53 protein-coding genes and 2 tRNA genes are annotated in these 56,542 nt (G+C 72.1%); 29 read left to right on the forward strand and 26 right to left on the reverse strand.

Translation table 11 applies throughout. The features are described from left to right. The 6 genes from HCN51_RS29260 to HCN51_RS29285 all read left to right on the forward strand — a co-directional run. Positions 1–1,033, forward strand: a 1,033-nt coding sequence (locus tag HCN51_RS29260) for an acetate--CoA ligase family protein (RefSeq protein ID WP_206068028.1), incomplete at its 5' end; no start/stop codon positions are given. A gap of 244 nt (positions 1,034–1,277) precedes the next feature. Next, positions 1,278–1,868, forward strand: a complete 591-nt coding sequence (locus tag HCN51_RS29265; RefSeq protein ID WP_080046320.1) for a DUF5998 family protein — start codon at positions 1,278–1,280, stop codon at positions 1,866–1,868. Between the two features lie 406 nt (positions 1,869–2,274). Beyond that, positions 2,275–3,390 carry an alkaline phosphatase family protein gene (locus tag HCN51_RS29270; RefSeq protein WP_168013621.1) on the forward strand — a complete coding sequence of 372 codons (1,116 nt, stop codon included), beginning with the start codon at positions 2,275–2,277 and terminating at the stop codon, positions 3,388–3,390. Continuing rightward, positions 3,387–4,229, forward strand: a complete 843-nt coding sequence (locus tag HCN51_RS29275; RefSeq protein ID WP_168013623.1) for a sulfurtransferase — start codon at positions 3,387–3,389, stop codon at positions 4,227–4,229. Before HCN51_RS29270 ends, HCN51_RS29275 begins: the two co-directional genes overlap by 4 nt. Positions 4,230–4,396: 167 nt before the next feature. Then, complete coding sequence (locus HCN51_RS29280; RefSeq protein WP_168013625.1) at positions 4,397–5,809, forward strand: alpha/beta hydrolase family protein; 1,413 nt, start codon at positions 4,397–4,399, stop codon at positions 5,807–5,809. 85 nt (positions 5,810–5,894) lie between these two features. Further along, positions 5,895–7,280, forward strand: a complete 1,386-nt coding sequence (locus HCN51_RS29285; protein WP_168013627.1) for an FAD-binding oxidoreductase — start codon at positions 5,895–5,897, stop codon at positions 7,278–7,280. Positions 7,281–7,287: 7 nt separating this feature from the next. Here HCN51_RS29285 and HCN51_RS29290 read toward each other — a convergent pair whose 3' ends face one another. The 4 genes from HCN51_RS29290 to HCN51_RS29305 form a co-directional block, all read right to left on the reverse strand. Next, entirely contained in the window at positions 7,288–9,810 is a 2,523-nt protein-coding gene (locus HCN51_RS29290; protein WP_168013629.1) for a CHAT domain-containing protein, read from the reverse strand. Positions 9,811–9,875: 65 nt separating this feature from the next. Then, positions 9,876–10,319 carry a peptidase associated/transthyretin-like domain-containing protein gene (locus HCN51_RS29295; RefSeq protein ID WP_168013631.1) on the reverse strand — a complete coding sequence of 148 codons (444 nt, stop codon included), beginning with the start codon at positions 10,317–10,319 and terminating at the stop codon, positions 9,876–9,878. Beyond that, positions 10,316–10,843, reverse strand: a complete 528-nt coding sequence (locus tag HCN51_RS29300; protein ID WP_168013633.1) for an RNA polymerase sigma factor — start codon at positions 10,841–10,843, stop codon at positions 10,316–10,318. Before HCN51_RS29300 ends, HCN51_RS29295 begins: the two co-directional genes overlap by 4 nt. Before the next feature lie 71 nt (positions 10,844–10,914). Next, the gene (locus HCN51_RS29305; protein WP_168013635.1) at positions 10,915–11,928 is read right to left on the reverse strand and encodes a S8 family peptidase; all 1,014 of its coding nucleotides are present in this window, start codon (positions 11,926–11,928) and stop codon (positions 10,915–10,917) included. Between the two features lie 175 nt (positions 11,929–12,103). On the opposite strand from HCN51_RS29305, the gene HCN51_RS29310 reads away from it, so the two are divergent. Continuing rightward, entirely contained in the window at positions 12,104–12,598 is a 495-nt protein-coding gene (locus HCN51_RS29310; RefSeq protein WP_080046328.1) for a DUF3145 domain-containing protein, read from the forward strand. Positions 12,599–13,015: 417 nt separating this feature from the next. Here HCN51_RS29310 and fabF read toward each other — a convergent pair whose 3' ends face one another. From fabF to HCN51_RS29350, 8 genes are all read right to left on the reverse strand, one after another. Next, the gene (gene fabF / locus HCN51_RS29315; protein ID WP_168013637.1) at positions 13,016–14,248 is read right to left on the reverse strand and encodes a beta-ketoacyl-ACP synthase II; all 1,233 of its coding nucleotides are present in this window, start codon (positions 14,246–14,248) and stop codon (positions 13,016–13,018) included. A gap of 31 nt (positions 14,249–14,279) precedes the next feature. Further along, complete coding sequence (locus tag HCN51_RS29320; protein ID WP_080046330.1) at positions 14,280–14,519, reverse strand: acyl carrier protein; 240 nt, start codon at positions 14,517–14,519, stop codon at positions 14,280–14,282. A 121-nt stretch (positions 14,520–14,640) separates the two neighbouring features. Further along, on the reverse strand, positions 14,641–15,597 hold the full coding sequence (locus HCN51_RS29325; protein ID WP_168013639.1) for a beta-ketoacyl-ACP synthase 3: 957 nt from the start codon (positions 15,595–15,597) through the stop codon (positions 14,641–14,643). Continuing rightward, positions 15,594–16,490 carry an ACP S-malonyltransferase gene (locus HCN51_RS29330; protein ID WP_080046332.1) on the reverse strand — a complete coding sequence of 299 codons (897 nt, stop codon included), beginning with the start codon at positions 16,488–16,490 and terminating at the stop codon, positions 15,594–15,596. Before HCN51_RS29330 ends, HCN51_RS29325 begins: the two co-directional genes overlap by 4 nt. 103 nt (positions 16,491–16,593) lie before the next feature. After that, positions 16,594–17,718 (reverse strand): PucR family transcriptional regulator, encoded by a 1,125-nt coding sequence (locus HCN51_RS29335; RefSeq protein WP_080046333.1) that lies wholly within the window; start codon positions 17,716–17,718, stop codon positions 16,594–16,596. Between the two features lie 103 nt (positions 17,719–17,821). Further along, on the reverse strand, positions 17,822–18,253 hold the full coding sequence (locus tag HCN51_RS62410; protein ID WP_080046334.1) for a DUF350 domain-containing protein: 432 nt from the start codon (positions 18,251–18,253) through the stop codon (positions 17,822–17,824). Between the two features lie 36 nt (positions 18,254–18,289). Further along, a complete protein-coding gene (locus HCN51_RS29345; protein ID WP_168013641.1) occupies positions 18,290–19,435 on the reverse strand; it encodes a glutathionylspermidine synthase family protein in 1,146 nt (381 codons plus the stop codon). 3 nt (positions 19,436–19,438) lie between these two features. Then, positions 19,439–19,828, reverse strand: a complete 390-nt coding sequence (locus tag HCN51_RS29350; RefSeq protein WP_168013643.1) for a hypothetical protein — start codon at positions 19,826–19,828, stop codon at positions 19,439–19,441. A 102-nt stretch (positions 19,829–19,930) separates the two neighbouring features. Between HCN51_RS29350 and HCN51_RS29355 the strand changes: the two genes are divergently transcribed. Then, entirely contained in the window at positions 19,931–20,956 is a 1,026-nt protein-coding gene (locus tag HCN51_RS29355) for a PHP domain-containing protein (RefSeq protein ID WP_080046337.1), read from the forward strand. Positions 20,957–21,160: 204 nt separating this feature from the next. Continuing rightward, positions 21,161–21,889: a helix-turn-helix transcriptional regulator gene (locus tag HCN51_RS29360; protein ID WP_080046338.1), complete on the forward strand. Its 729-nt coding sequence runs from the start codon at positions 21,161–21,163 to the stop codon at positions 21,887–21,889. A gap of 282 nt (positions 21,890–22,171) precedes the next feature. Here the strand turns inward: HCN51_RS29360 and HCN51_RS29365 are convergent, their stop codons facing one another. The 3 genes from HCN51_RS29365 to aceE form a co-directional block, all read right to left on the reverse strand. Further along, entirely contained in the window at positions 22,172–22,906 is a 735-nt protein-coding gene (locus HCN51_RS29365) for a maleylpyruvate isomerase family mycothiol-dependent enzyme (protein ID WP_240973377.1), read from the reverse strand. Between the two features lie 55 nt (positions 22,907–22,961). Further along, a complete protein-coding gene (locus HCN51_RS29370; protein WP_168013647.1) occupies positions 22,962–24,473 on the reverse strand; it encodes an alpha/beta hydrolase in 1,512 nt (503 codons plus the stop codon). A 190-nt stretch (positions 24,474–24,663) separates the two neighbouring features. Further along, the gene (gene aceE, locus HCN51_RS29375; RefSeq protein WP_168013649.1) at positions 24,664–27,411 is read right to left on the reverse strand and encodes a pyruvate dehydrogenase (acetyl-transferring), homodimeric type; all 2,748 of its coding nucleotides are present in this window, start codon (positions 27,409–27,411) and stop codon (positions 24,664–24,666) included. A 1,018-nt stretch (positions 27,412–28,429) separates the two neighbouring features. Between aceE and HCN51_RS29380 the strand changes: the two genes are divergently transcribed. From HCN51_RS29380 to HCN51_RS29420, 9 genes are all read left to right on the forward strand, one after another. After that, positions 28,430–28,612 carry a DUF1918 domain-containing protein gene (locus HCN51_RS29380; protein WP_080046342.1) on the forward strand — a complete coding sequence of 61 codons (183 nt, stop codon included), beginning with the start codon at positions 28,430–28,432 and terminating at the stop codon, positions 28,610–28,612. A 9-nt stretch (positions 28,613–28,621) separates the two neighbouring features. Continuing rightward, entirely contained in the window at positions 28,622–29,029 is a 408-nt protein-coding gene (locus tag HCN51_RS29385; RefSeq protein WP_080046343.1) for a secondary thiamine-phosphate synthase enzyme YjbQ, read from the forward strand. A 117-nt stretch (positions 29,030–29,146) separates the two neighbouring features. Further along, positions 29,147–29,575, forward strand: coding sequence for a DUF3052 domain-containing protein (locus tag HCN51_RS29390; RefSeq protein ID WP_080046344.1), 429 nt, complete (start codon positions 29,147–29,149; stop codon positions 29,573–29,575). Between the two features lie 37 nt (positions 29,576–29,612). Next, positions 29,613–30,068 carry a peroxiredoxin gene (locus tag HCN51_RS29395; RefSeq protein ID WP_230465905.1) on the forward strand — a complete coding sequence of 152 codons (456 nt, stop codon included), beginning with the start codon at positions 29,613–29,615 and terminating at the stop codon, positions 30,066–30,068. A 32-nt stretch (positions 30,069–30,100) separates the two neighbouring features. After that, positions 30,101–30,421: a hypothetical protein gene (locus tag HCN51_RS29400; RefSeq protein ID WP_080046346.1), complete on the forward strand. Its 321-nt coding sequence runs from the start codon at positions 30,101–30,103 to the stop codon at positions 30,419–30,421. 315 nt (positions 30,422–30,736) lie between these two features. Then, positions 30,737–31,678 carry an ROK family protein gene (locus HCN51_RS29405; RefSeq protein WP_168013847.1) on the forward strand — a complete coding sequence of 314 codons (942 nt, stop codon included), beginning with the start codon at positions 30,737–30,739 and terminating at the stop codon, positions 31,676–31,678. Positions 31,679–31,695: 17 nt separating this feature from the next. Continuing rightward, positions 31,696–31,767: transfer RNA gene (locus tag HCN51_RS29410), tRNA-Val, on the forward strand. Between the two features lie 153 nt (positions 31,768–31,920). Then, positions 31,921–32,970, forward strand: a complete 1,050-nt coding sequence (locus HCN51_RS29415) for a sensor histidine kinase (protein ID WP_168013651.1) — start codon at positions 31,921–31,923, stop codon at positions 32,968–32,970. Beyond that, positions 32,967–33,644, forward strand: a complete 678-nt coding sequence (locus tag HCN51_RS29420) for a response regulator (RefSeq protein ID WP_168013654.1) — start codon at positions 32,967–32,969, stop codon at positions 33,642–33,644. Before HCN51_RS29415 ends, HCN51_RS29420 begins: the two co-directional genes overlap by 4 nt. A gap of 11 nt (positions 33,645–33,655) precedes the next feature. Here the strand turns inward: HCN51_RS29420 and HCN51_RS29425 are convergent, their stop codons facing one another. Genes HCN51_RS29425 through HCN51_RS29440 form a run of 4 tightly spaced genes read right to left on the reverse strand, consistent with a single transcriptional unit; the run spans position 33,656 to position 36,496 of the window. Further along, positions 33,656–34,714, reverse strand: a complete 1,059-nt coding sequence (locus HCN51_RS29425) for a hypothetical protein (RefSeq protein ID WP_168013656.1) — start codon at positions 34,712–34,714, stop codon at positions 33,656–33,658. A gap of 57 nt (positions 34,715–34,771) precedes the next feature. Beyond that, entirely contained in the window at positions 34,772–35,680 is a 909-nt protein-coding gene (locus HCN51_RS29430; RefSeq protein WP_168013658.1) for an NAD-dependent epimerase/dehydratase family protein, read from the reverse strand. After that, positions 35,677–36,069, reverse strand: a complete 393-nt coding sequence (locus tag HCN51_RS58250) for a hypothetical protein (RefSeq protein ID WP_206068030.1) — start codon at positions 36,067–36,069, stop codon at positions 35,677–35,679. Before HCN51_RS58250 ends, HCN51_RS29430 begins: the two co-directional genes overlap by 4 nt. Before the next feature lies 1 nt (position 36,070). Continuing rightward, positions 36,071–36,496 (reverse strand): DUF6463 family protein, encoded by a 426-nt coding sequence (locus tag HCN51_RS29440; protein WP_168013660.1) that lies wholly within the window; start codon positions 36,494–36,496, stop codon positions 36,071–36,073. 69 nt (positions 36,497–36,565) lie between these two features. Between HCN51_RS29440 and HCN51_RS29445 the strand changes: the two genes are divergently transcribed. Beyond that, positions 36,566–37,108, forward strand: a complete 543-nt coding sequence (locus HCN51_RS29445) for a TetR family transcriptional regulator (RefSeq protein WP_206068031.1) — start codon at positions 36,566–36,568, stop codon at positions 37,106–37,108. Positions 37,109–37,232: 124 nt separating this feature from the next. Beyond that, positions 37,233–37,802: a hypothetical protein gene (locus HCN51_RS29450; RefSeq protein ID WP_168013664.1), complete on the forward strand. Its 570-nt coding sequence runs from the start codon at positions 37,233–37,235 to the stop codon at positions 37,800–37,802. Between the two features lie 6 nt (positions 37,803–37,808). Here the strand turns inward: HCN51_RS29450 and HCN51_RS29455 are convergent, their stop codons facing one another. Further along, a complete protein-coding gene (locus tag HCN51_RS29455; protein WP_168013666.1) occupies positions 37,809–38,048 on the reverse strand; it encodes a hypothetical protein in 240 nt (79 codons plus the stop codon). Positions 38,049–38,146: 98 nt separating this feature from the next. Between HCN51_RS29455 and HCN51_RS29460 the strand changes: the two genes are divergently transcribed. Continuing rightward, positions 38,147–38,220, forward strand: a tRNA-Met gene (locus HCN51_RS29460). A 132-nt stretch (positions 38,221–38,352) separates the two neighbouring features. On the opposite strand, the gene HCN51_RS29465 is transcribed toward HCN51_RS29460, so the two are convergent. After that, the gene (locus tag HCN51_RS29465; RefSeq protein WP_346433842.1) at positions 38,353–39,084 is read right to left on the reverse strand and encodes a LysR family substrate-binding domain-containing protein; all 732 of its coding nucleotides are present in this window, start codon (positions 39,082–39,084) and stop codon (positions 38,353–38,355) included. A 54-nt stretch (positions 39,085–39,138) separates the two neighbouring features. Between HCN51_RS29465 and HCN51_RS29470 the strand changes: the two genes are divergently transcribed. Continuing rightward, on the forward strand, positions 39,139–39,510 hold the full coding sequence (locus HCN51_RS29470; protein ID WP_080046358.1) for a DUF5997 family protein: 372 nt from the start codon (positions 39,139–39,141) through the stop codon (positions 39,508–39,510). A gap of 545 nt (positions 39,511–40,055) precedes the next feature. Then, on the forward strand, positions 40,056–40,787 hold the full coding sequence (locus tag HCN51_RS29475; RefSeq protein WP_168013668.1) for a DUF7873 family protein: 732 nt from the start codon (positions 40,056–40,058) through the stop codon (positions 40,785–40,787). A gap of 722 nt (positions 40,788–41,509) precedes the next feature. Here the strand turns inward: HCN51_RS29475 and HCN51_RS29480 are convergent. The 4 genes from HCN51_RS29480 to HCN51_RS29495 all read right to left on the reverse strand — a co-directional run bounded on the left by HCN51_RS29480 (position 41,510) and on the right by HCN51_RS29495 (position 47,513). Then, positions 41,510–42,487, reverse strand: a complete 978-nt coding sequence (locus HCN51_RS29480; RefSeq protein WP_168013670.1) for an aldo/keto reductase — start codon at positions 42,485–42,487, stop codon at positions 41,510–41,512. 190 nt (positions 42,488–42,677) lie between these two features. Then, a complete protein-coding gene (locus tag HCN51_RS29485; protein ID WP_168013671.1) occupies positions 42,678–43,970 on the reverse strand; it encodes a vanadium-dependent haloperoxidase in 1,293 nt (430 codons plus the stop codon). 159 nt (positions 43,971–44,129) lie between these two features. Next, positions 44,130–45,512: an aminotransferase-like domain-containing protein gene (locus HCN51_RS29490; RefSeq protein WP_168013673.1), complete on the reverse strand. Its 1,383-nt coding sequence runs from the start codon at positions 45,510–45,512 to the stop codon at positions 44,130–44,132. A gap of 90 nt (positions 45,513–45,602) precedes the next feature. Then, positions 45,603–47,513, reverse strand: a complete 1,911-nt coding sequence (locus HCN51_RS29495) for a hypothetical protein (RefSeq protein ID WP_346433843.1) — start codon at positions 47,511–47,513, stop codon at positions 45,603–45,605. A 119-nt stretch (positions 47,514–47,632) separates the two neighbouring features. Here HCN51_RS29495 and HCN51_RS29500 point away from each other — a divergent pair, with 119 nt between their 5' ends. Next, complete coding sequence (locus HCN51_RS29500) at positions 47,633–48,109, forward strand: GNAT family N-acetyltransferase (protein WP_168013675.1); 477 nt, start codon at positions 47,633–47,635, stop codon at positions 48,107–48,109. Between the two features lie 60 nt (positions 48,110–48,169). Here the strand turns inward: HCN51_RS29500 and HCN51_RS29505 are convergent, their stop codons facing one another. After that, positions 48,170–48,457 (reverse strand): hypothetical protein, encoded by a 288-nt coding sequence (locus HCN51_RS29505; protein ID WP_168013677.1) that lies wholly within the window; start codon positions 48,455–48,457, stop codon positions 48,170–48,172. A gap of 203 nt (positions 48,458–48,660) precedes the next feature. Between HCN51_RS29505 and HCN51_RS29510 the strand changes: the two genes are divergently transcribed. Genes HCN51_RS29510 through nirD form a run of 5 tightly spaced genes read left to right on the forward strand, consistent with a single transcriptional unit; the run spans position 48,661 to position 56,149 of the window. Next, on the forward strand, positions 48,661–49,974 hold the full coding sequence (locus HCN51_RS29510) for an MFS transporter (protein WP_168013679.1): 1,314 nt from the start codon (positions 48,661–48,663) through the stop codon (positions 49,972–49,974). Position 49,975: 1 nt separating this feature from the next. Next, a complete protein-coding gene (locus HCN51_RS29515) occupies positions 49,976–51,988 on the forward strand; it encodes a molybdopterin oxidoreductase family protein (protein WP_168013681.1) in 2,013 nt (670 codons plus the stop codon). Continuing rightward, entirely contained in the window at positions 51,985–53,379 is a 1,395-nt protein-coding gene (locus tag HCN51_RS29520) for an FAD-dependent oxidoreductase (protein WP_168013683.1), read from the forward strand. Before HCN51_RS29515 ends, HCN51_RS29520 begins: the two co-directional genes overlap by 4 nt. Further along, positions 53,376–55,805 (forward strand): nitrite reductase large subunit NirB, encoded by a 2,430-nt coding sequence (nirB, locus tag HCN51_RS29525; RefSeq protein ID WP_080046369.1) that lies wholly within the window; start codon positions 53,376–53,378, stop codon positions 55,803–55,805. The genes HCN51_RS29520 and nirB overlap by 4 nt, the downstream gene beginning before the upstream one ends. Continuing rightward, positions 55,802–56,149 carry a nitrite reductase small subunit NirD gene (gene nirD, locus HCN51_RS29530; protein ID WP_080046370.1) on the forward strand — a complete coding sequence of 116 codons (348 nt, stop codon included), beginning with the start codon at positions 55,802–55,804 and terminating at the stop codon, positions 56,147–56,149. The genes nirB and nirD overlap by 4 nt, the downstream gene beginning before the upstream one ends. Positions 56,150–56,542 lie beyond the last annotated feature (393 nt).

Here is a 56,542-nt window from a genome sequence, read left to right on the forward strand (position 1 = left end):
CGCCGTCGTGATCTACATGCCGCCCATCCCCGGCCGCACCGAGGAGGTGGCCGGCGAGCTGCTGCGGGTCTCGAAAGACTCCGGCAAGCCGGTGCTGGCCACGTTCCGCGGGCACCTGGGCATGCATCCGGCCCTGCGCGTGCCCGGCCCCTCGGCGCCCTCGCGCGGCTCCATCCCGTCGTACGCGGCGCCGGAGGAGGCCGTGCGGGCCCTGGCCCACGTCGTCCGCTACGCCACGTGGCGGGCCCAGCCGGCCACGCCGCCGCACGAGCTCGACGACATCGACACCGGGCGCGCCAGAGAGCTCGTCCGCGCGGCGCTGCCCGACGCGGAGGCCACGCCGGGCGGGTTCGCGCAGGCCGGGCCGCCGGTCGAGATCGACGCCGCCGAGCTGCTGTCCTGCTACGGGCTGACCGTCTGGCCCGCCGAGGTCGTCCGCTCCGCCGACGAGGCCGTGGCCGCCGCCGGGCGCCTCGGCTGGCCCGTCGTGGTCAAGGTGGCCGACCCCGGCGCCTCGCGCCGCGCCGGCACCGTACGCCTCGGTCTCACCGGGCCCGAGATGGTGCGGCACGCCTACACCGAGTTCGCCGAGCAGTTCGGCGAGGGGGTCGAGCTGGCCGTGCAGCGGATGGCGCCGCAGCCGGCCGTCCCCACGGTCGTCGGGGTGATCGAGGATCCCGCGTTCGGGCCGGTCGTGTCGTTCGGGCTGGGCGAGGTGACCGCGCGCCTGCTCCAGGACCAGGGCTTCCGCCTCGCGCCGCTGACCCGCGACGACGCCTCCGCCCTCGTGCGGTCCGTACGCGCGGCGCCCCTGCTGTTCGGCGAGTACGGCTACCCGCCCGTGGCCGTCGACGCCCTGGAGGAGCTGCTCGTACGCGTCGGCCGCCTGGCCCACGACCTGCCCGAGGTGGCCCGGCTCGACCTCGACCAGGTGCTGGTGGGGGAGTCCGACGCCATGATCCTCGGCGCCCGCGCCATCCTCCGCACCCCGGCGGGTCCGCGGCTCGACGTCGGCCCGCGCAGATTGTCGTGAACGGGACGGGTGCCGGCCCCGGGCGGGTTGTCGTGAACGGGACGGTGCCGGCCCCGGGCGGGTTGTCGTGAGCGGGACGCGTGGCCGGCCCGGGGCGGATGCCGGTCCGGGTCGGCCCCTGTCTTGGCGCTCAGCCCTGAGCGAATGAAGTGACCCAAGTGCCCGTAGTTGCCCAGACAAAAGACGTTATAGAGCGTTATGTCCGCCGGGTGAGTGCACCGCCCGGTCCTGGCAGGATGGAGCCATGAGGGAAACCCGAGTCTCAGCCGCGGGCCTGCGTGAAGCGATCGAGCGCAGCGGCTACTACCCCGACCTCGTCACCGATGCGGTCGAATCCGCGCTGGGCAAGGAGGCCGTGACCGCGTTCGTGGTCCACCACGAGGCGACCTTCGATCCCGCGATGGAGGTCCGCCGGCACGTCACCGTCCTGGTGCTGTCGGCGACGCGGCTGCTGGTCTGCCACACCGACGAGCACCCGGCGGTCGAGGGGGTCTCGGCCTCCCACGCCTCCACCACCACCGAGGCGGTGCGGCTGAGCCGCGTCCAGTCGGTGGCCGTCACCCGCGTCGTGCCCGACCCCGCCTCCTACGTCCCCGGCGTCCCTCCCACGGAGGTGACGCTCACGATCGGGTGGGGCGCCATCTCCCACGTGGACCTCGAGCCGGCCACGTGCGGCGACGAGAACTGCGAGGCCGACCACGGCTACACGGGCGCCATCACGGCCGACGACCTGTCGCTGCGGGTCAGCGAGGCCGCCGACGGCCCCGAGGCGGTCACCCACGTCCTCGCCTTCGCGAAGGCCCTGTCCGAGGCCACCGCCCGCGCCACCTCCTGACTCCGCCCCCGTGCCGCGCCCGGCCATCGGGCGTGGCGGCGCTCCGGCAAGGGATCGCCCTGCTCAGGGGCGACCGGCTGATCGGACAGCATCGCCGGCCGGTCGATCGCCTGCTGCCTCGGCAGGCCGGCACCTCCGGGGCCGTCCTCCTGGGCGACCAGCCTGCCCAGCCACTCGCGCACGCTGACGCGGCCTCGACGCGCCGCAGACACGACACCGAGGACGGCACTGCCGAGCAGCCCCTGCCCGTGCGGCAGGATCAGCGGCGGCACCAGCGGCGGCATCAGCGTCTGACGTCGGCGTCTGGCATCGGCGGCGGGATAACGGGATAAGCGGTGGGACCCACGGTGGGATCAGGCGAAAGATCACCGCGAGCCGAGATCACGCTGGGTCTAGACTGAGGCCCATGCTGCTGCCGGGATACGGCGGTGCGTCGCTGGCGGAGGTGCCGCGATCGCTGCTGGCCGCCCTGGGCCTGCGCGAGCCGAACGCGCTCGCCCTCGAACGGGCCGACCGCGTGTGCCTGTTCCTGGTCGACGGCCTCGGCGCCGAGCTGCTGCGGGCCCACCCCGAGGCGGCGCCGTTCCTGACGTCCGGCATGACCGCCCGCACGCTCACCGCCGGGTTCCCCGCCACCACCGTCACGAGCCTGTGCACGCTGGGCACCGGCCTCACCCCCGGCGAGCACGGCATGGTCGGGCTGATGCTGGCCGTCCCCGGCACCGGCCACCTGCTCAACTGCCTGCGCTGGACGCACCCCGACGGCCTGACCGTCGACCCCGACGAGTGGCAGCCCGCCACCACCGTCTACCAGCGCGCCGCCGCGGCCGGCGTCGAGCCCGTCTACGTGGGCCCGGCCCAGTTCGAGGGCACCGGCCTGACCAGGGCCGTCTACCGGGGCGTCCGCTACGTTCCCGCCGACTCGGTCGACGACCGGGTGGCCCGCGTGCACGACGCGTTGCGCGAGCGGCGGCCCGCGTACGTGACCGTCTACTACGGCGACCTCGACGCCGCCGGCCACATGACGGGCTGGGGCAGCGAGGAGTGGCTGCGCCAGCTCGCCCTCGTCGACGACATGGCGCGGCGGCTGGCCGAGGGCCTGCCGCCCGGCTCCGCCCTCTACGTCACCGCCGACCACGGCATGGTCAACGCCACCGAGAAGATCGACGCCGAGAGCGTCCCCGAGCTGGCGGACGGGGTGGCGCTGCTCGGCGGCGAGGCCAGGGCCAGGCACGTGTACGCCCGCCCGGGGGCCGCCGGGCAGGTGCTCGACGCGTGGCGCGAGACCCTGCGCGGCAAGGCGTGGGTGGTGTCCAGGCAGGAGGCGGTCGAGTCGGGCTGGTTCGGGCCGCACGTACGCGACGCGTGGCTGCCCCGCATTGGCGACGTCGTGGCCGTCCCGCACACCGACCTGGCCATCACCGCCCCGACGCGGCACCGCATCGAGGCGCTCTTCACCGGCTACCACGGCTCGCTCACGGCGGCCGAACAGCACGTCCCGCTCCTGGAGGTACGGCCTTGACCAGCCCCTTGATCACCGCAACCGACCTGGCCGCCCTGACGGAGCCTGCGGGGGCGGTGACGGTGCTCGATGTCCGGTGGCGGCTCGGCGGGCCGCCCGGGCTCGACTTCTACCGTGAGGGCCACATCGAGGGCGCCGTCTACTGCGACCTCGACACCGACCTGGCCGCCCCGACCGGCGCTGGTGGGCGGGGCGGCCGGCACCCGCTGCCGGACGCGGCGGCGTTCGAGAGCGCCATGCGCCGGCTCGGCGTCTCCGGCGGGCGCCCGGTGGTCGTCTACGACGACGCGGGCGCCACGGTCGCCGCCCGCGCGTGGTGGGCGCTGCGTTACTTCGGCCACCAGGACGTACGCGTGCTCGACGGCGGCCTGCAAGCCTGGATCGAGGCCGGCCTGCCGGTCACGAAGGACGTCCCGCAGCCCGCGCCGGGCGATTTCACCGCGCGGCCGGGCGGAATGCCCGCCCTGACGGCCGACGAGGCCGCCACGCTGGCCGGCCAGGGCATCCTCCTCGACGCCCGCGCGGCGGAGCGCTACCGGGGCGAGGTGGAGCCGATCGACCCGGTGGCCGGCCACGTGCCCGGAGCGGTCAGCGCCCCCACGACCGCCAATCTCGGCCCCGACGGCCGCTTCCTCACGCCCTCGGAGCTGCGTGCCCGCTTCGGAGGGCTGGGCGTGCGGGAAGGCGAGGCGGTGGGCGCGTACTGCGGCTCGGGGGTGACCGCCGCCCACGAGGTGCTGGCCCTGGAGGTGGCGGGCCTGCCCGCGTCCCTGTACGTCGGCTCCTGGTCCGACTGGGTCTCCGACCCGTCCCGCCCCGTCGCCACCGGCGACCGGTAAGCCACAACGGGCCGCCCGCACCATGGTCACAGGCCCGCCAGGACCCGGGCCAAGAGGTCCTACGACCCTGGTCGCACACCGGTCGTAGAGGGTCATACCGGGGTGGCGCACAGCTCTCCGCATTGAGGCCGTTGTCCGGCTGAGATCACTCCGACACCGTGATCAACATGACTGTGACCCTGTTCTTCGGCCTGTCCCTGGCAGAGCTCTTGGCGTTGGCGGCCGCCGTCGTGCTGGTGCTGGCCCGCTGGCTGCCGCCCGGCGCGCGCCGCCCCTCGACGTGGGCGGGCGCGGCGGTGCTCGTGGTGTCCGCGATCGTGCTGGCCGTGCCCGGCCTCCGCTGGCAGCTCATCCCCGTCCTGGTGGGTGGTGCCATCGCGCTGGCGTTCGCCGTTCCCACCCTGCTGCGCAGGCCCGTGCGGCGGGCCAGGTGGTGGCTGGCCCTGCCGGGGTCGGCGGCGTGTCTGGCGCTGGTTCTCGCGGGCGCGGCGGCGGCGTGGGCGCTGCCCTTGCCCGTGTTCCCCGAGCCGTCGGGCGCGCACGCCACGGGCACCACCGTGGTGCAGTGGACCGACCCCGATCGGGCGGAAACCGCCACCTCCCGCACCGACGACAAGCGCACGGTCGTGGTGCAGCTCTGGTACCCCGCGCAAGGCGATCCCGCCGCCCGGCGAGCCTGGTACCTGGGCCGCACGGAGGGGGAGGCCCGGCTCGTCGCCCACGGCCAGGCCGGCTACCTCGGCCTGCCGGGCTTCATCCTCGACGAGGCGGCCCGCGCCCGCACCCGCTCGGTGCCCGACATCCCCGCAGCGGCGGGCCGGTTCCCCGTGGTGCTGTTCTCGCCCGGTCTCGGCGGCGTGCGCACCCAGAACACCGCCTGGGCCGAGGAACTGGCCAGCCGCGGTTACGTCGTGGCGGCCATCGACCACCCGTACGACTCCGCCGTCGTCACCCTCACCGACGGCCGCGCCCTCCGCACCCGGGTCACCGCCACCGGCGACCAGGCCGAGGACAACAGGCGCGCGGCCGGCTGGACCGCGGTCAGGGCCGCCGACCTCAGCTTCGTCCTCACCCAGCTCGACCGCTTGGACCGCGGTGAGATCAAGGGCCCGCTGACCGGACGGCTCGATATCGACCGGGCCGCGGCCACCGGCCACTCCCTGGGAGGCGCCGCCGCCCTGCAGGCCGCCCGCCAGGACCCCCGCTTCGCCGCCGTCATCGACATCGACGGCTACCCCCGGGACCCCGCACCCCGGGCGTTCGACCAGCCCGTGCTCGCGCTCACCCACGACGTGCGGCAGGGCGAGGAGCAGGACTACATCTCTCGCCTCACGCAGGTGCTCCAGCTCAGCACGGCGACCGGCTACCGGCTCACCGTCCCCGGCTCGGCCCACCTCACCTTCACCGACGCCCCGCTCTTCCTGCCACCGCTGCCCGCCCTCGTCGGCTCCCTCGGCCGGACCGCCGGACCCCACGTCACCGCGGCGACGACCGCCGCCTTCCTCGACGCCACCCTCCGCGGCGAACCCGGCGACCTGGCCGCCGCCCTGTCCGAGTACGGCCGCCTGACGGTCTTGTAGCCCAACTGTTGGCCGGACCCACGATTTCGTGTAATGTTGGGCGCGCCAACATTGGTGAAGCCAATAATGAAGGGCGCTCCCTGACATGTCCGAGAAAACTCTGCTCACCTCCATCCACGGCCGCACCCTCTACCCGGGCGACCCCGGCTTCGAGGAGGCCTGCTCCGGCTGGTTGCTGACCGTCGAGCACCGCCCCGCCGTGATCGTGGTGGCCGCCGACGCGGCCGACGTCGTCACCGCCGTCCGGTTCGCCGCACGCACCGGCCGCCCGATCGCCGTCCAATCGACCGGCCACGGCAAGTCCGTGCCCGCGGACGGAGCCGTCTTCATCGCCACCAACGAGCTGCGCGAGCTGCGCGTGGACGCGGCGGCGCGCACCGCCAGGATCGGCGCGGGCCTGCGGTGGGGCGAGGTGCTGGCCGGGACGGCCGAGCACGGCCTGGTGCCCCTGTGCGGCTCCTCCGGCGAGGTCGGCGTGATGGGCTTCCTGACCGGTGGCGGGCTGCCGCTGGCCGCCCGTACGTACGGGTTCGCCGCCGACCACGTCCGCTCGCTCGACCTCGTCACCGCCGACGGCCGGCTGCGCACCGTCTCGCCGGACCGGGAGCCGGACCTGTTCTGGGCGGTCCGGGGCGGCAAGAGCAACTTCGGGGTCGTGGTGGCGGCCGAGATCGAGCTGCTGCCGCTGCGCACCATCTACGGCGGCACGCTCACGTACGGGGCCGAGGACCCGGCGCGCGCGGCCCACGTGCTGCGCTCCTACCTGGCCTGGACGAAGGACCAGCCGGACGAGATGTCGTCGTCGGTGACGCTGATGCGCCTGCCCGACGTGCCGCAGCTGCCCGAGGAGTTCCGCGGGCGTTCGCTCATGCAGATCCGCGTCGTCCTCATGGGGGACGACGCGAGCGCCGTGGAGCCGTTGCGCGCACTGGAACCGGAGCGGGACACCTGCGCCGCCATGCCGTACACGGAGATCACGGGGATCTACCAGGACCCCAAGAACCCGGTGTCGGCGCACCTGCGCAGCGCGTTGCTGCACGAGCTGGACGAGGAGGCGGTGGCGGAACTGGTCTCGCTCATCGACCCGTCGGCGCCGGGAGGGTCGTCCCCCGGCATCGAGCTGCGGCAGCTCGGCGGGGCGCTGAACCGGGCGCCCCGCCGGCCGCACGCGGTCAGCACCCAGGGCGCCGCCTTCCATCTGTGGCTGCGCGTCCCGGCGCCCCCGGGGCAGGCCGTGGCGGCGCGCGAGGCCGCGGACGAGGTGCTGGAGCGGCTGCGGCCCTGGGACACCGGCGCGATGCTCCCGGGCTTCCTGTTCGACCCCGACGCCGCTCCCGACCGGGTCAGGCGCGCCTACACCGAGGCGGACCACCGCCGGCTGGCCGCGCTCAAGGCCGTCCACGACCCGGACGACCTCTTCCGCGTCAACCACCACATCCCGCCACTCGGGGACGATGAGGCATCCAAGTGACGGAGGGTCAGCAGAAGGGCTGGTCGCCCGCGCCGAAGCAGACGAACCCCGTCTCGTCCGCCTTGGCCGCCGCCATGGCCAGCGCCACGTCCGGCGACCGCCCCGCCGCCAGCAGCTCGTGGAACGTGCTCATCACGGCCCGCGCCGTCTCGTCCTCCACCGGCACCATGCCGGCGACCACGCACGCCGACCCCTTGGCCAGGAACGTCCCGGGCAGCCCCAGCGGCGCCCCCTCCACGGGCGCGCGGGACATCCCGGCGTTGCACGCCGACAGCACCACCAGAGCGGCCGAGCGGGAGACGTCCAGCAGGTCGTACGCCATGAGCTGCCCGTCCTCCAGCGTGATCCCGGACACCAGCGGGCTGCGCGCGTGAAAGGCCCCGTGGGCGGCCAGGTGCACGATGTCGGCCGTGCCCAGCGCCTCCAGCACGGGCCGGACCCGCCCGGCCACCTGCCGCCCGCCGGGATGGCAGGCCAGCACGTGCTCCACCTCCGACTGGGCGTGCGTCAGCGAGGGCCCGGCCGCCGCCACCACCCGCGGCGGGCCGCCAGTGCGCGCGGTGCGGGCGGTGCGGGCCCGCATCCAGGCGGCCGCACCGGCCGCGACGCTGACCGGCCGCTCCCTCAGGGCCGGCAGCGCACCCCAGGGCACCGTGTGCAGCGCCCCGACCGGCACCACGACCAGCGGCCGGTCGGCCAGCTCGGCGGCGAAGGGCCGCAGCACCAGCCGTTCGAGCTCGGTGGCCGCCTCCTCGACGTCGGCCCGGCCGCTGTTGCGGCGCAGCGCGTGCCGCAGCCGCACGATGGTGTCCATGACCGGCCGCAGCGGGCCCAGCCGCCGCAGCACCAGCCGGTTCTCGCTCAGCAGGACGGCCAGCAGCGCGTCACCGTCGGCGACGTACTCGACCAGGGCCGCCCGGCCCAGCTCCGCGCGGACGCGTTCGGGATCCACCAGCGCGCACGCGTGCGCGGGAGCGGCCACGGCCCGCCACCGCTCCGCCCACTCGAACACCTCCCTGGGGCACCCGTCGCGCACCGCCAGCTCCAGCCCGTAGGCCGCCAGCCGCTCCCCGGCCCTGGCCGCGTGGGCGCGCAGCGACGGGTCCTCGAACGCCTCGACCCGCCCGCTCACCTCGGCCAGCCCGTCGCGTACCGCGCGGAAGGCGCCCGCGACGTCCTCCTGCAGCGCCGCCTGGAGGGCCAGCGCGTGCTGGCGCACCGGCACGGGGATCTCCGACGCCTGCGCGAGCTGCCTGGCCTGCGGCTCGGAGGCCAGCGAGGTCAGCCGGGTGCCCGCGGGCACCCACCGATCGCGCCGCTCGGCGTGCCGGGTGAGCCGGGCGAGCTGGGCGGAGGCGGTCGGGTGGTCGTCCACGCTGAGCGCCGCCTCGGCCGCCGCCAGCCGCAGCGCCGCGCCCGCCCGGTGGGCGAAGGCGTCCTCCAGCTCGTCGGCGCACGTGATCAGCTCGGCGACCAGCTCGGGTGTGACGGGTTCGAGGACCAGCCGCGAGCGCAGGACGACCTCCTTGGCCAGCGGCAGCCACGACACCCTGTCTTGGGCGGCCAGCTCGGCCGCCGCCTGCTCGGCCACCTGCCTGGCCCGGTGCGCGTCGCCGGTCAGCAGCTCCACCTGGGCCAGCTTCAGCCGCGCGTCGGCCAGCGCGGTGAGCGCCGCCGACGCCTCCAGGTCGGGTACGGCCATCCGCAGCATGGTGCCCGCCTCGCCCGGCAGATGCGCCGCCAGGAGGGCGCCGGCGAAGTCGGCCCGCATCGAGGCCAGCCGCTCGGGGTAGCCGAACAGGGTCTCCTCGGCCTCCCGGTAGTGCCGGAACGCGCCGGCGATGTCCCCCCGGCGTACCGCGAGGAAGGGCAGGTTGGCGGCGGCCAGGCGGGCCAGGTGCCAGAGGCCGGCGAACTGGGAGATCTGCAGGCAGGCGGTGAGGTCGCGCATGGAGGCGTCCCAGTCGCCGCGGTAGGCGTGCACGAGACCGCGGTTGAGCAGGCCGCCGGCCAGGAACCGGCGGTCGTCGATGGTGCCCGGCGCGGTCACCAGCGCCATCAGCGCCCGGTCGCAGGAGGCGATGGCCTCCTGGTAGCGGCCGAGCCGGGCCAGGGCGACCGCGCGCTGGGTGTCGAGCTTGGCGCGGTCGAGCGGCCCCAGGTACGCCCAGGCCAGGGCGGCCAGGCGGAGGGCCTGGAGGGGATGGCCGCGTTCGGTGCGCACGCTGACGAGGGACAGCCGCGCCTGGGCGATCCGGTGCGGCGGGGCGGCGCGGACGGCCAGGGCGTCGCGGAGGTACTGCTCGGCCTTCTCCAGGTCGCCCAGCTCGCGGGCGGCCAGCGCCATCGTCCGCAGGCCCATGACCTCGGCCTCGGGGCAGCGGTGCCGGCGGGCGGACTCGATGATCACCCGACCGGCGCGCAGCGCCTGGTCGGGATCGACCAGGGCACGCATCAGCGCGGCCTCGGCCGCTCTGACGAGCGGGTCGAGGTCGTCGGGCGAGTCTGGTGCGTGCGGTTTTGCGCTCATGGCCGGCCTCGATCCAAGACGGCCGGGAGCGGCGCGAGCCTCCCGGCCGGGTCAGCGGTGGCGGGTCAGGGGCGGATCCGCACCCATGTGGTCTGGACGGGCAGGTGCCCGGGCCGATGGCACACCACGCTGAGCCAGCCGGGTGGCAGGCCCGTGACGGCGAAATGGCCGTTGGGCGTGATGCGCCTGGTCAGGGTCAGGTGCGGGGATCTCACATCGACGAGGGCACCCTCTCCTGGATAGGGGGAGATGTGGCCCGCGACGTCGATGAGCCCGTCGCCCTCGGTCACCTCCAGGTCGAAGGTGAGGCCGGTCGCGACGAAGCGCACCAGGTGCGAGCTGTCGTCGGCGCGCACGCTCCGGATCGTGGTGGCCTCCTGGGTGGCGGTCACCGCATGGGGGAGCCGCAGCCGCCAGACGTCACGCGCGGAGGAGGACACCCGGAGGGGGATCGGATCGGTGCCGGCCTCCAGCCGGAGTGCCGCCAGGAAATACTCGTCGTTGATCATTGCGCTGTCTCCTGTAGCGAGATCAGAGTGCGCAGTTTCTCCAGGCAGCGTGCCTTGGTGGGGCCCACGCTGCCCGCGGGCATCCCGAGCCGCGACGCCACCTGCCGGTTGCCGAGATCGAGGGCGACCAGCTGGAGCAGCGAACGGCAGGGCTCGTTGAGGGTGGAGACGGTCTTCCAGAGCAGCTGCCGGTCGTCGGCCTCCAGGACGACGGCCGCCGGATCGACCTCGGTGACCGCCTCGCTGGAGGAGACCACCGGCAGGTCCTTGCGCAGGAGCAGGAAGGCCTCGCGGCGCACGGTCGTCACCAGCCAGCCTCCCACCGCCCCCGGATCCCTGATGCTCCGCAGATGCTGCAGCAGGCGCAGCCAGGTGCCCTGGACGGCGTCGGCCGCGTCGGCGGGGCTCAGACCGCACGCGCGGGCCACAGCCCACATGCGCGGCCCGAACCTCGATTCGAGCTCGTCCCAGGCCGACCGGTCACCGTCGGCGGCGGCGGTCAGCAGCTCCGCCGAATCGCGCATACGGCCTCCTTTCGCCGGCACGAGGAGGAGATCATTCCTCCACGTGATTGTCCGGGGACTGAGCGTAAACTCTACAGACTCGTGGGGAAGAGAACCCCCAGATCGGGAATTTGCGGGGTCTCCTCGGAGTCAAGGAGGTTCCTGATCCATTCCTTGGCCGGCTCGTGCCTGGCCGCGTCGGCGATCGCGCCCGCCACCAGCGCCGTGGCGAACGACGTTCCGCTCCACGCCGCGTACCCGCCGTACTCGCCCGCGTCGAGATAGCTGCTCGTCAGCCAGTCGCCCCGCGCGCACGCGTCGACCCACGTGCCGTGGCCCGAGTAGGGCGCCCGGCGCTGCTGCGTCGCGTCCACCGCCGCCACCCCCACCACGCACGGCAGCGCCGCGGGCCAGAACGGGCGGTCGGAGCCGGTGTTGCCGGCGCAGGCCACCGTCACGGTCGCGGACAGCGCGCCGATGGCGTCCGACAGCAGGGGCGGCGGCCGGTCGTCGAACGTGTGGCAGCCGAAGGACAGGTTGAGCACCTGCGGCGGCCGCTCCCGCATGCGGTACAGGGCGCGCACCACCGTGGCCTCGTCCGTCAGGCCGTCGCCGTCGAGCACCCGCCCCACGCGCAGCCGCACGCCGGGCGCCCGCCGCGTCAGCAGGCCCGCGATGAACGTCCCGTGCCCCGCCTGCGCCCCCTCGTACGCGTCGGCCTCCTCGGGGCCGACCCCCGCGTACCAGTCGCTGCCGGCCCACCAGGGATGCTTGGTGACGCCGGTGTCGAGCAGGCCCACCACCACGTGCGAGCGGGACTTGCCCGCCTTGTACGGAACGGGCGGGGTGGGGAAGGGCCTGGACGCGGGGCCGCCGAAGAACAGCGGCTGGCCGCGCAGCACGTGGTTGGGGGAGGCGCGCAGGCCCTGGTCGCGAAGCTCGGCGGTGAGCTCGCAGGGGTCGACGCCGGACGACAGGTGCACGACGCAGACGCCGTCGGCCTCCGAGACCGCCTGGGTCCAGCGCGACACGGCGGCGAGCGCGGTCCGGTCGGTCAGGAGCTGACCTGGCCGGATGAACGCCTCGCCGACAGATTGGATTTCCATGGGCGGGTATGTTTCCTGCGTGAGACCGCTGTCACCCGCCACTCCCGCACCAACTTGGTATGGCCCCCCTCTGGTGTCGAGTAGCGACCGACGGTAGTCTCTCCCTAGTCACTTGTGATCATCCCGGGGCGAGGCCGTTGGGGAAGGCGCACCTCGTACCGAAACGGGAGGTCCGGTGTCTGCTCGTGGCGTCCTTTACGTCCACTCGGCTCAGCCCGCGCTGTGCCCACACATCGAATGGGCAGTCGCGGGTGTCCTTGGCGTGCCCGTAGACCTGACGTGGACTCCGCAGCCCGCCGCACCCAACGTCGTGCGCGCGCAGGCGGAGTGGGAGGGCCGCCCCGGCATCGCCGCGGCCATCGCCTCCTCCCTCATGGGCTGGCAGCGCCTCAGGTTCGAGATCACCGAGGACGCCTCACCCGGCGTGGACGGCTCCCGCCATGCCTACACGCCGACACTCGGCGCCTTCACGGCGGTCATCGGCGCCGCCGGCGACATCATGATCCCCGAAGACCGGCTGCGCGCCGCGATGATGATGGCCGCCCAGGGGCGGTGCGTGCTTGAGGAAGAGCTGGACAAGATGCTCGGCAAGCCATGGGACGAGGAGCTGGAGCCGTTCCGGTACGCCGGCGACGGCGCCCCCGTCCGCTGGCTGCACGCGGCCGTTTAGCGGTGAAAGACGCCCATAAGAGGAGAGATGGCGTCAACCTGAAAGAGTGAGAGAGCAGACACCTGCCGCCCGACGGCGCGGCCGCCGCACCGGTGAAGGACGCCGCACTGGTGAACGGCGGGGCGCTGATGGCCGAGCGGCGGGTCGCACGGACGAGTGCTCGAAAGCAGATGCTGGGCTGAGCCCACCAGCCCGTGAACGCGAGCAGCCGCCGGCTCGACAAGCCGGCGGCTGAAGACAAGCGGATGTGCGGCGTGCGGCGACTCGACGTCTTTGGCGAGTCGCGCACCACCGGAGTGCCGGATGACCGGCACCCGCTCACAGACAGGCCATGTCATCCGCGGATGACGCGGCCCATGGCGGCCGACAGGGCAGGCCGCCGGGTGCCCCGGAGGGCGTTCAGGCTCCCGTGAATGTTCAGGCTCCCGTGAAGACGACCGTCACGTTGTGGCCGCCGAAGCCGAACGAGTTGTTGACGGCGGCGATGTCGCCCGCGGGCAGCGTGCGGTTCTCGCCGTGGACGAGGTCGACCTCGATGCCGTCGTCGATGTTGTCGAGGTTGATGGTGCGGGGGACGATCCGCTCCTGGAGGGCCTTGATGGTGAAGACCGACTCGATGCCGCCCGCGCCGCCGAGCAGGTGCCCGGTCATGGACTTGGTCGAGGTGACTAGCGGGTGGGTGCCGATGGCCTTGGCCACCGCCTGCACCTCGCCGACGTCGCCGGCCGGGGTGGAGGTGGCGTGCGCGTTGACGTGCTTGACGTCGAGGCCGGTGATGCCGGCGTCGGTCAGGGCCTGCGTCATCGCCATGATGATGCCGCGCCCCTCGGGCTCGGGCTGCGTGATGTGGTGCGCGTCGGCGGAGTAGCCGACGCCCGCGCAGTAGGCGTAGATCCGGGCGCCGCGCGCCTTGGCGTGCTCCTCGGACTCCAGCACCACGATGCCGGCGCCCTCGCCGAGCACGAACCCGTCGCGGTCGCGGTCCCACGGGCGGGAGGCGCCCTGCGGGTCGTCGTTGCGCTGGGACATGGCCCGGGCGGCGGCGAAGGCCGCCATGTTGAGGCCGTGGATGGCGGCCTCGGTGCCGCCGGCGACGACGACGTCGGCGCGGCCGGCCCTGATCATGTCCATCGCGCTGCCGATGGCCTCGGCGCCGGACGCGCAGGCCGACACCGTGGCGTGCACGCCCGCCTGCGCGCCCAGGTCGAGGCCGATCCAGGCGGCGGGGCCGTTGGGCATGAGCATCGGCACGGTGAAGGGCGACAGCCGGTTCCAGCCGCGCTCCTTCCACGTGTCGTACGCGCTGAGCGTGGTCGAGATGCCGCCGATGCCGCTGGAGACCACCACGCCGAGCCGTTCGGGCGCCACGTCGGGCGCGCCCGCGTCCTGCCAGGCCTCCCTGGCGGCGACGAGGGCGAACTGCTCGCTGCGGTCGAGGCGGCGGGCCTCGGGCCGGGGCAGGACCTCGGTGGGATCGACCGCCGCCGTCCCCGCGAACTTCACGGGAACGGCGTCGATCCAGTCCGTGGTGAGGGTCTCGACGCCCGACTGACCGGCGAGGAGCGCCGTCCAGGTCGAGGTGACGTCTCCACCGACGGGCGTCGTCGCGCCAAGCCCGGTGACGACGACACGTACCCGGTTCGCACTCACGTTTCGCGCTCCTTACTGATCAGTCGGATGTTCAGCCCTGGATGAAGTTGAGGACGTCCTTGACCGTCTTCAGGTTCTTGAGCTGGTCGTCGGGGATCTCGACGCCGAACTCGTCCTGGGCGGCCACGGCGATCTCGACCATGGACAGGGAGTCGATGTCGAGGTCGTCCACGAAGCTCTTCTCAGGGGTGACCTCGGAGGCCGGAATGCCGGTGATCTCGTTGATGATCTTGCCGAGGCCCTGGAGGATGTCCTGCTCGGTGGCAGCCATGTCGCTAGTTCTCCTTCTGATCTTCCGGGTTTCTGTGCGAACGGTGCCGCACAAGCTGGTAGGACGATCGGATCCTACGGGGCGCCCCGGACGGGACCACCATCAGGACCGATCGAAGCACTTAGGGGATCTCGATCACTTGGCCCGCGTACGTGAGGCCCGCGCCGAAGCCGAGCACCAGCGCCAGCCCGCCCGACTGGACTTCGCCGCGCTCCAGCATGCGCGACAGCGCCAGCGGGATGGAGGCGGCCGAGGTGTTGCCGGCGTTGACGATGTCGCGGCCGATGACGGCCTTGTCGGCACCCAGTTTACGGGCGATGGCCTCGATGATGCGCAGGTTGGCCTGGTGGGGCACGAACGCGGCCAGCTCGGAGGGGTCGACGCCGGCACGCGCGCAGGCTTCGAGCGCCACCGGGGCGAGCGCGGTGGTGGCCCAGCGGAACACCGTCTGGCCCTCCTGGTGGAGGGAGTCGTGGCGGTCCTTGATGAAGATCGCCTCGGACTTGTCGCCGGCGCTGCCCCACACCACGGGGCCGATGCCGGGCGTCTCGGCGCGGCCGACGACGGCCGCGCCGGCCCCGTCCGCGAAGATCACGGCGGTGGACCGGTCGGTCCAGTCGACCCACTGCGACAGCTTCTCCGCGCCGATGACCAGCACGTTGCGGGCCGTTCCGGCCCTGACGGCGGCGTCGGCGGTGCCGAGCGCGTAGCAGAAGCCGGCGCAGGCGGCGTTGACGTCGAACGCGCCGGGCGAGGTGATGCCGAGGCGGTGCGCCACGACGGCGGAGGCGTTGGGGATCTGGGTCTCGAGCGTGCAGGTGGCCACGATGACCAGGTCGACGTCGTCGGGGGACAGGCCGCTGGCGGCCAGCGCCTTGCCGCCGGCGATGGTGGCCATGTCCTCGACGGACTCGCCGTCGGGGGCGACCCTGCGCTCCTTGATGCCGACCCGCGACTGGATCCACTCGTCGTTGGTGTCCATGGTCTTGGCCAGGTCGTCGTTGGTGACGACGTGCGACGGCTGGTAGTGGCCGAGGGCCAGCACCTTGCCGCCCGGGGCGATGTCGGGGATCCTCACTTGATCAGCTCCCTGGCCGCGTCGAGGTCGTCTGGGGTCTTCAGCGCCACGGTCTGCACGCCGCGCAGCCCGCGCCTGGCGAGCCCGGTGAGCGTGCCGCCGGGCAGCAACTCGATCATCTTGGTGACGCCGAGCCCGGCCATGGTCTCCATGCAGGCGTCCCACCTGACGGGGTTGCTGACCTGGTTGACCAGTCTCTGGAGGAACTCGGCGCCGGTGGCGACCGCCTGCCCGTCGGAGTTCGACAGCAGGGTGATGCCGGGGTCGGACGGCACGACGTTCCAGGCGGCTTCGCGCAGGCTCTCGACGGCCGGGGCCATGTGGTGGGTGTGGAAGGCCCCCGCGACGGAGAGGGGGATCAGGCGGGCGCGGGCCGGCGCGTCTTCCTTGAACGCGGCCAGCTGCTCCAGGGTGCCGCCGGCCACGATCTGGCCGGCGCCGTTGATGTTGGCGGGGGTCAGCCCGTGCTTCTCGATGCCGGCCAGCACCTCTTCCTCGACGCCGCCGAGCACAGCGGTCATGCCGGTCTCGGTGACGGCGGCGGCCTTGGCCATGGCCTGGGCCCGCTCGCGGACCAGGCGCAGCGACTGCTCGGGAGTGAGCACCCCGGCCAGCGCGGCGGCGGCGAACTCGCCGACGCTGTGCCCGGCCAGCACGTCGGGCTTGACGCCGAGGGCCTCGGCGGAGGCCAGCGCGGCGGCCACGAGCAGGGGCTGCGCGACGGCGGTGTCGCGGATCTCGTCGGCGCCGGCGGTGGTGCCGTAGGCGACCAGGTCGATCCCGGCGACCTCCGACCAGGCGCCCAGCCGGTCGGCCAGACCGGGCAGCTCGAGCCATGGAGTCAGGAAGCCTGGCGTTTGGGCACCTTGGCCCGGAGCGACGAGTACAAGCACAAAAACCACCTTGCCCTGTAGAACTTCGACACGCGGATGGAGATCCGTACGAACTTTGTCCTGGGTGATTTGTAGGATCCCTACAGTGGGGATTTCGGCTTCGTTACGTTAGAGCCGGCCACGTAACGGCACTTTCCGACAATCTGCCCAGGATCAGACCCACCTGGAGCGTGAACGCCGACCTGCCCTCGGTGGGCTGGTAGCCGGTCAGCTCAGTGATCTTCTTCAGGCGGTAGCGCACGGTGTTGGGGTGCACGAACAGCAGCCGCGCCGTCGCCTCCAGCGACGTGCCCTGCTCCAGGTACGTCGCGAGCGTGTCGAGCAGCGGGGTGCCCGCGAGCGGCTGGTACACGTTCTCGATGAGCTGCTCCCTGGCATCGGCGTCGCCGTCGAGCGCCCGCTCGGCCAGCAGGTCCTCGGCGTGCACGGGCCGGGGCGCGTCGGGCCAGCCGCAGGACGCCTTCAGCCCCGCCAGGGCGGCCCTGGCGGACCTGGCGGCGGCGTGCAGGTCGGGGACCTCGGGGCCGATGACGATCGGGCCGACGCCGAAGCGGGCCACGACCTGCTTGGCCGCGTCGTCGACGCTGCCGGCGCCGCCGACGATCACGATCAGCCGGTCGGCCTGCACCCCGGCCAGCAGGTCCATGCCGATGCGGCGGCCCTTCTCGCGCAGCCCGTCGATGACCGCGCGCGGGTCGTCGTCGGGGGCGTGACCGGCGATGACGACCACGGGGGAGGACGTCCAGCCGAGCGCGGCGGCCCACGAGTGCAGGCCGTCGTCCACCTCGCCGCGCACGAGCGCGTCGACGATCAGCGCCTCCAGCCGGGCGTCCCACGAGCCCCTGGCCTCGGCCTCGCGGGCGTAGACGTGCGCGGCGGCGAACGCCACGTCGCGCGTGTAGCGCAGCATGGCCTGCTGGAGCTGGTCCTCGCCGCCGGGCGCGGCCAGCTCGTGGGTCTGCGCCTCGACCACCTCGACCACGACCCGGACGATGTCGACGGTCTGCTGGAGCGAGATGGAGCGCTTCAGCTCGCGCGGCGCCGTGCCGAAGAACTCGATGCTGGGTGTCGGCCGGTCTTCGCCCGCGTGCTGGAACCACTCGACGAACGCGGCGATGCCCGCCTGCGCGACGAGCCCCACCCACGACCGGTCCTCGGCGCTGAGCGCGCGGAACCACGGCAACTGGTCGTCCATGCGCGCCATGGCCGCGGTGCCGAGCGAGCCCATGGCTCGCTCGAGCCTGCGTGTGGTGTCCTCCCGGGTCCGGTCTGTCACGCCTCCTAGAGTGCCAGGTCCCTCCGGATGACCGGAACGGTGGTTCGGGCGTGTGCTAGATCACCGCGACGGCGGTGATCAGGCCGATCGCCACGTGGGTGACCGCGAGCAGCCGCGCGCCCGGCTGCAGGTCGGGCTCCTTGACCAGGTCACGTACGGAGATCCCGACGATCCGGTCGAACACCAGCATGGCCACCGTCTGCACCACGATGCCGACCAGGCCGAAAACCGCCGTGCCGGCCAGCCCCTCGGCGAGCCGGCCGCCGGAGGCCCAGATGGAGGCGGCCACGATCAGGCCGACGGCGGCCAGGGCGGAGGTGGCCAGCAGGGTGGCGTTCGGGTTCCGCTCGCTGCGGATGATCTCGCTCAGCTTGCCGGGGGTGGCCCAGTCGATCACGTAGAAGCCGACGATCATCAGGATCACGCCGACGGCGGCGTAGGCGGCGATGGCACCCGCGCCGCGCGCGAGGGTTTCGAGAAGGGTCACGTCAGTTCCATTCGTGCAAGAGCGTGAGTGTGGGGATCAAAGCGCGATGCGGTGGGGGACGAACGAGGAGGTGTCGTCGGTGATGAGGCCCGTGGTCTCCCGGATGCCCAGACCGGCCGCCTCGGCGGCGACCATCCAGGCGCCGAGCACCGGCCGCTGCCCCTCGAAGACGGGCAGGGCCTCGAAGCCCTGGTAGACGTAGCCCTCCTGGCCGTAGCGGCCCGGCGTCTCCTGGGTGCCCTCGGGGGTGACGATCCGCATGGAGGCGCCCTCCCTGCCGAGCAGCGGCTTGGCGATGTAGGAGGTCAGGTCGCGGGGGCCGTCGAGGTAGGCGGGCAGCAGGTTGGGGTGGCCGGGGTTGAGCTCCCACAGCACCGCCAGCAGCGCCTTGTTCGACAGCAGCGTCTTCCACAGCGGCTCGAACCAGGTGGCGTGCCGTACGGCGTGCCTGCCGAACTCGTCGGCCAGCATCCACTCCCACGGGTACAGCTTGAACACCGAGCGGATCACGCGTTCCTCGACGTCCACGAAGCGGCGGTTCAGGGAGTCCCAGCCGATGTCCTCCATGGCGACGGCGACGGTCTGCAGGCCCGCCTGCTCGGCGGTCTCCTGGAGGTAGGCCACGGTCATGGCCTCCTCGCCCGTCTCGTCGGCGTTGGTGAACGCGAAGTGCGTGGGGCCGGGCGGCAGGCGCAGCTCCCGCCAGCGCTCGATGAGCCGCTCGTGGACGGAGTTCCACTGGTCGTCGCCGGGGAAGACGTCCTGGAGCCAGAACCACTGCACCACCGACGACTCCACCAGCGACGTGGGTGTGTCGGCGTTGTACTCCAGCAGCTTGGCCGGGCCGGTGCCGTCGTAGCGCAGGTCGAAGCGGGCGTACACGTAGGCGTCGCGGCGCTCCCACGAGCGCGCGACCTCCTCCCAGGCCCACTCGGGGATGGCGAAGTCGGCGAAGCGGCCGGCCTCGACCACGTGGTCGACGGCCCGCAGGCACATCTGGTGCAGCTCCTCGACCTGCCGCTCCAGCTCCTCGACCTCGTCGAGGGAGAAGACGTAGTGGACGGACTCGTCCCAGTAGGGCCTGCTCAGCCCGGACGGGTGGGCGGCGCGGTGGTAGGCCAGCCCATGGCTCTCGATCTTCTTCTCCCAGCCGTCCCTGGGAGCGGCGTGCTCGCGGCGCATCGCTCAGCCCCCGCTGGTCCAGCTCCGGCCGAAGCCGCCGCGCTGGATCTCCTTGCCGCTGCGGCTGGTGATGGTCACGTCGGACGGCTTGAGCGTGGTGCCGCCCTCGACGCGGTTGCCCACCCGGCGCCCCCCGTAGTACCACAGGTACGCCCCGCGCGAGCCCCCGTAGTAGTAGCTGCCGCCGCCTCCGTCGTCGTCGCAGTAGTCGTCGTCGACCACCTCGTACGTGCCGTCCTCCAGCTGGACGACGCAGTCGGCGGTGACCTCGTCGTCGTCGACCACGGCGGCACAGTAACCGACGACCATCACGGACAGGACGCCGAGCACCACCAGCGGGACGACCTTGGACGATTTGCGCGGCGGCTCGGTGGGCGCCTGCGGTTTTGCCATCAAACTCCTGCTTTCCTGGGCCGATCAGCCTAGCGGCGGCCCTTGTCCCCGTTCAACGTGTAGAGCCCTGTGCTTGTCGTTCACTTGGGTATGAATGAACGCATGGATCCGGTCGAGGCCCTGCGCGAGATCGCCTTTCTGCTGGAGCGCGCGGGCGAGCCCACGTACCGCGTGCGTGCCTTCCGCCGCGCCGCGGCGGTCGTGGCCGAGCTGTCCCCCGACGAGCTCGCCCACCTGGCCCACAGCGGCGCGCTCGGCGACCTGCCCGGCATCGGGAAGGTCACCGCCCTCGTGATCAACGAAAGCCTCGATGGGCAGGTTCCGACCTACTTGCGCAGAATGCGGGCGACCGAGGGCGTGGAGCTCGACGCCGAGACGGCGGAGCTGCGGGCGGCGCTCAAGGGCGACCTGCACAGCCACTCCGACTGGTCCGACGGGGGCTCGCCGATCGAGGAGATGGCCGAGGCGGCCGTCGCGCTCGGGCACGAGTATTGGGCGCTGACCGACCACTCGCCGCGCCTGACCGTGGCCAAGGGGCTGTCGGCCGAGCGGCTGGAGCGGCAGCTCGACGTGGTGGCCAAGCTGAACGAGCGGATGGCGCCGTTCCGGATCCTGACCGGCATCGAGGTGGACGTCAACCTCGACGGCTCCCTCGACCAGGAGCCCGAGCTGCTGGAACGCCTCGACGTGGTGGTCGCCAGCGTGCACTCCAAGCTGCGCATGGGCGGCGAGGAGATGACCCGCCGCATGGTCACCGCCATCGCCAACCCCCTCGTGGACGTGCTCGGCCACTGCACCGGGCGGGTGGTGCAGGCCGGCGGTAAGCGCGGGGTGAAGCGGCCGGAGTCGGAGTTCGAGGCCGAGCTGGTCTTCGAGGCGTGCCGCCGGTTCGGGGTGGCGGTCGAGATCAACTCCAGGCCCGACCGGCTCGACCCGCCGAAGCGGCTGATGCGGCTGGCGTACGAGATGGGGTGCGTGTTCTCGATCGACTCCGACGCGCACGCGCCCGGGCAGCTCGACTGGCAGCGGTACGGGTGCGAGCGCGCGGCCCGGTGCGGCATCGAGGCGGAGCGGATCGTCAACACGTGGCCGCTCGACCGGCTGCTCGGCTGGACCCGCCAGAACTAGAAAAATGGCGCGTCGTTGCGTGGCGGGAAAGCCGGTTCGGGCGTAGTCTCTGCCGAGAGCAAGCCGTTTCCGGCGGGCTTTCGCCGAGAGGGCCCTGAGGCACTGGCCCAGACGTGAGACCTCTGTGGCCCGGCGGTTACGAGAGTGTGCCCGTGGCTGCCGAGCGGCCCGCGATTGTCGGTGGCGGGGCGTAGCGTTCCGGCTGTGAACCGTACCGACCGGCTCTACGCGCTCGTCGAAGACCTGCGCGCCATCGCCCCCCGTTGCCGCTCCGCCCGCGAGCTGTCCAAGCGGTTCGAGGTGAGCGTGCGCACGATCGAGCGCGACATCCAGGCGTTGCAGGAGTCGGGGGTGCCCATCTACGCCGAGCCGGGCCGCAAGGGCGGTTACGCCATCGACAAGAAGATGTCGCTGCCCCCGCTCAACTTCACGCCGGCCGAGGCCGTGGCCATCGCCGTGGCGCTCAGCCAGGCCGGCGACCAGCCGTTCGGGCGGCAGGCCCGCAGCGCCTTACGCAAGGTGGTGGCCGCGATGCCGGGCCGCGAGGGCGACCTGGCCAGAGAGCTGGCGCGGCGCGTGCAGCTCGTCCAGCTGCCGCCCGAGCAAGGCAGCGAGATCCGGCCGCTCGGCGCCGAGGGCATCTCGCGCGCCATCGAGGAGGCGCTGCTGCGCCGGCGCGTGCTCAGGCTCGACTACGCCGACGCCAAGGGCGCCCTCACCTCGCGTGACGTGGAGCCGGGGGTGTTCCTGGGCGGGCGCGGCGGGTTCTGGTATCTCGTGGCGTGGTGCCGGCTGCGCGACGACGTACGCGTCTTCCGCCTCGACCGCATCGCGGCCGCCACCGTCACCGGCGAGCGGTGCCCCGACCGGCCGCTCGAAGGCTTCGCCACCGAGGTGCCCGAGATGGCCGTGCACGGCACTCTGCTCGATTAATCATTCGAAAACACCGACATAGGGTTGTCGCCATCGCGGTGAATCGTTGACTTGTTCGAGAAATGAGGAGATGGCGATGGAGAGCTTCCCTCGCACGGGGTCTTCCACCGCAGGTGATCATCCGCTCGTCCGCCGGACTGCGCCTTCCCCGCGACAAACCGGCGGCGCGAGCGGGCCGCGTCCCCGTCCGGGGCGGGCGATCACCCCTCGCCCTGGGCACGCCGCCGATCGCCGAGCGGCGGCGCGTCCAGGGCCCTTCCCGGCCGGCCGGGGCCTTCCCGATCAGAAGGCGGCGGCCGACAGCCAGCGTTCCAGGAGCGCGGCGTCGCCGTGCACGGTGAGCGCGGCGGGGGAGCGGCGGCCGTAGAGGAGGAGCAGCAGGTCGCTCACCGGGCCGCGCACGGCGGCGTCGCCCTTGGCGTGCCCGCGCGCCCACGAGATCGTCCCTGCGGGGCCCTGCGTGATGGTCCATTCGCCGTCGGCGTCGCTCGCGTGGAGGTGGATCGTGGCCCCCTCCGCCCCGAGCGCGGCCAAGGACTTGGTGACCCACGCGGCCGACGACAGGTTGTGGAGAAACTCCTCGACCCCGTCGATCGCGGTCCCCGCCGGGATCTCCGGGTCGGCGCCGAGCGCGAGCTCGGCGTCGGCCCGGTGCACCACCAGCTCGAAGAGCATGCGGCGCGGCCACCACGAGGCCCGCCGCTCCGGCCCCCACGTCCACACCTCCATCGACGGGTCGGTCTCGCGCAGCACCTTGAGCAGCTCCGCCGCCCCCGCCAACAGCCAGCCGGCGTCGCCGCTCTGCCCCTCGGCCAGCCCGCTGGGCACCTGCCGCGACCAGATGCGCTCCTGCACCCCGTTGCGCAGCACGTGCGCGGCCCAGCGGTGGGTCTGGCCGACGTGCGTGACCAGCTCGGCGAGCGTCCATCCGGGGCAGGTCGGCACCGGCACCGACAGGTCGCCGGCCAGGGCCGCCAGGCGGGCGGCCTCCGTCTCGATCTGGGAGTGGTAGTCCATCACCCGGCCAAGACTAGGCCGCCGGGCATCGTGGCCAGGCGGCCGGGCATCGTGGCTACGCGGCCGGGCAGGTCGCAAGCTTGCCGGGCACCTTGCCGTCGATCAGGTACGCGTCCACGAGCCCCTGGATGCACTTGCTGCCCGACAGGTACGCCCCGTGCCCCTCGCCCTCGTACGTGACCAGCGTCGCGGTCTTGAGCTGGGCGGTCAGCTTGGGCGCCCACTCGTACGGCGTGGCCGGGTCGCCCTTGCCGCCCACGACCACGATCGGCGCGGACCCGGTGGCGTTCACGTGCCGCGCCTCGTCGCTGCCCTTGGCCGGCCACACCCGGCACAGCCCGCCCGAGCCCTCGCTGCCGAACAGCGGCGAGATCTTCAGCGCGGCCGCCTCGGTGCGCCGCAGCGTCGCCTCGTCGGGCCGCTCGGCGGTGTCCACGCAGGTGATGGCGGGGAAGCTGGTCATCTGGGTGGAGTAGGAGCCGTCGGGGCTGCGCCCGGTGTAGGAGTCGGCCAGGTAGAGCAGCGCCTCGCCGTCGCCCTTGAGCGCCGCGCCCAGCGCCTCCTCCAGGAACGGCCAGGTCAGCTCGGAGTAGAGCGCGGCGGCCACGCCGGTGGAGGCCAGGCCCTGGGTGAGCTGGCGGTTGCCCACCTTGATCGGCTGGGCGGTGAGCTGGTTGAGCAGGTTCTCGACGTTCGTGTGGGCGGTGGCCTCGTCCTTGCCGAGCGCGCAGGTCTCCTTCACGCATTTGCGCAGGAAGCTCTCGTACGCCTGCTGGAAGCCGCGCGTCTGCGCGAGCGTGCGCTGCTCGAACGTGACCGTCGGGTCGAGCGGCGCGTCGAGCACCATGCGGCCCACGTTCTTGGGGAACAGCGTGGCGTAGACGGCGCCGAGCTGCGTGCCGTACGACATGCCGACGTAGTTGAGCTTGGGGTCGCCGACGGCGTCGCGGATGCGGTCCATGTCGCGGGCGGCGTTCACGGTGCCGACGTGCGGCAGGATCTTGCCGGAGTTCTGCTGGCAAAGGGCGGCGAAGCGCTTGTTGGCCGCCGCGACCTGCTTGTCCGTCTCGTCGTCGGGCGGCAGCGTGTCGAGGGCGACGAAGGTGTCCATCTCGGCGCCGCTGCCGCAGCGCACGCCGGAGCTGCGCTCGACGCCGCGCGGGTCGAAGCTGACCAGGTCGTAGCGGGCGCGCAGCGCCGTGAGCGCCTTGGCGGCCTGGTCGAGCGTGTCGACGCCGGAGGCGCCGGGGCCGCCGAAGTTGAACACCATCGAGCCCAGCGGCTTGCCCTTGCCCGTGGCCGGCAGCTTGATCAGTGCCAGCTCCAGCTTCTCGCCGTCGGGCTGCGCGTAGTCGAGGGGCACGGTGAGCTTGCCGCAGCGGATCGAGGTGTCCTGGCGGGCCGGTGGCTCGCCGTCGGGGCGCTTGATGTCCGTACAGGCACCCCAGGAGATCTTGTCGGAAGCGGCTGTGGAGTCCGCTGAAGGCCCGGACGCGGGCTCCGCGGGAACCGTGGAGCAACCGGTGGCGGCCGCCAGGAGCAGGGCGGCGGCTGTAACGCGACGCATGACGAACTTCCCCTCACATCTCTCAGGGGGAAGTAGTGCCCACAATACGTGACCGTGCACCAAACCAGGGTGAGGCGGCACGTACCCCTCCTGAACGTGCCGCCTCACTAGGTCAAACGGCGCGGACGGCCGAATATGACGGCGCTCCCGCGAAGGAAATTCGCGGGAGCGCCCTTCTTGGATGACTGACTCAGACGCCCATCGACTGGGTGTCGTTGCTCTCCGCGCCACCGGCCTCGGTGACGCCGTTCTTGAGGTGGTACTTGGCGATGGCCTCGCGCAGCACCTCGCCGTCGAGCTCGCCCCGCTTGACCAGGCTGGTCAGCACGGCCAGCGTGATCGAGGCGGCGTCCACGTGGAAGTGGCGGCGCAGCGCCGAGCGGGTGTCGGACAGGCCGAAGCCGTCGGTGCCCAGCGAGGACCAGTCACCCGGCACCCACTGCGCGATCTGGTCTTGCACTGCCTTCATGTAGTCGCTGACGCCCACGAACGGCCCCTGCGCCTGCGAGAGCACCTGGGTGACGTACGGGACGCGCTTGTCCGCGTCGGGGTTGAGGAGGTTGTGCTCCTCGCAGGCCAGCGCGTCGCGGCGCAGCTCCGACCACGACGTCGCCGACCACACGTCGGCCGACACGCCCCAGTCTTCGGCCAGCAGCCGCTGCGCCTCCATCGCCCACGGGCCGGCCACGCCGGAGGCCAGGATGTTGGCCTTCGGGCCCTGCGTCTGCGGGCCGTCGGCGAACTTGTACAGGCCCTTGAGCAGGCCCTGCACGTCGATGTTCGCCGGCTGCGCCGGCTGCAGGTAGGGCTCGTTGTAGACGGTCAGGTAGTAGAAGATGTCCTCCGGCTGGTCGCCGTACATCCTCCTGAGGCCGTCCTTGACGATGTGCGCCACCTCGAACGCCCACGACGGGTCGTAGGAGACGGCGGCCGGGTTCGTCGAGGCGATGAGCGGCGTGTGGCCGTCCTCGTGCTGCAGGCCCTCGCCGTTGAGCGTGGTGCGGCCCGCGGTGGCGCCCAGCAGGAAGCCGCGGCCCATCTGGTCGCCCATCTGCCACATCTGGTCGCCGGTGCGCTGCCACCCGAACATCGAGTAGAAGATGTAGATCGGGATCATGTGCTCGCCGTGCGTGGCGTAGGCGGTGCCGGCCGCGATCGCCGAGGCCATCGAGCCCGACTCGCTGATGCCCTCGTGCAGGATCTGGCCCTGCGTCGCCTCCTTGTACGACAGCAGCAGCTCGCGGTCGACCGCCTCGTACGTCTGCCCGTGCGGCGAGTAGATCTTGGCCGTCGGGAACATCGCGTCGAGACCGAACGTGCGGGCCTCGTCGGGGATGATCGGCACGAACCGGTGGCCGATCTCCTTGTCGCGCATGAGGTCCTTCAGCAGCCGCACGAACGCCATGGTCGTGGCCACCTGCTGCTTGCCCGAGCCCTTGCTGAAGGTGCTGTAGACCTCGTCGCCGGGCAGCTTGACCGGCTTGGCGCGCACGACCCGCTTGGGCAGCACGCCGCCGAGCGCCGCGCGGCGCTCCTTCATGTACTGGATCTCCGGGTCGTTCTCGCCCGGGTGGAAGTACGGGGGCAGGTCGCCTTCCAGGGCCGAGTCGGGGATCGGCAGGTAGAGCCGGTCCCGGAACTCCTTCAGCTCGGCCTTGGTGAGCTTCTTCATCTGGTGGGTGGCGTTGCGGGCCTCGAAGTCCTTGCCGAGAGTCCAGCCCTTGATGGTCTGGGCGAGGATCACCGTCGGCTGGCCGACGTGCTCGCGGGCCGCCTTGAACGCCGCGTACACCTTGCGGTAGTCGTGGCCGCCGCGCGACAGCTTGCGGATGTCGTCGTCGCTCAGGTGCTCGACCATCTTGCGCAGGCGCGGGTCGGAGCCGAAGAAGTTGTCGCGGATGTAGGCGCCCGACTCGACCGAGTAGGTCTGGAACTGACCGTCGGGGGTGGTGTTCATCTGGTTGACCAGCACGCCGTCGACGTCGGCCGCCAGCAGCGGGTCCCAGTCGCGGCCCCACACGACCTTGATCACGTTCCAGCCGGCGCCGCGGAAGTACGACTCCAGCTCCTGGATGATCTTGCCGTTGCCGCGTACCGGGCCGTCGAGCCGCTGCAGGTTGCAGTTGATCACGAACGTGAGGTTGTCGAGCTCCTCGCGCGCGGCCAGGCCGATCGCGCCCAGCGACTCGGGCTCGTCCATCTCGCCGTCACCGAGGAACGCCCACACGTGGCTGCGGCTCGTGTCCTTGATCTGCCGGTTGAGCAGGTAACGGTTGAACCGCGCCTGGTAGATCGCGCCGATCGGGCCCAGGCCCATCGAGACCGTCGGGAACTCCCAGAAGTCGGGCATGAGCCGCGGGTGCGGGTAGGAGGGCAGGCCGTGGAAGCCGTGCGACAGCTCCTGGCGGAACGCGTCGAGCTGCGCCTCGTTGAGCCGGCCCTCGAGGAAGGCGCGGGCGTAGATGCCCGGCGCCGCGTGCCCCTGGAAGAAGACCTGGTCGCCCGACTCGCCGTGGTCTTTACCGCGGAAGAAGTGGTTGAAGCCCACCTCGTAGAGGGAGGCGGCCGAGGCGTAGGTGGCGATGTGGCCGCCCACGTTGGTGCGGGCGTTGGCCCGGGACACCATGATGGCCGCGTTCCAGCGGATATAGGCGCGGATGCGGCGTTCGACGTGCTCGTCGCCCGGGAACCAGGGCTCGCGCTCCGGCGGGATCGTGTTGATGTAGTCGGTGCTGCGCAGGCCCGGCACGCCGACCTGGTGCTCGCGGGCGCGCTCCAGCATGCGGAGCATGAGGTAGCGGGCTCTGGTGCGGCCCTCCGTCTTGACGACGTTGTCGAGAGACTCGAGCCACTCGTTGGTCTCGCTGGGGTCGACATCAGGCAGCTGGCTGGGTAGGCCGTCGCTGATGATCGAGAATCGCTGGCGTCCGGAAGCCACTGGGTCTCGCCTTCCGAGATGGACTGATGTCTGGTCTGGGTCGCCTTCCATCCTGGTCGCTAGCCGTAGAAAACGCATCTCTACTTGCCAGTAACCAGAGTGTCCCTGCTGGCAGGGCCATCTGCGATGGCCTAGACCACCGATGGTAGGACGAATCGCACCAAAGGTTACATCCCTGGGTCAATTTAACAAGACAGGAAAACGGACGAAATTTCGCTCGAATCCCGGTTGCGCCGGGGATGCCTCCTCCGTAGCTCGTAACCTCCCCGTGGGGGAGGTTTCTCACTCGCGGCGGGCGAGTCTAGCCGCCCCACCTGGAGCCCAGGGCGCGCGCCCCTGAAGTGGCAGGTCGTGGTGCGGCGTGGTAGGGACGCTAGGGGGCGGGGCGGCGTGCGGCGCGGTACATGTGGCATGGCACGCACTACAAGAAAGCGGTATGCGCGCGTGCACCCGCGTCTGCGGGCGCGCCTGCCGACGTCATGCGGTAGGCCGTCCCCACGTGCGTGCCTGCCGATGTCGTGGGCCGGTCATCCGCCCCTACGTGCGCGCCTGCCGGCGTGGTGGGCCGCTCGCTCGCCCGGGGCTTCGTGCCGGTGCGCCGTGCGGCCGCTTCACGGACCGAGCACGCCGTCACCCCGCCACGTGTTCCTCTCGAGGTACGCCGCCCAACTGCGCCGGGTCGGCGAGATGCCGTACGAAGGAGCCCGGCGCAACGCGCACGGCGGCCGACCCGGCGCCGCCCGCCCGCCACCTGCGCGCCTCAGGAACGCGCCCTCACGCCCGACTCCTCACGCTCGGGAAGCGCCCTCGACGCGCTCCGCCACGCGCCTCCGCCACGCGCTCCCGCCCCCGCCCCGCGCCAACCCGCCACGGTCCGAGACCCCCGAGGGGCCTCAGGGCCCGCGGTCCCCTCCGTGTCCGGTAACAATCTGGTCATCATTCGATCTCTATCCACCCCCTCGGCAAAACTTCGGAATCGCTCTTTTCGTCCGGCAATCGGCGTACCAATGTGGGAGGTATGAATGCGACGGTAGGCGACCGCCTCCTGATGCACGGGAATACGGTCGGCGAAAGCGACCGGGGAGGCGTAATCACGGAGGTGCAGGGCACGGACGGCGGCCCGCCGTACGTGGTCCGGTTCGACGACGGGCACACCGGGCTGGTGTTTCCGGGCCCCGATGCCGTGGTCGTGCCTAAGTAGGATTTCCGTGTGAGATCTGAAATCATCTCTGTGGCCACGGGTTCTCGAGAGACGGTGCATGACATCACGGCCGAATGCGCCGATTTCGTACGTGCCCAGGGTGAAGACGGGCTGCTGCACGTCTTCGTGCCGCACGCGACGGCCGGTGTCGCGCTGCTCGAGCTGGGTTCGGGCAGTGACGACGACCTGCTGGCCGCCCTGCGTGACCTGCTGCCGGCCGACGACCGCTGGCGTCATGCGCACGGGTCGCGGGGGCACGGCAGGTCGCACGTGATGCCCGCGCTGATCCCGCCGTACGCGACGATCCCCGTGCTGGGCGGGCGAATGGCGCTGGGCACGTGGCAGTCGGTGGCGCTGATCGACCTGAACGTCGACAACCGGCAACGTCAGGTTCGCCTGTCGTTTTTGTCTGATTGATTCTGGCCGACTACGGCCGTACCCGTGGCGACCGTTGACGACTGAGGGTCACAGCGTGTGGACTGTGCCGAAGCGATAAACCGCATAAGCGGGGCCACTCAAGCAGGAGGGATAAACGTGAGCGCGACCGCGGGTCAGGCGCAGGGCGAGCGCGGCCTGGCCGAACGACTCGGCCTCAAGCCGGGTCAGGTGGTGCAGGAGATCGGTTGGGACGAGGACTCTGACGACGAGCTTCGCGAGTCCATCGAGAACCTGACCGGCAACGAGCTGCTGGACGAGGACAGTTACGACGTCGTCGATGTGGTGCTGCTGTGGTGGCGCGACGGCGACGGGGACCTCTTCGACGCTCTGACCAACGCCATGCGAGCACTCGCCGATGGCGGCCAGATCTGGCTGCTCACTCCCAAAGCGGGGCGCGAGGGCCACGTGGAGCCGAGCGACATCGGGGAGGATGCGACCACCGCGGGTCTCTCGCAGACCAGCAGCATCTCCGCCGCACCCGACTGGTCCGGCACCCGGCTCGTCCCGCCGAAGGGCCGCCGGTAGGGGGCTCGAGCGCCTGCCGTACGGCAGGATGAGGGTTGTGAACGCACATCCTGCCGAGGTCGGCGCCCTGGCTCCGGATTTCGAGCTGCAGGACCAGCACGGCACCCCGGTGAGCTTGTCTCGGCTCCGGGGCGAGAAGGTCGTGCTGGTCTTCTACCCGCTGGCGTTCAGCGGGATCTGTTCCAGCGAGCTGTCCGCCCTGCGCGATCACCCGATCGAGGGCGCGCGGCTCCTGACCGTCTCCGTCGACTCCGTCTTCACGCATCGTGCGTGGGCGGATCGCGAGGGTTACACGTTCTCCCTGCTCTCTGATTTCTGGCCACACGGACAGGTCGCGCAGGCGTACGGTGTGTTCGATGAGGCGAAGGGGCTCGCTCGGCGGGGGAGCTTCATCATCGACGGCGAGGGCGTGATCCGGTGGTCGGTGGTCAATCCGATCTCCTCCGCTCGCGACGTCGCCGACTATGTCAAGGCACTCGCCGATATTCCGTGACTTCGCGGACTTCGTGACTTTCGGAGGGAAGGATGCCCTGCTACCGGTGCGGGGCCCGGCAGACGGACCCGGTGCGCGGCGCAAGCCCGTGGCAGCGCGGGGTGCGCAACGAGTCCCAGGTGCTGATCTGCCCGGACTGCCAACGACTGCACGACCTCGACCTCGACGCCTGCTCCACCTGCGCCTCCACGGCGCTCATCTGCCGGCTGGGCGAGGTCGAATGCCGCTCCTGCGGGGCCGTGTGGCTGGCGCGCTCGTCCGACGCCCTCGACCGCCCGGCCGCGGTGGCACCGCCGCCCGGGCTGTCGGCTGAGGTCGAGGCGGCACTCAACCGGGTGCTCGGACGGGCCTGAGCCCGCCCTGTGAGCCCGGCCGGGGCCCGCTCCTGCCCGGAAACCCTTTACGCGCGGTACGAGGCGCACGGCCTCACTGAGCACCGCGCGCCGAACCTCACTCGCAGGAGCCCGAAGCCGGACACGAAGCCCAACAGCCTCGAAGCCGCCTCGAAGCCGACTCGAAGCCGACTCGAAGCCGACTCGAAGGCCACTCGGAGCCCTCGGCATGGACGCTGAGCCCACAGCCCTCCACAGGGACGAGGAAGCCGGAGCCACGGCACACCCTTTCCAGACATTTACTGAGCTGCGCTATCGTCTCCTTCCGTGTCCGCAATGAGTTCGTTCGTCGTCGCGCTCGACGTCGGTGGTACGTCCATGAAGGGCGGCCTGGTCAGCGAGTCCGGCGCGGTGCTGCTGAGCGAGCGGCGCCCGACCCCCCGAGCCGAGGGCCCGGAGGCGGTCGTGGCGGCCATCTCCGCCTTCATCAGCCACCTGGCCGCCTCAGGCGACGGCAACCCGGCCGGCGTCGGCCTGGCCGTGCCGGGCCTGGTGACGGAGAGCGCGGCCGTGTACGCGGCGAACCTCGGCTGGCGCGACGTCCCCGCCTCCAGCTTCACCACCCTGGACATCCCGGTGATGCTCGGCCACGACGTCCGCACGGGCGGCCTGGCCGAGAGCATTCTCGGCGCCGGCCGCGGCCTCACCGACTTCCTCTTCCTCCCCATCGGCACGGGCATCGCCGGTGCCTCGATCATCCGCGGCGAGCCGTACGGCGGCTCCTCCGGCTGGGCCGGCGAGATCGGCCACACCCCCGTCTTCCCCGACGGCGAGCAGTGCGCGTGCGGCCAGTTCGGCTGTCTGGAGACGTACGCGTCGGCCGCCTCGGTCGGCCGCCGCTACAGCCAGCGGGCCGGCGTGGAGGGCGTCAAGGCGGAGCAGGTCGTCTCCTCGGACGACCCGATCGCCATCGAGGTCTGGGACGAGGCCGTGGAGGCCCTGTCGCTGGCCCTGGCCACGTACACACTGCTGCTGGACCCCTCGGTGATCGTCCTGGGCGGCGGCCTGGCGGAAGCGGGCCCGGCCCTGTTCGACCCCGTACGCACCCGCCTGATCAAACGTCTCGCCTTCCGCGACGCACCCCCGCTGGTCCCGGCCGCCCTCGGCGTGGACGCCGGCATGCTCGGCGCCTCCCTCCTGGGCTGGCGCGCCGCGGGCCGACCTGAGCTGGGGCCCGGCTGGGCGGTGGATGTGCGATCGGGGCCGTTGGTGTCGTAAGGTGTAGTGCCGATCAGGGGCGGTTAGCTCAGCGGTAGAGCACTCGCCTTACAAGCGAGGGGTCACTGGTTCGAACCCAGTACCGCCCACCTGCGACCTCAGCCCCGTCTCCCAGCGTGGAAACGGGGCTTCTTGTCATTTGCTCAGGTATAGGGCTGCTCGTGACCGCCCCGAGCACTCCGCCGCCATCTCCCCCCGGCGGGGGAGGGCGTCAGGGGAGGGGTCGGCTAGCGTCGGTCCGCATGAGGCGCCATCTCGTCCGGGCCTTACGAGCCGGGGTCTACCAGTTGCTGGGCGCTGCGTTGCTGTCTCCGGTCGCCGCCGGGCTCGGCTTGCTGATTCTCAGCGAGCCGACGCCGGGACGGGTGCTGGTGTTGTGGGCGGCGTGCGCGCCCGCCTCGGTGCTGCTCGCGGTGATGCCGCTGACGCGCCGGCTTGAGGTGATCGCGCTGTCGGAGCTGCTCGGTGTCGAGATGCCCGAGCGCGGTGATCGGCTCTACCTGGTGGTTCTGGCCAGCCTGCATCTGTACGTCGGTGCGACGCTCAGCGCGGCTGTGCTGGCCCTGGCTCCTGGGCTGCTTCCTGAGGGGTGGCGCGTGGCCTCCGGTGAGGTGGCCGAGGTGCTGGTGCTCGCCGTCGTCGTGGTGGCCGTGATGGTCGCCGCGGGGTTCGGGCAGCGTTGGGCGGCGCGGCGGTTGTTGCGTTCCGAGCCGTCCCGGGTGATCGACGAGCTCGGGCGGCGCCAGGCGCTCGCTCTGGAGCTGCACGACTCCGTCGGGCATGCCCTCAGCGTCGTCCTGGTGCAGGCCATGGCGGCTGAGGCGGCGTTGCAGCGGGCCGCGCCCGCGCTCGCCGTGCGGTCGCTCGGACATCTGACGGCCACCGCCTGCGATGCCCAGCAGGAGCTGGACGTGCTGCTCAACGTGCTCGACGACGGCATGGCGGGTGAGACGCCGACCCTGGAGGCGCTCGGCGCGCTCACCCATGGCCTCGACGTCCGGGTCAGCGTCGGTGATGTCAGTAAGGTGCCCGTCGCGACGTCGCGGGCGGCGTTCGCGATCGTGCGGGAGGCGCTCACCAACGCGCTGCGCCACGGGCGCGGCCCGGTCACGCTCAGTGTCGCCGTGGCCGCCGGCCTGGCCCTGACCCTGGAGAACACGACCCGGAGCACGCCCGGCGAGCCGGGACGCGGTCTGACCGGCATGCGCCTGCGGGCCCGTCTCGCGGGTGGGACGTGCGAGTGGGAGGAGGTGGACGGGACGTGGCGCGTACGGGCGAGTCTGCCGCTGTGATCCGGGTCGTCCTGGCCGACGACGAGAAGCTCATCCGCTCGGGGTGGGCCACCATGCTCTCCCTGCACGACGACATCGAGGTGACGGCCGAGGCCGCCGACGGCCGCGCGGCGGTCGCGGCCGGCGCCGGCGCGGACGTCGTGCTGATGGACATCCGCATGCCCGGCATGGACGGCCTGGCCGCGACCCGGGAGCTGGCCCGCCGGTCTCCGGGGACGCGCGTCATCGTGGTCACCACGTTCGAGAGCGACCAGCTCGTCTGGGGTGCCCTGCGCGCGGGCGCCGCCGGGTACGTGCTCAAACGCTCGCCCGCCGGCGAACTCGTGGAGGCGGTCCGCCTCGTGCACCGGCGCGACGCGGTGCTCTTCCCCGACGCGCTGCGCCGCATCGCCGCGCCGCATGCCGGCAGCGCCCGGCAGCGCGGGCCGGTCGTCGAGTTGACGCCGCGCGAGCTGGACGTGCTGCGGCACGTCGCGCTCGGGCTCAACAACGCCGAGATCGCCTCGGCGCTGCACGTCACCAGGGAGACGGTCAAGACGCACGTCGGCAACGTCCTGGACAAGCTCGGCGCCCGCGACCGCACCCAGGCGGCCGTGCTCGCCTACGAGCTCGGTCTTGTCAGCAGCGGACTCGCAGAGGTGGATCACCGCTTCTCCGCCGAGAGGATCATGTAGGTGCCGGGTTGTCATCGCCCTGCAGGAACGGCCCGGCGGCGCAGCCAGTAGGCCAGGACGGCCACGGCGAGCAGCGCGCCCCACAGCGGGTACGGCCAGAGCAGCAGCGCGCCCGGCTGGCCGCGCAGCACGGAGTCGATCACGAGCCCCGGCGAGGCCAGGCAGCAGAGGCCCGCGACCGTCCCGCCGGCGATGACCGGCAGCCCCACCGGGACGGGACGCCCGTGCACGATCGGCACCCAGCGCGGGAACACCTCGCCCCACCTGCTGATCAGCCCGAGGGTCAGCGCGGCGCCCGCCAGCGCGGCGAAGGCGAGCAGCAGCCCCTGGAGCCGGGTGTCGGCCCTGAGCGCCCCGGTGACGTCGGCGTCGGTGGGCCACGGGGTCAGCCAGGTCAGCCGGTACAGCGCGTACGGGAGCGGGCACAGCGCCGCCCCGATCGTGGCGATCCGCCCCCACCTGCGGGCTGAGTCGGGCCTGATCCAGCGCGGCCGTTCGCCCGTTCTGAACGCCTTCGCCGCGATCACCGCCCAGACGGCGCACGCGGCGGCGTTGGCGAGCGTCCAGCCGAGCCGGCCGCCGAACGAGGCGAAGTCGCTCGCGACGTTGCCCAGGTAGCGTCCCACCAGGCTCAGCGCGCCGAACCCGGTGATCGTGTCCGCCGCCGCGAGGACGCCCAGCGTGGCGACGCCCACCAGGCCGAACGCCTTCCCGCGCGCGGCCGCCACCACCACGACGCCGAGCAGGGCCACGGGCCCCAGGATCGCCAGGCCGTAGGCGAAGACGGACATGATGCCGGCGTCGGAGAGCACCACGCCGAAGAAGAGCAGCTCGGCGACCGCGCCGGCGCGCACGACCGGCCCCCGCCCGAAGATCACCACCAGGCCCACGAGCCCGGCGGCCACGGTCATGGGGCCGGTCACGTCGTGCTCGAGCAGGTGGGTGAGCGACACCTTGACGCGGTCGGCCGCGCCGAACGGATAACTGGCGGGCGTCGTCCACCACAGGACCCCTACGGCGGTCACGGCGATCGAGAGGAGTGCGCCCGATGTCCGGATGTTTCTGGTCATGCGGCTCACGCTACGAACGCCTGGCCGCCGCCACCTCCCCCTCCTGGGGGAGGGTGCTCACCGGCACACGGGGCCTTCCCGATAGGACGGGTAGGCGGGCGTCCAGCCCAGCTCCCTCCTGGCCAGATCGGTGCTCAGCCGCAGCCGCGTCCCCACCATGAGGGCGTGCAGGTACGGCATGGCGCGCAGCAGCCGGCCGGGCACCGTCAGCGGGACGGGAGCGCCGGCCGCCCTCGCCAGCGCCCTGACGTACTCGTCGAACCGGGCCGGGTGGTCGTCGGCGATGTTGTAGGCCCGGCCCGGCCGGCCGCGCTCCAGGGCCGCCACCGTGGCGGCGGCCGCGTCCTCGATGTGGATCAGCGAGACCGTGCCCGCCGGGCGGGGGACGGGGAGCAGGCGCCTCCTGGCCATCCTCATCAGGTGCCAGGTGGTCGGCTCCGGGCCGTAGAACATGCCGTAGCGCAGGGAGACGCCGCCGGCCGCGAACGCCTGCTCCTCGTTGGCGCGCATCGAGCGCATGTGCGGGTCGAAGGCTCCCTGGCCGGGCTCGGCGAACGGGCGGTCCTCGGTCACCGGCTCGTCGCCGTGGTCGCGGTAGCCGTACCCGAGGAAGAACGACTGGGTGAGGAACCTGCGGGCGCCGACCAGCCCGGCGGCCTCGACGAGGTGGGCGGTGCCGCGCTCGCGCAGGGCGTCGGTGGCGTACAGGGCGCGGTGGAAGAGCGGCAGGCCGGTGATGGCGGTGGCCTGGTGGACGACGGCGTCCGCCTCCAGGCCGTCGAGCGCGGTCAGGAGCGCGTCGCGGTCCATCACGTCCGCGACCACGGCGGTGGCGCCCGCGCCCGCGAGCTTCCGGACGCCGGTGGCGGACCTCGTGATGCCGCGGACCTGGTGGCCGGCGGCGAGCAGCTGACGTACCAGGACCGTGCCCAGCGTGCCGGTCGCGCCGGCGACCAGCACCCTCACGCGCCCGCCTCCTGACCCGCGCGGCGGGCGGCCGGCACGCGCAGCCTGGCCACCAGCCCGGCCGCCCCCACCAGGGAGAGCGCCAGCAGCAGCCAGGGGTCGGAGGCGCGACCGCTGAGGTCGAGGTCGGTGGCGTGGTTGACGGCGTGGAAGGTGTTGGTGACCACGAAACCCGCCAGCACCAGGGTGACGACGTCCCGCCAGCGCAGCGCGCACACCAGCATCAGCCCGATGCCGAGCTGGAACACCCCTGCGTCGTGCAGGAAGTGCACGTGGTTCGGCCAGCCGGCCCAGGCGGCGAACCCGGCCGGATCGACCCGCGCCCACCCGCCGGTGATCAGCATCGACGCGGCGGCCAGCAGCAGGGCGGTCCTGATGAGGATGCTCATGTCAGACCTCGGCGCTCTCGCCGGCCCTGACGGGCTCGACGGGCTCGCGGGCGGCCAGCAGGGCCAGCACGCCGATGGCGAGGATGGGCCAGCCGCCCGTGACCGGGAAGTACAGGACGCACAGCGGCACGCCGATACCTACCAGGTACCAGCCCAGTTGGGCGGGCAGCCGGCCGGTCGTGGCGATGACGTGCCGGGAGAGGGTGCCCAGGGCGAGGAGGGCGACGCCCGCGATGAGGAACCAGACGCTGGCCTCGCGGGCGAAGTAGTCGCCCGTCTCGAGGTCGACGAGGGCGCGGACGAAGCCGTCGCCCGCGATGGCGGCCCAGGCGTTGGGCTGGGCGAATGCCCAGGCGAAGTGCACCAGGGCGAGGGCGATGATCAACCGGGGGACCCAGCGGGTCAGCGTGCTTGCTCGTGGACTCATGAGCGCTGACCATACCGTACCTTATGGTATGGCCCGGGCAGGGGGCATACCGTCTGGTACGGTATGCGCGTGGCGTCCAAGGGTGAATGGCTGGAGGCCGGGCTCGCCATCGCGACCCGGGACGGCATCCGGGCAGTGACGATCGAACGGCTATGCGCCGACCTCGGCCGCACCAAGGGCTCCTTCTACCACCACTTCAAGGGCATCCGCGGCTACAAGTCCGACCTGCTCGCGCACATCGAGGCCGAACACACCGGCCGCCTCATCGCCGGCGCGGAGGCCGCCGGCCCGAGCGGCCACGACAAGATCCAGAGCCTGCTCGACCTGGTGCTGGAGGCGTACACGGGCAGCCGCGACCTGGCGACGGCCGTACGCGCCTGGGCCCGGCAGGACGCCGACGTCCACGCCTTCCAGGAACGCGTCGACCGCATGCGCATGGACTATCTGCGTTCGCTGTGGCTGGAGCTCGGTGGGGAGCCGGACGAGGCCGAAGGCATGGCCAAGCTCCTCTACCTGGTCCTCGTCGGCGCGCAGCAGGTCGTCCCGCCCATCTCGGCCGAGGACCTGCGTGGCGTCTACGCGCTGGCCATGCGCTCCGTCCCGCCCGGCTGACGGCCTCCGGCCGCGGCGTCGTCACGCGCCGGCATGTCGCGGCCCGCGCGGTCACCACCCCGCCCCGATCGGCAACCATACGCCGCCGTATAGTCAGACCATACGCAACCGTATGGAGGCTTCCATGGCAGGCGATCTCCCGCTCACCGACCGGCTCATGCCGCTCCCCGACGCCGCCGAACGCCACTCCATCCTGATCCCCGCCTCCCGCGACCAGGTGTGGCACGCGATCAAGCACCCCGACCCCACGGACATCCGCCTCGCCAAGCCGCTGTTCGCCCTCCGCGACCTGGCCTCCCGCCTGCGCAACGGCCACGCGCAGCTCGACCTGCCGCGCTTCACCACGCTCGCCGAGAACCCCGGCCACGAGATCGTGGACGGCGTGATCGGCCAGTGGTGGCGGCTGGGCCGGGCCGAGAACGTCTCCTCGGTCACCGACCTCGACGGCTTCCTCGCCTTCGACCGTCCCGGCTTCGCCAAGGCCACGTTCAGCTTCCTCCTCGACGACGCCGGCGACGCCGGCGGCGGCCGCATCCGCCTCGTCACCGAGACCCGCATCCAGGCGACCAGCCCGGAGGCGCGGCGCGCGTTCCTGCGGTACTGGCTGCTCATCCGGCTCGGCAGCGGTCTCGTCCGGCGGGTCATGCTCTCGGCCATCCGCGCCCGCGCGCTCAAGGCCCCCTTACGCCCATGACCTCGTTCAGTCGGTGGGCTCCGCGTCGGGCCGCACGTCCTTCTCCTCGCCCCCTTCGGACGCCACCTCCCGCCGCTCCTCCGCGGCCTTCTGCTCGGGGTCGGGCGGCGGCTCGATCGGCTCGGCCGGGATCGGACGTGGCGTGTGCCGTACCTGGACTCCGGCTCGTGCCACCAAGGTGTCGGACTCTCCGGAGACCTGTCCGACCGCGGGTGGCATCTCCTCGGGAGGCTTCTCGTCGGTCATGAACGCCAACTGCCCGAGTCTCGACCCGCAAACCCGCCGCCTGCCCGGCGAAAAAGGGTGGAGGCGTCGCGTCGGAGGGTGGGATAGTCGGGATGCACGCCTGCATAGCTCAGTCGGTGAGAGCGCCGCACTCATAATGCGGAGGTCCCAAGTTCGAGTCTTGGTGCAGGTACGCGAAGGCAGGGGGTACCCGGTGCCCGCGTGAATGCCGCACTCTTGGCCGCCCAGCACTGATCCATGGTTTTCCCGTTGAACGGAAGCGCGAGTGACAGGCCGGCTCCCTCGGCGGGGATGCGGTGGTGGGTCAGCGGGGCCGGTGGCCCTTCCTCCGCCGGCCGGGCTGCGCGCCCCGGCGACCGGCGGCGTTCTGGCTTGGTCTGGGGTTCTGTCGTCGTGCGGGCTTCTGCGCGGGGGAGGCGGCGGCGTTGCGGCCGCGGGAGCTGTTCACCGTCCGGCCGCGAACGATGCCGATGAACTCCTCCACCAGGTCCGTGGTCGCATCCGCCGGCCAGGCCAGCGCCACCTGCGACTGCGGTGCGTCCGTCACCGGACGGTAGGTGAGGTCCTTGCGGTGGTGGAGGCGGGCGAGTGACTGAGGGACGAGGAGCAGTCCGGCGCCGGAGGCCACGAGCTGGATCGCGTCGGCGGTCGTGTCGGGGCGGGTGAACGCGGGCTGCCCGGGCAGGGCCGGCCATTCGATCGTGTCGTCCAGCGGGTGGAACACGTCGTCATCCGCCAGGTCGGCGGTCTCGATCTCGTCGGCGGCGGCCACCGCGTGATCCTTGGGCACCACGACCACCGTCGTCTCCACGTAGAGCGGGATCACGCTGAGGCCGTCACGCTCGACCGGCAACCGCACGAACGCGGCATCCGCGCCGCCGTCGCGCAGCAGCGCAACCGCCTCGGCGGCGGGCACCGCGACCAGGGTGAGCGGTACGTCCGGCATCCTCTCGGCCCAGATCCTGACCCACTTCGCGGGCGTCACCCCAGGCACGTACGCCAGCCGGAACTCGTCGCCGCTCTCACCATCAGTCACCGCCTCAGGGTACCGATGTCAGGAAACGCGCCCCGACTGGCTACTCTTGGCCCCATGACCTCGTCCAAACCGAAGAGCGTCCAGACGATGAAGCCCGAGACCGCGGCCAAGAAGCTGGGTGTCCTCTTCTCGGCCACCCCCGCCGAGTTCCAGGCGGGTGTCGTCTCCAGGGACGAGCTGAACGAGCTGCAGGCGAAGCCGCCGGCCTGGCTCACGGACCTGCGCCGCAACGGCCCGCACCCGAAGCAGGTCGTCGCCGCCAAGCTCGGCGTCTCCATCTCCGGCCTGGCCAGGGCCGGCATCACCGAGCCGCTGACCACGGCCGAGATCGAGGCGCTGAAGGCGGAGAACCCGGAGTGGCTGGAGCACGAGCGGGCCGTCCACGCCGAGGCCCGCAAGGAAGCGCTCCGCCTCAAGCAGCGCTAGCCGGAGCGCTGACTCGGGGTTCCGGCTCTTCGAGCAACATCGTGACGGCGGCATGTGCCGTTCTACGACCGCGCGATCTCGGTGAGGGACACATACCCGTCGTGATGACGGCAGCGGCTGGGCGGAGGCAGGAACGCGACGTCCACGCGGTGCCAGGTCGCCCGCCCGGTGAAACCCTCACCGGCCAGAAGCCGCCCGACTCGCGGCATGACGACTCCGCGTTCGTTGCCGGGCGTGCGTGTGGAGGCCGTACCGGAAGGCTCCGTTGGAGAAGCGGTTCACCGGTGTGAAGGCGCATCTCAGGTAGTTGTCGTCGTCCACCGGGGCGCCCTTCAGAACGCCGTACGCCTGCATGCCGGCGCTGGTGGCCCGGAAGAACGGCCCGCCGCTGTCGCTGAAGGCGCACCGGTGCTGCCGCACGCTCGCCGGCGTGCTCGGGATCTCGCGCGTTCCAGCCCGTCGCGGCCGGTGTCTGGAGCACGCCTTACGGCCGGGCGCCGAAAAACCAGATGTGCGATCGTTCCGGGCGGCTCTAGGGTTTCAGCGTGACCAAGCTCAACCAGATCCTCGCGGTCGAGAAGGGTGTGAAGTCGGACGTCCAGCGCAAGGTGACGGACGCCTACCACCAGATCCAGAAGGCGCCGCTGCTGTCCGGCATCTCCCGCACCTACCAGCCGATCGACGACGAAGGCGAGCAGTTGCCGCCCGAGTCCACGCGGGTGCAGGTGCAGGCGGACGAGGTGCTCAAGGGGGTCGGGGTCGCTCTGGCGCGGCTGTTCGACGTGACCGCGACGAAGGACTGGGCCAACTGCGAGGCCAGGGCCGACGTCGTGGTCGACGGCACGGTGCTGCTGGAGGAGGTGCCGGTGACGTACCTGCTCTTCCTGGAGAAGCAGCTCACCGACGTCTACACGCTGGTCTCCAAGCTGCCCACGCTGGACCCGGCCGAGACATGGTCGCGGGACGAGGCCACCGACACGTGGCGCACCGATCCCGTCAAGACCACGCGGACCAAGAAGGTGCCGCGTAACCACGTGCTGGCGGAGGCGACCGACAAGCATCCGGCGCAGGTGCAGGTCTACAACGAGGACATCGTGGTCGGCTACTGGACGAAGGTGAACTTCTCCGGGGCGCTGCCGCAGCGGCGGGTCAACGAGCTGCTGGCGCGCGTGCAGAAGCTGCAGGACGCGGTGAAGTACGCGCGTGAGGAGGCGAATGGCACGGAGGTCGTCGACAGGAAGGTGGGCGAGAGGGTGTTCGCCTATCTGTTCGCCTGACGTGTCGTGTTACCGGCCTGACCTGTTACAGGTCTGACCTGCTACAGGCCGTGCAGACAATGATGTGACAGACTCCCTCGCCGCGTGCGAGGGTGCGCCAGGAGCGCAAAGCTGAGGCTGAGGCCTGAGGCTGACATGGCGGTGACAGTGGAGGTTCGAGTCCTCCCCGGGGCATTCGGGCCCCGGTGGCCCAATCGGGAGAGGCAGCCGTCTCAATTTCAGATTCTCGCTCCAGATTCAGCATTGATCGTCGAGTGCCAGATCGATCGGGACGGGCCGTGGATGTTGAGGTGCCGGTTCGAATCCGGCCCGCCGCTCTTTTCCTCGTGCGGCGGTGGCTCAATGGCAGAGCGCGCGTCGTAAGAGCTGACCTGTTCCCTTAAATGCCGCTGGTGCTCACATATGGCGGTCTTTCTCAGGCCCCTCGGATGGGTAGATCCGGGGGGCCACCGCCTTTTCCGGGCATTGTCCTGGGTGCAGCGCCCGAAGCGTCACCGGGGGAGTTCTAAAGGGAGCTGCGGGGGCCCTTGCCCCCGGGCGTTCCCGGGCAGATGGTGGAGGTACGCGACGCGCGCGAGCGCGGAACCGTCCGGAGTGAGATTCTCCGGCGGGTTGTCCCGCCCGGGCAGCGAGATGGGTGGCGGTGGCCGCGAGGCCACCAGACCTACCGCCGCTTGACGGTGCCTCTGCTGTTGCCGGGCGGGACGCTTGCGAGCCCGTGGCTACCAGCGGTGGTGGACCTGGGGGCGGATGAGGTCGTCGTAGACGGCCCGGACGGCGGTCAGGGTGGCGGCGTCCAGGGGCGGTACGGAGTCGGCGGCGGCGTTCGCGCGGGCCTGGGCGGGGTTGCGGGCGCCCGGGATCACGACCGAGACGCCCTCCTGGTCGAGGATCCAGCGCAGCGCGAACTGCGCCATGGTGACACCCTCGGGCACCAGGGGCGCCAGGCGGCGCACCGCCTCCAGGCCGGTGGCGAAGTCGACGCCCGAGAACGTCTCCCCGACGTCGAACGCCTCTCCCTGCCGGTTGTAACTACGGTGGTCGTCGGCGGCGAACGTGGTGTGCTCGTCGTACTTGCCGGAAAGCAGCCCGCTGGCCAGCGGGACGCGCGCGATGATGCCGACGCCGGCGGCGCGGGCGGCCGGGAGGACCTGCTCCAGCGGCTTGAGGCGGAACGCGTTGAGGATGATCTGCACCGTGGCCACGCCGGGCCGGGCGATCGCGGTCAGGGCCTCCTCGCAGGTCTCCACGCTCACCCCGTACGCGGCGATCTTCTTCTCCGCCACCAGCGTGTCGAGGGCGTCGAACACCGCGTCCGTCGAGTAGACGGGCGTCGGCGGGCAGTGGAGCTGGACCAGGTCGATGGTGTCCACGCCCAGGTTGCGGCGGGAGCGCTCGTTCCAGGCCCGGAAGTTGGACATCACGTAGTTGGAGGGGATCTGCTCCATCCGGCGGCCCATCTTGGTGGCGACGGTGAGCCCGGGGTGGGCCTTGGCGAAGCGGCCGACGATCTGCTCGCTGCGGCCGTCGCCATAAACGTCGGCGGTGTCGATGAAGGTCACGCCCGACTCCACCGCCGCGTTCAGGGTGGCGACGGCCTCGTCCTCCGAGACCTCGCCCCAGTCGGCGCCGAGCTGCCACGCGCCGAGCCCGACCACCCCGACCTGGCGTCCGGTACGTCCCAGCACACGCTGTTCCATGTTTCCTGTCCTGTCCCACCTCGTAGATGTGCCTGACCTGCACCAGTCTTCCGGATGGTGGGAGGAAGGGCGCATCCCGCCCCCGGGTCTCCGCGCGAAGGGCGCACCTCGCCTCCGGGTCTTCACAGGAAAGGCACATCCCGCCCCCCGGGTGGTGGGGAGGGGCGGGATGCGCGTTCGTGGGGCCGGGTCAGCGGGGGCAGGTGCCCGTGTGCGTGGGACCGGTCTTGAGGAGCAGCCGTTTGGCGAGGATCTCGGAGGCGACGTCCGCGCCCATCGTCAGCCCGTCGGCGTTGCTGAAGGGGAAGTGCAGGCCGCCGACCACCCGCGACCGCCCCGCGTCCGCCGCCGCGGCCGAGAAGCTCGCGAACGTGCGCCGCCACGGCTGCCCGGTCGCGGGGTCGTTCGGCGCGCTGTCGGTGACCAGCGTGAACGGGATGCGGTCGGCGCAGAAGAAGCCGGCCAGGACGGCGGCGCCGGCGCCGCTGAAGGAGCTGTGGCCCGAGATGTACTCGGGGGAGCCGCCGGCGCTGCCGGCCCGCGCCTGCCAGCCGGGCACCGGCTCGGTGTACGGGTTGCCGTCGGTGCCGGCCTGCTGGATGGCGGCGGTGGGCCGCCAGTGGCGGAAGGTGACCTTGGTGCGCACGGTCGGGATCGAGGTGTCGGCCAGCGCCATGCCGAGCAGCGCGAACAGCCGGGCCTCGTCCGCCAGCGGCAGCGACCGGTCGACGGCGAGCCCGATCTTGATCCATTCGCCGGGCGGCTGGGACGTGCCGGCGGGCAGCGACCAGTACTGGTAGCCGGCCGACTTGCCGGCGTCGGCGATGGAGGCGTCGCCGACCAGCCTGACCTCGGCGAACGCGGCCGCGTAGTCGAGGCTCGTGAGCGCGGGCGGGCCCTGGCCGACGTAGGGGGCCGCGTCGGCGATCCCGAACGGCTTCATGGCCCGGTACTGCGTCCCCGACCACGCCTGCGCGAACACGCCCGGCCCCGAGCCCGCCGGCTGCGTCTCGACGGGGGAGGAGCCGTCGCCCTGCCTGGCCGCGTCGACGTCCTCGCCGACGCGCGCGCCCCACGCCCGGCCCTTGGCGACGCGCGGCCCCGTCCCTAATCGGGCGAGGTCGGCGGTGAGCCGCTCGGTGAGGGTCGCCTCCTGGCCCGGGTACAGGCGGGTGAGCACCGCGTGGGCCGCCGCCACGGCGGCCGCCTGCTGGTCGCCGCGCGCGGGCGCGCCCTTGGGGTCGCGCAGCGCGTACGTCCTGGCCCGGCGGTCGCCGCGGGCGGTGGCGATGCCGTTGACGGCGTCGTACATGCCGATGTTGACCATCGCGTACGTCCTGGCGGCGTCGGAGTCGGAGGCCCGCTCGGCGCGGACGACCTGGAGGGCCTGCTCGTTCCAGGCCCGCACCGGGTCCACGTCCGGAGCGGTCGCCACCGGTGGGGCCGGCGGGACGAGCAGCAGCAGTGCGACGAGCCTCATCATGAGGATCCCCTCTCCCGGTGAAGAGCCGATCAATGAAAGATGCGCCGCACGTGCCGCTCCCGCCACTACCCCCACGGGTCAGGCGGCGGTGTGGCGGGTCGAGCGGCTGCCCGGCGCCTCACGCGGCGGTTCGACCGCCTCATGCGGCTGTCCGGCGCCTCATGCGGCGGTTCGGCGGGTCAGGTGGTGCTCGCCCAGCGTCCGGGTGAGCGCGTGCAGCGCCCGGCGCAGCGACATCCCGTCCAGGTGGCCGAAGCCGAGGACGATCCCGTTGCCGGGCCGCACGCCGGGATGGTGGTAGGCGGCCAGCTCGGCGACCTGGATCCGGCGTGCTCGCAACGCCGCGACCACGGACGTGGCCGGCACCGACTCGGGGAGCAGGAGCGTGGCCGTCGCGCCGGTGTGCGCGCCGAGCAGCCGGGTGTGCGGGTACGCCTCCAGGGCCTGGCGGACGAGTGCCCGCTTGGCCGCGTACTGGGCCGACAGCCCGGCCACCCGCTCGCTCACGCAGCCCGACGTGAGCAGCTCGGTCACCGCGAGCTGGGCGGTGATCGCCGGCCCGGCCGGCATGACCTGCTCGATCTCGCCGGCCAGCCGCCGCGGCACCACCGCGAACGCCAGCCGCAGCGTCGGCGTCAGCACCTCGGAGAACGAGCCGGCCAGGGCGGTCGACCACGGGTCGGCGAGGGCCGGAAGGGGTGGCAGCGGATCGGGCTCGGCGGTGAACAGGCCGTCGAAGGCCGGCTCCAGCACGAGGCCGCCGCTGTCGTGCGCCCAGCGGGCCAGGTCGCGGCGCCGTTCGAGCGGCAGGCGGGTGCCGAGCGGGCCGCCGCGCTCGGGCAGCACCACGACGACGTCGCAGGTGGCGGGGATGCGGTCGGTGCGGGCGCCCGAGCCGTCCGAGGGCAGGGGCAGCACGGTGCCGAGGCGGCCGAGCGTGTCCCTGAGCTCCGGCGGGGCGGGGTCCTCCAGCGCGATCACCGGGTCGGGGCCGCCCTGCGCGCGCAGGAGCAGCCTCAGCGCGTCCGCGCGTCCCGGCGTGACGATCACTTCGTGGCCGTCGAGGTCCAGGCCGCGGGCGTCCTGGAGGTGGGCGGCGATGGCGGCGCGCAGCGCGGGCAGCCCGGCGGCCGGCAGCCCGCCCAGCGGCGGGCGGTGCAGCCCGGCCCGGCGCCAGGCCGCCCGCCACGCCGCCAGCGGGAACCCGTGGCTGCTCGGCCGGTCCAGCCGCAGGTCGACGACCGGCTCCGTGGCGGCGGCGGGGCGCGGCGGCGCGCTGGTCCGCTCGCACACGTAGGTGCCGGAGCCGTGCCGGCCGGTGATGTACCCCTCGGCCAGCAGCCGCTCGTAGGCGGCCAGCGCCACGCCCCGCGAGATCCCGAGCACGCCGGCGAGCGTGCGGGTGGACGGAATCCGGCTGCGGGGGGCGAGCTGCCCCCGCACGATGGCCCTCCTGAGCTGGCCGGCGAGCTGGTCCTGCAGCGGCTCGATCAGGCCACGCTCAAGATGGACGGGTACGCTGAGCCTTTGCGGATGACGCATGGAATGTCCCCCAGTCGACGTACGGAACGGGCCCCCTCACTAGAGGCGTGACATCCTGTTCCACGCCGTGCCAGCGCTCACCCCGCACGCTCATCGGGGCCGGTACGAGCAGCGCACCCCGGTCTGCACGGTGGCCCGCAGCTCGTCGCCGATCACCCGGTCCACGGCCGAGATGCGGGCCAGCGCCCGCCTGATCGCCTTGCCGACGGCGATCCGCGCCCGCTCCTCGCTGCCCGCGAACGGCCGCGCCCGCCCGCCCATGCCGGTGGCGGCGGTCAGCTCCGCGATCAGCCATTCGCGTTCTATCCGCAGCGTCGCCGCGCGCGCCAGGTCGTGCATCGACTCGTGCTCGTCGATCTCGGCCTGCAGCTCGGTCAGCCGCCGCCGGTAGGAGTCCCTGGCCACGTCGTCGAGCAGCGGCTGGACCGACTCGCGCGGGCTGTCGGGCCGCGAGGTGCCCGCGGCCAGGTCGGCGGCGGGGATCTCGTGCCCGGGATTGGCGGCCAGCGTGGCCAGGTGCGCCATGCCGACGCTGTGCTCGACGAGCGCGACCCGTCCGTGCAGTTCGACGTGCCAGCGCCGGCCGTCGCGGCGGAAGTGGCAGGCGCCGTTCGCCGGCGCCGGCCGCCCGACGACGGCGGGCAGCACCATGCCGAGCTCGGCGGCCTCGGCGGCGGCGGTGGCCAGCTCCGCTCGGGCGCTGGCGTCGGCGGGGCCGTCGCGCAGCGCGAGCCCTTGGCCGAGGCGGCAGCGGGCGAGGGTGGCGGCCGGCCAGTGGCCCAGCGCCAGGTTGTCGTGCACGGCTCCGCGCAGGTGGGCCACGGCCAGGTCGAGGTCGCCGGTGGTGAGCGCGGCCATGCCCAGCGAGTGCCGGACGGAGCCGAAGCAGGCCACGCCCAGGCTGGCGATGACCGGCAGGTGCGCGTACGGGCTGAGCAGCGCGTACGCGCTCGCGGCGGTGTCGGCGTCCTGCAGCAGGTGCGCGGCCTCGACCACGCAGTACATGGTGATCAGCCAGGAGCTGGAGGGGGGCACCTCCGCCAGGTCGCGGCCGCGTAAGCGGGCCAGCAGCCCGGCCGCGAGCCGCCGGTCGCCGGAGACGGCGGCGGCCAGCGCCAGGGCGGCCACGTAGGAGTTGTCGATGGGGCTGAGCGTGGGGGAGTTGACCAGGTCGGCCAGGAAGGGCAGCAGCTCGGCGGCGCGGCCCTGGTACCAGCGGACGGCGCCGAGCTGGCCGCCGTACCAGCCGGTGGCGTCGAGGTCGCCGGCCGCGACGCCGCGCTCGAAGCAGGCGCCGGCCAGCCGTTCCGCCTCCTCGAACCGGCCCGCCCTGATGGTGCGCATGACCTCGATCGCGCTGACCACGAACTCGGCGGCCAGGTGGCGGTGCTCCTCCAGCACGGTGCGCAGCTCCTCCAGGCAGCGCTCGGCGTGCGGGTCGGCGGCCAGGTAGAGGTCCACGGTGCGCCACATCAGGCCCATGATCAGGTCGCTCCTGCGGCCGGTCAGCGCCGCCTGGCCGATCAGCTCGCCGGCCAGCTCCAGGCGCAGCGCCCCGTGCTCCGGGCCCAGCACGCAGTGGTGCGTGAGGTTGAGCGCGTCCGCCAGCGCCGTCGTGTCGCCCGACTCCCTGGTCAGGGCCAGCAGCCGCAGGATGCCGTCGTGGGCGCCGCGGCGGTAGTCCTCCTCGCCCTGGAGGCGCAGCCGCAGCCGCTGGGCGAGCGGGGAGCGCGGGTCGATGCGGGACAGCGCGTGCCGCTGGCGCACCCGTACCTTCTCGGACTCGACCGCCGTGCGGTGCTCGTGCACCCAGATGCCGCCCAGCCCCAGGGCCGCCTGCGCCAGCCCCTCCGGGTCGCCGCACTCCTGCGCCCGCTGGTAGGCGAGGTCGAACCAGCGCCGGGCGCGCTGCAGGTCGCCGTCCTCCAGCAGCGCGCGCTCCCCGCGTAAGAGGGTCACTTCGAGATCCGGGCCCGCGTCCAGCCCTTGTGCCACGCTCACGATCGCCGCTCCCCTGTCGGTCGTCGGGACTGAGCGTCCCCACGCACGCCCGAATACCGTTCTAGGACAACCACGTATGGCGTACGGGGCCCGGTTCAACTCCGCGTAGCCTCGTTGCCATGATTCGTCCTGCAACACCCGCTGACGTGCCCGAGATCGTCAGCATGATCCGCGAGCTCGCCGAGTACGAGAAGGCCGCCCACGAGGTGCGCGTGACCGAGGAGCAGCTCCACGACACCCTCTTCCGCGACCACCCGGCCGCCTTCGCGCACATCGCGGAGCAGGACGGCGAGGTGGTGGGCTTCACGCTCTGGTTCCTGACCTACTCCACCTGGCGCGGCACGCACGGCATCTACATGGAGGACCTGTACGTCCGGCCGCGGCACCGCGGCGGCGGCCACGGCGTGGCCCTGATGCGCGAGCTGGCGGAGATCTGCGCCGAGCGCGGCTACCAGCGCCTGGAGTGGTCCGTTCTCGACTGGAACCGGCCCAGCATCGACTTCTACGAGAAGCTCGGCGCGGTCAACCAGGACGACTGGTACCGCTACCGGCTCACCGACGAGCCCCTGGCCCGCCTGGCGCGACGCAACGACTAAGGGGGCGGGCACGGGCCACGCAGGTCACGTACGGTGACGTGACCTGCGTGACACATCCGCTTAAACGCCGGCGTGCGAGCGGGACCGCGTGCTCTCCTGCTCGAACATCCCGACGGACGGCTCCTCGAGGTCGCGGTGGGTCTCCTCCATGCGCAGCGCGACGCCCATCGCGAAGAACGTGGGCGCCCACTCCCCGACGAAGATGCCCCACCGGTCGGCCCGGTCGAGGCCTGCCGACTCGGCTTTCTTGGACAATATCCAGCTCGCGAAGGCCAGGCCGATCGAGGCCAGCCCCGCGGTGTACATGTGACCGGACTTCACGCCCATCTGGTGCAGCTTTTTGATCATGTTTCCCCCCCTTGCTCATGTGCTGGTACCCCAGGGCAGGGGAGGTAACCGATCATTACCGGCATGTTTCCGCGGTGACGCTTGTGCGCGGCTTGTTACCGAGGTGAATCACATGTAACCGGCGCACAGCCACGCAGGGTCAAAGTGCGTAACGAGCCCTTCCTACCTTGGAGATCCCCGGACGCCGAGCGTAGGAGAGGTCGATGGCGCGCTGGATCGCCGAGTGGCACCCCGATGACCCAGCATTCTGGGAGAGTTCAGGCAAGAGAGTCGCACGCCGCAACCTGATCTTCTCGATCCTGGCCGAGCACCTCGGCTTCACGGTATGGACGTTGTGGAGCATCGTGGCGACCAAGATGGGGTCGTACGAGTTCACCACCGACCAGCTGTTCTGGCTGGTCGCCCTGCCGAACCTGATCGGCTCGGTGCTGCGGGTGCCCTACACCTTCGGGCCCGCCAAGATCGGTGGCCGCAACTTCACCGTGGTCAGCGCGACGCTGCTGCTCATCCCCGCCGTGCTGCTCAGCGTGGCGGTGAACAACCCGGGCACGCCCTACTGGCTCTTCCTCGTGATCGCGGCGCTGGCCGGCTTCGGCGGCGGCAACTTCGCCTCCAGCATGGCCAACATCACCTACTTCTACCCGCGCAACAAGCAGGGCGTCGCCCTCGGGCTCAACGCCGCCGGCGGCAACATCGGCGTCAGCTCCGTCCAGCTCGTCATGCCGCTGGTGATCGGCTCGCTCGGGCTGGCCGCCGCCGGCTGGTTCTGGATCCCGTTCATCGTCGTGGCCGCCGCCTGCGCCTTCTTCTTCATGGACAACCTGACCAGCGCCAAGGCGAACCCCCGCCAGCAGCTCGCGGTCGCCGGCAAGGCCCAGACCTGGATCATGTCCTTCCTCTACATCGGGACGTTCGGCTCGTTCATCGGCTACTCCACCGCCTTCCCCCTGCTGAGCAAGAGCCTGTTCCCCGACGCCCCGTACACCGCCGTCGCCTTCGCCGGGCCGCTCATCGGCTCCCTGATCAGGCCCGTCGGCGGCTGGCTGGCCGACAAGCTCGGCGGCGCCCCCGTCACCCTGTGGAACTTCGCCGCCATGGGCGGCGGCGTCCTGCTCGTCTGGCTGGCCAGCACCTCCGGCAACTTCTGGATGTTCTTCCTGGCCTTCCAGCTCCTCTTCCTCACCGCGGGCATCGGCAACGGCTCCACCTACCGCATGATCCCGGCCATCTTCCAGGCCAAGGCCGTCGCCGAGCGCGGCGACGAGACGGAGGAGACCCTGCTGTACGGCAAGCGCCAGGCGTCGGCCGCCATCGGCATCATCTCGGCGGTCGGAGCGCTCGGCGGCTTCCTCATCAACCGGGCGTTCGGCATGGCCTTCGCCGCGGCCGGCACCCCGGCCCCCGCCTTCCTGGCCTTCGGGGTCTTCTACCTCTCCTGCCTGGCCCTGACCTGGTGGTGCTACACCCGCACCGTCGGCGTCAAGGTCGTCGCGAGCCTCGCCTATGCCCGGATCTGACATGACCAGGACACACTGCCCGTACTGCGCCCTGCAGTGCGGCATGGAGATCGGCCCCGGGCTGGCCATCAGCCCCAGGACCGACATCCCGGCCAACGCCTCGGGGGCGCTGTGCCAGAAGGGATGGACGGCGGGCGAGCTGCTCACCAACGGCGAGCGCCTGACCACCCCCCTCCTGCACGGCGAGCCCGTGGAATGGGACGTCGCCCTGGACTACGTGGCGTACCGGTTGTCCGCCATCCGCGCCGAGCACGGCCCCGACGCCGTGGCCGTGTTCGGCGGGGGTGGGCTGACGAACGAGAAGGCGTACACGCTCGGCAAGTTCGCCCGCGTCGCCCTCGGCACCAGCCAGATCGACTACAACGGCCGCTTCTGCATGTCCTCGGCCGCCGCCGCCTCCATCAAGGCGTTCGGCATGGACCGGGGCATGCCGTTCCCGATCACCGACCTGGACGACGCCGACGTCGTCATGATCGCCGGCGGGAACGTCGCCGAGACCATGCCCCCGTTCGTGCGCCACCTGGACGGGCCGCGCCTGATCGTCATCGACCCGCGCCGCACCCAGACCGCGAAGCTGGCCTGGCTGCACCTGCAGCCCACGCCCGGCACCGACCTGGCGCTCGCGCTCGGCCTGCTGCACCTGGCCATTGCCGACGGGCTGGTGGACGAGGAGTACGTCGCCGCCCGCACCACCGGCTTCGACGAGGTGCGCACCTCGCTGTCGGCCTGGTGGCCCGAGCGGGTCGAGCGCATGACCGGGGTGCCCGTGCACCAGATGCGGCAGGCCGTGCGCGCCATGGCCGCCGTGGACAGGGCGTACATCCTGACCGGGCGCGGCGCCGAGCAGCACGCCAAGGGCACCGACACCGTCACCGCGTTCATCAACCTCGCCCTCGCGCTCGGCCTGCCCGGCAGGGAAGGCTCCGGGTACGGGTGCGTGACCGGGCAGGGCAACGGCCAGGGCGGCAGGGAGCACGGCCAGAAGGCCGACCAGCTCCCCGGCTACCGCAAGATCGACGACCCGGCCGCCCGCGAGCACATGGCCGGCATCTGGGGCATCCCCGCCGCGGACATCCCCGGGCCGGGGCGGTCGGCGTACGAGCTGCTCGACGCGCTCGGCACCCCGGAAGGGCCGAAGGCGCTGCTGCTGTTCGGCTCCAACCCGGTCATCTCCGCCCCGGCCGCCGAGCACGTCGCCGAGCGCATCGGCGCCCTCGACCTGCTCGTCACCTGCGACTTCGTCATGTCCGAGACCGCCGCGCTGGCCGACGTGGTCTTCCCCGTCACCCAGTGGGCCGAGGAGAGCGGCACCATGACGAACCTCGAAGGCCGCGTCCTGCTCCGCCGCCAGGCCGTCACGCCGCCCGAGGGCGTCAGGAGCGATCTCGACGTCATCGCCGCGCTGGCCGGGCGGCTGGGGCACACGTTCGAGACCGAGCCGGTCAAGGTCTTCGACGAGCTGCGCCGCGCCAGCGCCGGCGGTCCCGCCGACTACTCCGGCATCACCTACGAGCGCATCGCGGACGAGACCGGCGTCTTCTGGCCCTGCCCCTCGCCCGAGCACCCCGGCACGCCCCGCCCGTTCCTCGACCGGTTCGCCCACCCCGACGGGCGCGCCAGGTTCGTGCCCGTCCAGCACCGGCCCGCCGCCGAGGAGCCCGACGAGGACTACCCCGTGTACCTGAGCACCGGCCGGGTGCTCGCCCACTACCAGAGCGGCGCCCAGACCCGCAGGATCGCGCCGCTCGTCCAGGCCGCCCCCGAGCCGTACGTCGAGCTGCACCCCGACCTGGCCGAGCAGCTCGACATCACCGCCGGGGACGTCGTCCGCGTCAGCAGCAGAAGGGGCGACGCCAAGGCCGTCGTCAGGATCAGCGACGCCATCAGGCGCGACACCGTGTTCATGCCCTTCCACTGGGAGGGCGCCAACCGGCTCACCAACCCGGCACTCGACCCGACGTCGAGGATGCCGGAGTTCAAGGTCTGCGCGGTCAGGGTGGAGAGGGACTCATGAGGCTCGTCGTCGTGGGCAACGGAATGGCCGGGTCGCGGCTGGTGAGCGAGGTGCGCACCCGCGACCCCCACATGAAGATCACCATTTTCGGCGCGGAGTCGCGCCAGCCGTACAACCGGGTGCTGCTGTCCAACGTGCTGGCCGGCAGCTCCCGCCCCGAGCAGGTCCGCCTGCTCGACCCCTCCTGGTACGACGCGCACGACGTCGAGGCCGCCTTCGGCGACGCGGTCGCCCACATCGACCGCGACACCCGGCACGTCGTCACCGAGAGCGGCCGGCGCGAGCCGTACGACCTGCTCGTGCTGGCCACCGGCAGCGACGCCATCGTCCCGCCGATCCCCGGCGTCGAGCGGGCCATCCCGTTCCGCACCCTCGACGACTGCGAGCGCATCCTCGCCTGCGCCGAGAGCGCCGGGCGGGCCGTCGTCATCGGCGGCGGCCTGCTCGGCATCGAGGCCGCCCGCGGCCTGGCCGGGCGCGGCCTGCCGGTCACGCTGCTGCACCTGGCCGGACACCTCATGGAGCGCCAGCTCGACGTGGAGGCCGGGCTCGTCCTCGGCGAGACGCTGAACGGGCTCGGCGTCGAGATCCGCACCGGCGTCTCCGCCTCCGGCGTCGAGGAGCACGGCGTCCGGCTCGACGACGGCGAGCTCGTCGAGGCCGACCTCGTCATCCTGGCCTGCGGGGTGCGCCCTGTCACCGGCCTGGCCGCCGACGCCGGGCTGGAGGTGCGGCGCGGCGTCGTCGTGGACGACGAGCTGCGCACCGACGACCCGTCCATCTTCGCCATCGGCGAGTGCGCCGAGCACGACGGCACCGTCTACGGCCTGGTCGCCCCCGCCTGGGAGCAGGCCGCCGTCGCCGCCGACGTCATCACCGGCGGCAAGGCCCTCTACCACGGCTCCCGCCTGGTCACCCGGCTCAAGGCCAAGAGCGTCGAGCTGGCCGCCATGGGCGAGACCCAGCTCGGCGAGGAGCACGCCGAGGTCGTGCGCTTCAGCCACCGGGCGCGCGGCACCTACCGCAAGCTCGTCATCCAGAACGGCCGCCTCGTCGGCGCGATCCTGCTGGGCGAGAGCGACGCCGTCGGCACGCTCACCCAGCTCTTCGACCGGGGCGGGCCGGTGCCGGGCGACCGGGCCGGGCTGCTGTTCCCCGGGCTGGCCTCGGCGCCCGTCGCCGACAGCCCGACGCTGATGCCCGACGCGGCCAAGGTCTGCCAGTGCAACAACGTGACCAAGGGCCAGATCAGGGCGTGCTGGGAGGCCGGGGCCAGGGACGTGACCGCCGTCGCGGCGGCCACCAGGGCCACGACCGGATGCGGTACCTGCCGCGACGCCGTGGAAGGCATCGTCGGCTGGCTTTGCGAGCAGGAAGGGGTCTCAGTATGAACAGGATCGTCGTCGTAGGGTACGGACCGACGGCTCACCGGCTCGTCGAGACCCTGGCGGGCAAGGGCTTCGGCGGCACCGTCACCGTCATCGGGGAGGAGCCGCGGCCGGCGTACGACCGGGTGCACCTGACCTCGTACCTGTCCGGCACCAGCGCCGAAGACCTCACCTACGAGGTGCCGGCCGGCATCACGACCAGGCTGAACACCCGCGTCACCGGCATCGACCGCGAGGCCAGGCAGGTCACGCTGGCCGACGGCGGCGTCGAGCCGTACGACGTGCTCGTGCTGGCCACCGGCTCCGCGCCGTTCGTGCCGCCGGTGCCCGGCGCCGAGCACGCCTACGTCTACCGCACGATCGAGGACCTCGACGCGATCAGGACCGCCGCCAAGGACGCCGTGGAGGGCGTCGTCGTCGGCGGCGGGCTGCTCGGCCTGGAGGCCGCCGACGCGCTGCGGGCGCTCGGCCTCAAGGCGCACATCGTCGAGATGAGCCCCTGGCTGATGCCGCGTCAGGTGGACGAAGGCGGCGGCTCGGTGCTGAAGTCGCACATCGAGGGGCTCGGGCTGAGCGTGCACGCCGGCGCCGGCGTCCAGGAGATCGTCACCGACGACGCCGGCCAGGTGACCGGGCTGCGCAAGCCCGACGGCACCCTGATCGAGGCGCAGGTCGTGGTGTTCTCGGCGGGCATCAGGCCGCGCGACGAGCTGGCCAGGTCGTCGGGGCTGGAGGTCGGGCCGCGCGGCGGCATCGTCGTCGACGCCGGGATGCGCACCTCCGACCCCGCGATCTACGCCATCGGCGAGTGCGCGCTGGCCGGCGGCATGGTGTACGGGCTCGTCGGGCCGTGCAACACCATGGCCGAGGTGGCCGCCGACCGGATCATGGGCGGAGCATCGGCGTTCGAGGGCGCCGACATGTCCACGAAGCTCAAGCTGCTCGGCGTCGAGGTCGCCCAGTTCGGGGCCATGGACGGGGCGCTCGACGTCACCTACATGGACCCCGTCGCCGGCGTCTACAAGAAGCTGTTCATCAGCGACGACGCCCAGACGCTGCTCGGCGGCATCTGCGTCGGCGACGCCTCGCCGTACACGTCGCTGCGGCCGTTCGTCGGCAAGGCCCTGCCCGCCTCGCCGTCCGACCTGCTGTTCAGCGGCGCGGGCGCGCAGCTCGACCTGCCCGACGAGGCGCAGGTCTGCTCGTGCAACAACGTGTGCGCGGGCGACATCCGCACCGCCATCGCCGACAAGGGCGTCACCGACGTGCCCGGCCTCAAGGCGTGCACGCGGGCCGGCACCACCTGCGGCAGCTGCGTGCCGATGCTCAAGCAGCTCCTGGAGAAGTCGGGCGTCGAGGTCAGCAAGGCTCTGTGCGAGCACTTCACGTACTCGCGGGCCGAGCTGTTCGACATCGTACGCGTGCGCGGCATCACGACGTTCTCCGAGCTCATCACCCAGCACGGGCAGGGCCGGGGCTGCGACATCTGCAAGCCGGCCGTGGCCTCGATCCTCGCCTCCCTGCACAACGGGCACGTGCTGGAGGGCGAGCGCGCCGCGCTCCAGGACACCAACGACGCCTTCCTCGCCAACATCCAGAAGAACGGCACGTACTCGGTCGTCCCGCGCATCCCCGGCGGCGAGATCACCCCGGAGAAGCTCATCGTGATCGGCGAGGTGGCCCGCGACTTCGGCCTCTACACGAAGATCACCGGCGGGCAGCGCATCGACCTGTTCGGGGCCCGCGTCGACCAGCTCCCCGAGATCTGGCGGCGGCTCGTGGACGCCGGCTTCGAGTCCGGCCACGCCTACGGCAAGGCGCTGCGCACCGTCAAGTCGTGCGTCGGCTCCACCTGGTGCCGCTACGGCGTCCAGGACTCCGTGGGCATGGCCATCGCGCTGGAGCTGCGCTACCGCGGCCTGCGCTCCCCGCACAAGCTCAAGTCGGCCGTCTCCGGCTGCGCCCGCGAATGCGCCGAGGCCCGCTCCAAGGACTTCGGCATCATCGCCACCGAGCAGGGCTGGAACCTGTACGTCGGCGGCAACGGCGGCTTCAAGCCCCGCCACGCCGACCTGCTCGCCAACGACCTGACCACCGACGAGCTGATCAGAACCATCGACCGCTTCCTCATGTTCTACATCCGCACGGCCGACAGGCTGCAACGCACGTCCACCTGGCTCGAGTCCCTGGACGGCGGGCTCGACTACCTCCGTGAGGTGATCATGGAAGATTCCCTGGGCATCTGCGCCGACCTGGACGCGCAGATGGAGCGGCACATCGCCACCTACGCCGACGAATGGGCCGCCACGCTCGACGACCCCGACAAGCTCAGCCGGTTCGTCAGCTTCGTCAACGCCCCCGGCGTGCCCGACCCGTCGATCGTCTTCGCCAGCGAGCGCGGCCAGATCAAGCCGGTGATGGCCCAGTGAACTGGACGACGATCTGCGCCTACGAGGCGCTGCTGCCGGAACGCGGAGTCTGCGCCCTCGTCGAGGGCACCCAAGTGGCCATCTTCCGCACCTACGAGGGCGAGCTCTACGCGCTGGGCAACCTCGACCCGTTCAGCGGGGCGTACGTGCTCTCGCGCGGCATCGTCGGCACCAGAAAGGGCGAGCCGACCGTCGCCTCCCCCCTGCACAAGCAGGTGTTCTCCCTGGTGACCGGGCGCTGCCTGGACGACGAGACGGTGTCGGTGCCGTCCTACCCCGTGCGGGTGGGGGACGACGGGCGCGTCGAGGTCAGCCTCGAACAGCGGGTGGAGGTCGGCGTCTAGCGGAGGGCCGTGTCCGGGTCGTCGTCCAGCGGGGGCCGGGTCCAGGTCGTCCGCTCGCACGGCGGCTTGGGCGCGGCCCTTCCGGCTATTCCTCCGTGCCTACCTCGGCCGGTGGATAGACGTGCGCTCCCCGGTGCGCCGCCGGTAACACACAGCGGCGGCCCGACTCGACGCTTTCGCACCGTTCGGCGTCCTCGCGCTGGGGGAGTGGTTCGGGGTTCGCCTGGATTCGCGGCACTGAAGGGACGCTATCGGCGCCGCCGTACGCGCTGGTATCGGGGCGGCAACGATCACGGCTCTGACCGGTCTCGCCCATTCCTGTGAACCGCGACCGTGAGCAATACCGGGACCAGGCAAAGGTGTCGTGCGGAGTGCCTAAACCGCGCATTCGCC

The organism is Nonomuraea composti (genome assembly GCF_012034275.1).
Taxonomy (GTDB): domain Bacteria; phylum Actinomycetota; class Actinomycetes; order Streptosporangiales; family Streptosporangiaceae; genus Nonomuraea; species Nonomuraea composti.

Bases quoted from the DNA above. Each gene is read 5' to 3' on its own strand.
- HCN51_RS29265 (WP_080046320.1), top strand. From the start codon at position 1,278: ATGAGGGAAACCCGAGTCTCAGCCGCGGGCCTGCGTGAAGCGATCGAG.
- HCN51_RS29270 (WP_168013621.1), top strand. From the start codon at position 2,275: ATGCTGCTGCCGGGATACGGCGGTGCGTCGCTGGCGGAGGTGCCGCGA.
- HCN51_RS29280 (WP_168013625.1), top strand. From the start codon at position 4,397: ATGACTGTGACCCTGTTCTTCGGCCTGTCCCTGGCAGAGCTCTTGGCG.
- HCN51_RS29285 (WP_168013627.1), top strand. From the start codon at position 5,895: ATGTCCGAGAAAACTCTGCTCACCTCCATCCACGGCCGCACCCTCTAC.
- HCN51_RS29290 (WP_168013629.1), bottom strand. From the start codon at position 9,810: ATGAGCGCAAAACCGCACGCACCAGACTCGCCCGACGACCTCGACCCG.
- HCN51_RS29295 (WP_168013631.1), bottom strand. From the start codon at position 10,319: ATGATCAACGACGAGTATTTCCTGGCGGCACTCCGGCTGGAGGCCGGC.
- HCN51_RS29300 (WP_168013633.1), bottom strand. From the start codon at position 10,843: ATGCGCGATTCGGCGGAGCTGCTGACCGCCGCCGCCGACGGTGACCGG.
- HCN51_RS29305 (WP_168013635.1), bottom strand. From the start codon at position 11,928: ATGGAAATCCAATCTGTCGGCGAGGCGTTCATCCGGCCAGGTCAGCTC.
- HCN51_RS29320 (WP_080046330.1), bottom strand. From the start codon at position 14,519: ATGGCTGCCACCGAGCAGGACATCCTCCAGGGCCTCGGCAAGATCATC.
- HCN51_RS29335 (WP_080046333.1), bottom strand. From the start codon at position 17,718: ATGGGCTCGCTCGGCACCGCGGCCATGGCGCGCATGGACGACCAGTTG.
- HCN51_RS29345 (WP_168013641.1), bottom strand. From the start codon at position 19,435: ATGCGCCGCGAGCACGCCGCTCCCAGGGACGGCTGGGAGAAGAAGATC.
- HCN51_RS29350 (WP_168013643.1), bottom strand. From the start codon at position 19,828: ATGGCAAAACCGCAGGCGCCCACCGAGCCGCCGCGCAAATCGTCCAAG.
- HCN51_RS29355 (WP_080046337.1), top strand. From the start codon at position 19,931: ATGGATCCGGTCGAGGCCCTGCGCGAGATCGCCTTTCTGCTGGAGCGC.
- HCN51_RS29365 (WP_240973377.1), bottom strand. From the start codon at position 22,906: ATGGACTACCACTCCCAGATCGAGACGGAGGCCGCCCGCCTGGCGGCC.
- HCN51_RS29370 (WP_168013647.1), bottom strand. From the start codon at position 24,473: ATGCGTCGCGTTACAGCCGCCGCCCTGCTCCTGGCGGCCGCCACCGGT.
- HCN51_RS29380 (WP_080046342.1), top strand. From the start codon at position 28,430: ATGAATGCGACGGTAGGCGACCGCCTCCTGATGCACGGGAATACGGTC.
- HCN51_RS29400 (WP_080046346.1), top strand. From the start codon at position 30,101: ATGCCCTGCTACCGGTGCGGGGCCCGGCAGACGGACCCGGTGCGCGGC.
- HCN51_RS29405 (WP_168013847.1), top strand. From the start codon at position 30,737: ATGAGTTCGTTCGTCGTCGCGCTCGACGTCGGTGGTACGTCCATGAAG.
- HCN51_RS29415 (WP_168013651.1), top strand. From the start codon at position 31,921: ATGAGGCGCCATCTCGTCCGGGCCTTACGAGCCGGGGTCTACCAGTTG.
- HCN51_RS29425 (WP_168013656.1), bottom strand. From the start codon at position 34,714: ATGACCAGAAACATCCGGACATCGGGCGCACTCCTCTCGATCGCCGTG.
- HCN51_RS58250 (WP_206068030.1), bottom strand. From the start codon at position 36,069: ATGAGCATCCTCATCAGGACCGCCCTGCTGCTGGCCGCCGCGTCGATG.
- HCN51_RS29440 (WP_168013660.1), bottom strand. From the start codon at position 36,496: ATGAGTCCACGAGCAAGCACGCTGACCCGCTGGGTCCCCCGGTTGATC.
- HCN51_RS29450 (WP_168013664.1), top strand. From the start codon at position 37,233: ATGGCAGGCGATCTCCCGCTCACCGACCGGCTCATGCCGCTCCCCGAC.
- HCN51_RS29455 (WP_168013666.1), bottom strand. From the start codon at position 38,048: ATGACCGACGAGAAGCCTCCCGAGGAGATGCCACCCGCGGTCGGACAG.
- HCN51_RS29470 (WP_080046358.1), top strand. From the start codon at position 39,139: ATGACCTCGTCCAAACCGAAGAGCGTCCAGACGATGAAGCCCGAGACC.
- HCN51_RS29480 (WP_168013670.1), bottom strand. From the start codon at position 42,487: ATGGAACAGCGTGTGCTGGGACGTACCGGACGCCAGGTCGGGGTGGTC.
- HCN51_RS29485 (WP_168013671.1), bottom strand. From the start codon at position 43,970: ATGATGAGGCTCGTCGCACTGCTGCTGCTCGTCCCGCCGGCCCCACCG.
- HCN51_RS29490 (WP_168013673.1), bottom strand. From the start codon at position 45,512: ATGCGTCATCCGCAAAGGCTCAGCGTACCCGTCCATCTTGAGCGTGGC.
- HCN51_RS29500 (WP_168013675.1), top strand. From the start codon at position 47,633: ATGATTCGTCCTGCAACACCCGCTGACGTGCCCGAGATCGTCAGCATG.
- HCN51_RS29505 (WP_168013677.1), bottom strand. From the start codon at position 48,457: ATGATCAAAAAGCTGCACCAGATGGGCGTGAAGTCCGGTCACATGTAC.
- HCN51_RS29510 (WP_168013679.1), top strand. From the start codon at position 48,661: ATGGCGCGCTGGATCGCCGAGTGGCACCCCGATGACCCAGCATTCTGG.
- HCN51_RS29515 (WP_168013681.1), top strand. From the start codon at position 49,976: ATGACCAGGACACACTGCCCGTACTGCGCCCTGCAGTGCGGCATGGAG.
- HCN51_RS29520 (WP_168013683.1), top strand. From the start codon at position 51,985: ATGAGGCTCGTCGTCGTGGGCAACGGAATGGCCGGGTCGCGGCTGGTG.
- nirB (WP_080046369.1), top strand. From the start codon at position 53,376: ATGAACAGGATCGTCGTCGTAGGGTACGGACCGACGGCTCACCGGCTC.